The 56,475-nt window shown below is 61.9% G+C and carries 54 protein-coding genes (2 of these 54 only partly in view); 32 read left to right on the forward strand and 22 right to left on the reverse strand.

Going from position 1 to position 56,475, the window contains the following annotated elements:
* The 4 genes from dnaN to IFT57_RS24335 all read left to right on the forward strand — a co-directional run.
* Positions 1-522, forward strand: the end of a protein-coding gene (dnaN, locus tag IFT57_RS24320; RefSeq protein WP_122480043.1) for a DNA polymerase III subunit beta. 582 nt of this gene lie to the left of the window's left edge; only the last 522 of its 1,104 coding nucleotides appear in the window; its start codon lies beyond the left edge, outside the window; its stop codon occupies positions 520-522.
* Positions 523-533: 11 nt separating this feature from the next.
* Positions 534-1,637: a DNA replication/repair protein RecF gene (gene recF, locus IFT57_RS24325; RefSeq protein WP_192152951.1), complete on the forward strand. Its 1,104-nt coding sequence runs from the start codon at positions 534-536 to the stop codon at positions 1,635-1,637.
* 4 nt (positions 1,638-1,641) lie between these two features.
* Positions 1,642-4,059 carry a DNA topoisomerase (ATP-hydrolyzing) subunit B gene (gene gyrB, locus IFT57_RS24330; RefSeq protein WP_122480045.1) on the forward strand — a complete coding sequence of 806 codons (2,418 nt, stop codon included), beginning with the start codon at positions 1,642-1,644 and terminating at the stop codon, positions 4,057-4,059.
* Between the two features lie 229 nt (positions 4,060-4,288).
* Positions 4,289-5,626 carry an MFS transporter gene (locus IFT57_RS24335; protein ID WP_192152952.1) on the forward strand — a complete coding sequence of 446 codons (1,338 nt, stop codon included), beginning with the start codon at positions 4,289-4,291 and terminating at the stop codon, positions 5,624-5,626.
* A gap of 100 nt (positions 5,627-5,726) precedes the next feature.
* On the opposite strand, the gene IFT57_RS24340 is transcribed toward IFT57_RS24335, so the two are convergent.
* Positions 5,727-6,614, reverse strand: coding sequence for a LysR family transcriptional regulator (locus IFT57_RS24340; RefSeq protein ID WP_122480047.1), 888 nt, complete (start codon positions 6,612-6,614; stop codon positions 5,727-5,729).
* Between the two features lie 138 nt (positions 6,615-6,752).
* Here IFT57_RS24340 and IFT57_RS24345 point away from each other — a divergent pair, with 138 nt between their 5' ends.
* Positions 6,753-8,405: a GMC family oxidoreductase gene (locus IFT57_RS24345; protein ID WP_192152953.1), complete on the forward strand. Its 1,653-nt coding sequence runs from the start codon at positions 6,753-6,755 to the stop codon at positions 8,403-8,405.
* A gap of 67 nt (positions 8,406-8,472) precedes the next feature.
* A complete protein-coding gene (locus IFT57_RS24350; protein ID WP_122716097.1) occupies positions 8,473-10,092 on the forward strand; it encodes an MFS transporter in 1,620 nt (539 codons plus the stop codon).
* A gap of 179 nt (positions 10,093-10,271) precedes the next feature.
* Here the strand turns inward: IFT57_RS24350 and IFT57_RS24355 are convergent, their stop codons facing one another.
* From IFT57_RS24355 to glyQ, 4 genes are read right to left on the reverse strand one after another with little or no spacing between them, the layout of a single operon-like run.
* Complete coding sequence (locus IFT57_RS24355; protein ID WP_192152954.1) at positions 10,272-11,042, reverse strand: lysophospholipid acyltransferase family protein; 771 nt, start codon at positions 11,040-11,042, stop codon at positions 10,272-10,274.
* 14 nt (positions 11,043-11,056) lie between these two features.
* A complete protein-coding gene (gene gmhB, locus IFT57_RS24360; protein WP_192152955.1) occupies positions 11,057-11,590 on the reverse strand; it encodes a D-glycero-beta-D-manno-heptose 1,7-bisphosphate 7-phosphatase in 534 nt (177 codons plus the stop codon).
* Between the two features lie 3 nt (positions 11,591-11,593).
* The gene (gene glyS, locus IFT57_RS24365) at positions 11,594-13,648 is read right to left on the reverse strand and encodes a glycine--tRNA ligase subunit beta (protein ID WP_122799669.1); all 2,055 of its coding nucleotides are present in this window, start codon (positions 13,646-13,648) and stop codon (positions 11,594-11,596) included.
* Positions 13,645-14,598, reverse strand: a complete 954-nt coding sequence (glyQ, locus tag IFT57_RS24370; RefSeq protein ID WP_192152956.1) for a glycine--tRNA ligase subunit alpha — start codon at positions 14,596-14,598, stop codon at positions 13,645-13,647. The genes glyS and glyQ overlap by 4 nt, the downstream gene beginning before the upstream one ends.
* 83 nt (positions 14,599-14,681) lie before the next feature.
* Between glyQ and IFT57_RS24375 the strand changes: the two genes are divergently transcribed.
* Both IFT57_RS24375 and IFT57_RS24380 read left to right on the forward strand, forming a co-directional pair.
* Positions 14,682-15,233, forward strand: coding sequence for a DNA-3-methyladenine glycosylase I (locus IFT57_RS24375; RefSeq protein WP_192152957.1), 552 nt, complete (start codon positions 14,682-14,684; stop codon positions 15,231-15,233).
* Between the two features lie 37 nt (positions 15,234-15,270).
* On the forward strand, positions 15,271-16,158 hold the full coding sequence (locus IFT57_RS24380) for a lysophospholipid acyltransferase (protein WP_192152958.1): 888 nt from the start codon (positions 15,271-15,273) through the stop codon (positions 16,156-16,158).
* A gap of 113 nt (positions 16,159-16,271) precedes the next feature.
* Here IFT57_RS24380 and trkA read toward each other — a convergent pair whose 3' ends face one another.
* From trkA to def, 4 genes are all read right to left on the reverse strand, one after another.
* Entirely contained in the window at positions 16,272-17,645 is a 1,374-nt protein-coding gene (gene trkA, locus IFT57_RS24385; protein WP_122716103.1) for a Trk system potassium transporter TrkA, read from the reverse strand.
* 13 nt (positions 17,646-17,658) lie between these two features.
* Positions 17,659-18,972, reverse strand: coding sequence for a 16S rRNA (cytosine(967)-C(5))-methyltransferase RsmB (gene rsmB / locus IFT57_RS24390; RefSeq protein ID WP_192152959.1), 1,314 nt, complete (start codon positions 18,970-18,972; stop codon positions 17,659-17,661).
* Positions 18,969-19,901 (reverse strand): methionyl-tRNA formyltransferase, encoded by a 933-nt coding sequence (gene fmt, locus IFT57_RS24395; protein WP_192152960.1) that lies wholly within the window; start codon positions 19,899-19,901, stop codon positions 18,969-18,971. The genes rsmB and fmt overlap by 4 nt, the downstream gene beginning before the upstream one ends.
* Positions 19,902-20,029: 128 nt before the next feature.
* Positions 20,030-20,536: a peptide deformylase gene (gene def / locus IFT57_RS24400; protein WP_043191985.1), complete on the reverse strand. Its 507-nt coding sequence runs from the start codon at positions 20,534-20,536 to the stop codon at positions 20,030-20,032.
* A 71-nt stretch (positions 20,537-20,607) separates the two neighbouring features.
* Between def and IFT57_RS24405 the strand changes: the two genes are divergently transcribed.
* The 3 genes from IFT57_RS24405 (at position 20,608) to IFT57_RS24415 (ending at position 23,450) form a co-directional block, all read left to right on the forward strand.
* Positions 20,608-21,633 carry a LysM peptidoglycan-binding domain-containing protein gene (locus IFT57_RS24405; protein ID WP_122716106.1) on the forward strand — a complete coding sequence of 342 codons (1,026 nt, stop codon included), beginning with the start codon at positions 20,608-20,610 and terminating at the stop codon, positions 21,631-21,633.
* 118 nt (positions 21,634-21,751) lie between these two features.
* Positions 21,752-22,858 carry a DNA-processing protein DprA gene (gene dprA, locus IFT57_RS24410; protein ID WP_192152961.1) on the forward strand — a complete coding sequence of 369 codons (1,107 nt, stop codon included), beginning with the start codon at positions 21,752-21,754 and terminating at the stop codon, positions 22,856-22,858.
* Positions 22,859-22,895: 37 nt separating this feature from the next.
* The gene (locus IFT57_RS24415; RefSeq protein WP_122480061.1) at positions 22,896-23,450 is read left to right on the forward strand and encodes an L-threonylcarbamoyladenylate synthase; all 555 of its coding nucleotides are present in this window, start codon (positions 22,896-22,898) and stop codon (positions 23,448-23,450) included.
* 42 nt (positions 23,451-23,492) lie between these two features.
* Here the strand turns inward: IFT57_RS24415 and IFT57_RS24420 are convergent, their stop codons facing one another.
* Positions 23,493-24,464: an NADPH:quinone reductase gene (locus IFT57_RS24420; RefSeq protein ID WP_122796657.1), complete on the reverse strand. Its 972-nt coding sequence runs from the start codon at positions 24,462-24,464 to the stop codon at positions 23,493-23,495.
* 165 nt (positions 24,465-24,629) lie between these two features.
* Here IFT57_RS24420 and hemF point away from each other — a divergent pair, with 165 nt between their 5' ends.
* Both hemF and aroE read left to right on the forward strand, forming a co-directional pair.
* Positions 24,630-25,553, forward strand: coding sequence for an oxygen-dependent coproporphyrinogen oxidase (hemF, locus tag IFT57_RS24425; RefSeq protein ID WP_192152962.1), 924 nt, complete (start codon positions 24,630-24,632; stop codon positions 25,551-25,553).
* Between the two features lie 17 nt (positions 25,554-25,570).
* A complete protein-coding gene (gene aroE, locus IFT57_RS24430) occupies positions 25,571-26,395 on the forward strand; it encodes a shikimate dehydrogenase (protein WP_192152963.1) in 825 nt (274 codons plus the stop codon).
* A 79-nt stretch (positions 26,396-26,474) separates the two neighbouring features.
* Here aroE and choX read toward each other — a convergent pair whose 3' ends face one another.
* Both choX and betC read right to left on the reverse strand, forming a co-directional pair.
* Positions 26,475-27,395, reverse strand: a complete 921-nt coding sequence (choX, locus tag IFT57_RS24435; protein ID WP_192152964.1) for a choline ABC transporter substrate-binding protein — start codon at positions 27,393-27,395, stop codon at positions 26,475-26,477.
* Positions 27,396-27,433: 38 nt separating this feature from the next.
* The gene (gene betC / locus IFT57_RS24440) at positions 27,434-28,945 is read right to left on the reverse strand and encodes a choline-sulfatase (protein ID WP_192152965.1); all 1,512 of its coding nucleotides are present in this window, start codon (positions 28,943-28,945) and stop codon (positions 27,434-27,436) included.
* 114 nt (positions 28,946-29,059) lie between these two features.
* On the opposite strand from betC, the gene IFT57_RS24445 reads away from it, so the two are divergent.
* From IFT57_RS24445 to IFT57_RS24455, 3 genes are all read left to right on the forward strand, one after another.
* Positions 29,060-29,968 (forward strand): choline sulfate utilization transcriptional regulator, encoded by a 909-nt coding sequence (locus IFT57_RS24445; RefSeq protein ID WP_192152966.1) that lies wholly within the window; start codon positions 29,060-29,062, stop codon positions 29,966-29,968.
* Positions 29,969-30,063: 95 nt separating this feature from the next.
* A complete protein-coding gene (locus IFT57_RS24450) occupies positions 30,064-30,537 on the forward strand; it encodes a hypothetical protein (protein WP_156463222.1) in 474 nt (157 codons plus the stop codon).
* 204 nt (positions 30,538-30,741) lie between these two features.
* Positions 30,742-31,419, forward strand: a complete 678-nt coding sequence (locus IFT57_RS24455; RefSeq protein WP_192152967.1) for a hypothetical protein — start codon at positions 30,742-30,744, stop codon at positions 31,417-31,419.
* Between the two features lie 213 nt (positions 31,420-31,632).
* Here IFT57_RS24455 and IFT57_RS24460 read toward each other — a convergent pair whose 3' ends face one another.
* From IFT57_RS24460 to trpB, 3 genes are all read right to left on the reverse strand, one after another.
* Entirely contained in the window at positions 31,633-32,124 is a 492-nt protein-coding gene (locus IFT57_RS24460) for an anti-virulence regulator CigR family protein (protein ID WP_192152968.1), read from the reverse strand.
* Between the two features lie 122 nt (positions 32,125-32,246).
* Positions 32,247-33,059 carry a tryptophan synthase subunit alpha gene (gene trpA / locus IFT57_RS24465; protein WP_192152969.1) on the reverse strand — a complete coding sequence of 271 codons (813 nt, stop codon included), beginning with the start codon at positions 33,057-33,059 and terminating at the stop codon, positions 32,247-32,249.
* Positions 33,056-34,279, reverse strand: a complete 1,224-nt coding sequence (gene trpB / locus IFT57_RS24470; RefSeq protein WP_192152970.1) for a tryptophan synthase subunit beta — start codon at positions 34,277-34,279, stop codon at positions 33,056-33,058. The genes trpA and trpB overlap by 4 nt, the downstream gene beginning before the upstream one ends.
* A gap of 106 nt (positions 34,280-34,385) precedes the next feature.
* On the opposite strand from trpB, the gene IFT57_RS24475 reads away from it, so the two are divergent.
* Positions 34,386-35,282 carry a LysR family transcriptional regulator gene (locus tag IFT57_RS24475; protein WP_192152971.1) on the forward strand — a complete coding sequence of 299 codons (897 nt, stop codon included), beginning with the start codon at positions 34,386-34,388 and terminating at the stop codon, positions 35,280-35,282.
* On the opposite strand, the gene IFT57_RS24480 is transcribed toward IFT57_RS24475, so the two are convergent.
* The gene (locus tag IFT57_RS24480) at positions 35,279-35,602 is read right to left on the reverse strand and encodes a DUF883 family protein (protein ID WP_122716119.1); all 324 of its coding nucleotides are present in this window, start codon (positions 35,600-35,602) and stop codon (positions 35,279-35,281) included. The genes IFT57_RS24475 and IFT57_RS24480 overlap by 4 nt on opposite strands.
* Positions 35,603-35,747: 145 nt before the next feature.
* On the opposite strand from IFT57_RS24480, the gene IFT57_RS24485 reads away from it, so the two are divergent.
* A complete protein-coding gene (locus IFT57_RS24485; protein WP_043191958.1) occupies positions 35,748-35,963 on the forward strand; it encodes a dodecin in 216 nt (71 codons plus the stop codon).
* A 132-nt stretch (positions 35,964-36,095) separates the two neighbouring features.
* Positions 36,096-36,320, forward strand: a complete 225-nt coding sequence (locus tag IFT57_RS24490) for a DUF1161 domain-containing protein (RefSeq protein ID WP_122716121.1) — start codon at positions 36,096-36,098, stop codon at positions 36,318-36,320.
* Between the two features lie 103 nt (positions 36,321-36,423).
* Here the strand turns inward: IFT57_RS24490 and IFT57_RS24495 are convergent, their stop codons facing one another.
* Complete coding sequence (locus IFT57_RS24495) at positions 36,424-37,425, reverse strand: LLM class flavin-dependent oxidoreductase (protein WP_122796701.1); 1,002 nt, start codon at positions 37,423-37,425, stop codon at positions 36,424-36,426.
* Positions 37,426-37,634: 209 nt separating this feature from the next.
* On the opposite strand from IFT57_RS24495, the gene IFT57_RS24500 reads away from it, so the two are divergent.
* Both IFT57_RS24500 and IFT57_RS24505 read left to right on the forward strand, forming a co-directional pair.
* Complete coding sequence (locus IFT57_RS24500) at positions 37,635-38,060, forward strand: OsmC family peroxiredoxin (protein WP_122716152.1); 426 nt, start codon at positions 37,635-37,637, stop codon at positions 38,058-38,060.
* Positions 38,061-38,113: 53 nt separating this feature from the next.
* The gene (locus tag IFT57_RS24505) at positions 38,114-38,347 is read left to right on the forward strand and encodes a DUF1161 domain-containing protein (RefSeq protein WP_192152973.1); all 234 of its coding nucleotides are present in this window, start codon (positions 38,114-38,116) and stop codon (positions 38,345-38,347) included.
* 43 nt (positions 38,348-38,390) lie between these two features.
* Here IFT57_RS24505 and IFT57_RS24510 read toward each other — a convergent pair whose 3' ends face one another.
* Positions 38,391-38,804 (reverse strand): PA0061/PA0062 family lipoprotein, encoded by a 414-nt coding sequence (locus IFT57_RS24510; RefSeq protein WP_122716123.1) that lies wholly within the window; start codon positions 38,802-38,804, stop codon positions 38,391-38,393.
* 110 nt (positions 38,805-38,914) lie between these two features.
* The gene (locus IFT57_RS24515) at positions 38,915-39,328 is read right to left on the reverse strand and encodes a PA0061/PA0062 family lipoprotein (RefSeq protein ID WP_122716124.1); all 414 of its coding nucleotides are present in this window, start codon (positions 39,326-39,328) and stop codon (positions 38,915-38,917) included.
* Between the two features lie 83 nt (positions 39,329-39,411).
* Here IFT57_RS24515 and IFT57_RS24520 point away from each other — a divergent pair, with 83 nt between their 5' ends.
* Positions 39,412-40,497, forward strand: coding sequence for an aminopeptidase (locus tag IFT57_RS24520; protein ID WP_192152974.1), 1,086 nt, complete (start codon positions 39,412-39,414; stop codon positions 40,495-40,497).
* 140 nt (positions 40,498-40,637) lie between these two features.
* Here the strand turns inward: IFT57_RS24520 and IFT57_RS24525 are convergent, their stop codons facing one another.
* Both IFT57_RS24525 and IFT57_RS24530 read right to left on the reverse strand, forming a co-directional pair.
* Positions 40,638-41,294, reverse strand: coding sequence for an HAD hydrolase-like protein (locus tag IFT57_RS24525; RefSeq protein WP_192152975.1), 657 nt, complete (start codon positions 41,292-41,294; stop codon positions 40,638-40,640).
* Between the two features lie 4 nt (positions 41,295-41,298).
* Positions 41,299-41,844, reverse strand: coding sequence for a gamma carbonic anhydrase family protein (locus IFT57_RS24530; protein WP_192152976.1), 546 nt, complete (start codon positions 41,842-41,844; stop codon positions 41,299-41,301).
* Positions 41,845-41,936: 92 nt separating this feature from the next.
* On the opposite strand from IFT57_RS24530, the gene prlC reads away from it, so the two are divergent.
* From prlC to IFT57_RS24560, 6 genes are all read left to right on the forward strand, one after another.
* Complete coding sequence (prlC, locus tag IFT57_RS24535) at positions 41,937-43,985, forward strand: oligopeptidase A (protein WP_192050324.1); 2,049 nt, start codon at positions 41,937-41,939, stop codon at positions 43,983-43,985.
* A complete protein-coding gene (locus IFT57_RS24540; RefSeq protein WP_043191945.1) occupies positions 43,982-44,239 on the forward strand; it encodes a YheV family putative zinc ribbon protein in 258 nt (85 codons plus the stop codon). The genes prlC and IFT57_RS24540 overlap by 4 nt, the downstream gene beginning before the upstream one ends.
* A gap of 120 nt (positions 44,240-44,359) precedes the next feature.
* On the forward strand, positions 44,360-46,429 hold the full coding sequence (locus tag IFT57_RS24545; protein ID WP_192152977.1) for a M3 family metallopeptidase: 2,070 nt from the start codon (positions 44,360-44,362) through the stop codon (positions 46,427-46,429).
* A gap of 253 nt (positions 46,430-46,682) precedes the next feature.
* Positions 46,683-47,420, forward strand: a complete 738-nt coding sequence (locus tag IFT57_RS24550) for a gluconate 2-dehydrogenase subunit 3 family protein (protein ID WP_122796641.1) — start codon at positions 46,683-46,685, stop codon at positions 47,418-47,420.
* 1 nt (position 47,421) lies between these two features.
* Positions 47,422-49,206, forward strand: coding sequence for a GMC family oxidoreductase (locus IFT57_RS24555; protein ID WP_192152978.1), 1,785 nt, complete (start codon positions 47,422-47,424; stop codon positions 49,204-49,206).
* An 11-nt stretch (positions 49,207-49,217) separates the two neighbouring features.
* Positions 49,218-50,531 carry a c-type cytochrome gene (locus IFT57_RS24560; RefSeq protein WP_192152979.1) on the forward strand — a complete coding sequence of 438 codons (1,314 nt, stop codon included), beginning with the start codon at positions 49,218-49,220 and terminating at the stop codon, positions 50,529-50,531.
* A gap of 146 nt (positions 50,532-50,677) precedes the next feature.
* Here IFT57_RS24560 and IFT57_RS24565 read toward each other — a convergent pair whose 3' ends face one another.
* Positions 50,678-51,364 (reverse strand): FadR/GntR family transcriptional regulator, encoded by a 687-nt coding sequence (locus IFT57_RS24565; RefSeq protein ID WP_192152980.1) that lies wholly within the window; start codon positions 51,362-51,364, stop codon positions 50,678-50,680.
* A gap of 266 nt (positions 51,365-51,630) precedes the next feature.
* Between IFT57_RS24565 and IFT57_RS24570 the strand changes: the two genes are divergently transcribed.
* The 4 genes from IFT57_RS24570 to IFT57_RS24585 form a co-directional block, all read left to right on the forward strand.
* Positions 51,631-52,977 carry an MFS transporter gene (locus IFT57_RS24570; protein ID WP_446731221.1) on the forward strand — a complete coding sequence of 449 codons (1,347 nt, stop codon included), beginning with the start codon at positions 51,631-51,633 and terminating at the stop codon, positions 52,975-52,977.
* A gap of 91 nt (positions 52,978-53,068) precedes the next feature.
* A complete protein-coding gene (gudD, locus tag IFT57_RS24575) occupies positions 53,069-54,403 on the forward strand; it encodes a glucarate dehydratase (RefSeq protein ID WP_244657421.1) in 1,335 nt (444 codons plus the stop codon).
* 398 nt (positions 54,404-54,801) lie between these two features.
* The gene (locus tag IFT57_RS24580; RefSeq protein WP_192152982.1) at positions 54,802-55,506 is read left to right on the forward strand and encodes a carbonic anhydrase; all 705 of its coding nucleotides are present in this window, start codon (positions 54,802-54,804) and stop codon (positions 55,504-55,506) included.
* Between the two features lie 184 nt (positions 55,507-55,690).
* Positions 55,691-56,475, forward strand: the 5' portion of a protein-coding gene (locus tag IFT57_RS24585; RefSeq protein WP_192152983.1) for a SulP family inorganic anion transporter. It continues 745 nt past the right edge of the window; the window shows 785 of its 1,530 coding nt (coding positions 1-785); it begins with the start codon at positions 55,691-55,693; its stop codon lies off the right edge, out of view.

Here is a 56,475-nt window from a genome sequence, read left to right on the forward strand (position 1 = left end):
ATCGTGCCGCGCAAGGGTATTCTGGAGTTGGCCCGCCTGCTGACCGAGCCTGATGGCAATGTCAGCATCGTGCTGGGCCAGCACCATATCCGTGCCACCACCGGTGAGTTCACATTCACCTCCAAACTGGTCGATGGCAAATTCCCCGACTACGAGCGCGTGTTGCCAAAAGGCGGCGACAAGTTGGTGGTTGGCGATCGTCAGGCCTTGCGTGAAGCGTTCAGCCGCACCGCTATTCTGTCCAACGAAAAGTACCGCGGCATCCGTTTGCAGCTGGCTGCCGGTCAGCTGAAAATCCAGGCCAACAACCCTGAACAGGAAGAAGCGGAAGAAGAAGTGGCCGTCGACTACAACGGTGGCGCGCTGGAGATCGGCTTCAACGTGAGTTATCTGCTCGACGTGCTGGGCGTAATGACGACGGAGCAGGTGCGCCTGATTTTGTCCGATTCCAACAGCAGCGCCTTGGTGCAGGAATCGGACAACGACGACTCGGCATATGTCGTCATGCCGATGCGCCTCTGACCCCTGCCTGAATGTCCCTTACCCGCGTCACAGTCACCGCGGTGCGCAACCTGCACCCGGTGACCTTCTCCCCCTCTCCGCGTATCAACATCCTTTACGGTGCCAACGGCAGTGGCAAGACCAGCGTACTGGAAGCGATTCACTTGCTGGGCCTTGCTCGATCTTTCCGCAGTACGCGCCTGGTGCCAATCATCCAGCACGATCAGGCAAGCGCTACGGTGTTCGGGCAGGTCGAACTGGCCGAAGGTGGACAGAGCAACCTCGGGATATCCAGAGAGCGCCAAGGCGATTTCACCATCCGTATAGATGGTCAGAATGCACGAAGCGCAGCGCAGCTCGCGCAGATTCTGCCGCTGCAGCTGATCAATCCTGAAAGCTTCCGTCTACTGGAAGGCGCGCCAAAAATTCGCAGGCAGTTTCTCGACTGGGGTGTGTTCCACGTGGAACCTCGCTTCATGTCCACCTGGCAGCGCCTGCAGAAGGCCTTGAAGCAACGAAACTCGTGGCTTCGACATGGTACACTTGACGTTGCTTCGCAAGCGGCCTGGGACCGAGAACTCTGTCTCGCCAGTGCGGAAATCGATGAATACCGCCGTGCTTATATCAAGGCGCTCAAACCCGTTTTTGAACAGACACTCGCCGAGCTGGTGCAGCTCGATGGGCTCACTCTGAGTTATTACCGGGGTTGGGACAAGGATCGTGAGCTTGCTGAGGTATTGGCAGGTTCATTGTTGAGAGATCAGCAGATGGGACATACCCAGGCTGGACCTCAACGCGCCGATCTTCGCCTTAGAATGGGCGCTCACAATGCAGCTGACATATTGTCGCGCGGTCAGCAGAAGCTGGTGGTGTGCGCACTTCGTATCGCCCAAGGCCATTTGGTAGGTCAGGCTCGCCGAGGGCAATGCATCTATCTGGTGGACGATTTGCCCTCTGAATTGGATGAGCAACATCGCCGCGCATTATGCCGCTTGTTGGAAGAATTACGCTGCCAGGTGTTCATCACCTGTGTAGATCAGGAATTATTGAGGGAAGGCTGGCAAACGGAAACGCCAGTTGCCGTGTTCCACGTGGAACACGGCGGTATTACCCAGACCCAAGATCATCGGGAGTGAAGGCATGAGCGAGAATCAAACGTACGACTCCTCCAGCATCAAGGTGCTGAAAGGGCTTGATGCCGTACGCAAACGTCCCGGTATGTACATCGGCGACACCGATGATGGTAGCGGCCTGCACCACATGGTCTTCGAGGTGGTGGACAATTCCATCGATGAAGCACTGGCCGGCCACTGTGATGAAATCACCATCACCATTCATCCAGACGAATCCATTTCCGTGACCGACAATGGCCGCGGCATTCCTGTAGATGTGCATAAAGAAGAAGGCGTGTCGGCAGCCGAGGTCATCATGACCGTCCTGCACGCGGGCGGTAAGTTCGACGATAACTCGTACAAGGTTTCCGGCGGTCTGCACGGTGTGGGTGTGTCCGTAGTGAACGCACTCTCTGAAAGCCTGCAACTGACAGTGCGTCGCGCTGGCAAATTGTGGGAACAGTTCTATGTGCACGGCGTACCGCAGGAACCCATGCAGATCGTTGGTGAAAGCGAGACCACCGGTACCAAGATCCACTTCAAGCCGTCGGCCGATACGTTCAAGAATATCCACTTCAGCTGGGATATTCTGGCGAAGCGAATTCGCGAGTTGTCGTTCCTCAACTCCGGTGTGGGTATCCTGCTCAAGGATGAGCGCACCGCCAAGGAAGAGCTGTTCAAGTTCGAAGGTGGCCTGCGGGCATTCGTTGAATACCTCAATACCAACAAGACACCCGTGAACCAGGTGTTTCACTTCAATGTGCAACGCGACGATGGCGTGGGCGTTGAAGTGGCACTGCAGTGGAACGACAGCTTCAACGAAAACCTGTTGTGCTTCACCAACAACATTCCGCAGCGTGACGGTGGTACTCACTTGGTAGGTTTCCGGTCGGCACTGACGCGCAACCTGAACAACTACATCGAGCAGGAAGGCCTGGCCAAGAAGAACAAGGTCTCGACCACTGGCGACGATGCGCGTGAAGGCCTGACTGCGATCATTTCGGTGAAAGTGCCTGACCCCAAGTTCAGCTCGCAGACCAAGGACAAGTTGGTTTCGTCCGAAGTGAAAACCGCGGTCGAGCAGGAGATGGGCAAGTACTTCTCGGACTTTCTTCTTGAGAACCCGAACGAAGCCAAGGCCGTGGTTGGCAAAATGATCGACGCAGCACGTGCCCGCGAAGCTGCCCGCAAGGCGCGCGAGATGACCCGTCGCAAGGGTGCATTGGACATCGCTGGCCTGCCAGGCAAATTGGCCGACTGCCAGGAGAAGGACCCTGCCCTTTCCGAACTCTACCTGGTGGAGGGTGACTCCGCCGGTGGTTCGGCCAAGCAGGGCCGCAATCGCAAGACCCAGGCGATCCTGCCGCTCAAGGGCAAGATCCTCAACGTCGAGAAAGCACGCTTCGACAAGATGATCTCGTCCCAGGAAGTCGGTACCCTGATCACGGCACTGGGCTGCGGTATCGGTCGCGAAGAGTACAACATCGACAAGTTGCGCTATCACAACATCATCATCATGACCGATGCCGACGTTGACGGATCGCACATCCGCACCTTGTTGCTGACCTTCTTCTTCCGTCAGTTGCCCGAGCTGATCGAGCGCGGCTACATCTACATTGCCCAGCCGCCGCTGTACAAGGTGAAGAAAGGCAAGCAGGAGCAGTACATCAAGGACGACGACGCCATGGAAGAGTACATGACGCAGTCGGCCCTGGAAGATGCGAGCCTGCACCTCAACGACTCGGCACCCGGTATTTCCGGTGAAGCGTTGGAGCGTCTGGTCAATGACTTCCGCATGGTCATGAAGACGCTCAAGCGTCTGTCGCGTTTGTACCCGCAGGAGCTGACCGAGCACTTCGTGTACCTGCCGGCAGTGGCACTCGAGCAGCTGGGCGATCACGAAGCCATGCAGGCGTGGCTGGCCAAGTTCGATGCACGTCTGCGTACCAGCGAGAAATCGGGCCTGGTGTACAAGGCCAGCCTGCGTGAAGACCGTGAGCGTAACGTCTGGCTGCCTGAGGTGGAGATCACCTCCCATGGTCTGGCGAGCTACATCACGTTCAACCGGGACTTCTTCGGCAGCAATGACTACAAGACCGTGACCGCCTTGGGCGCACAGTTGGCCAGTCTGCTGGACGAAGGTGCCTATGTGAAACGTGGTGAGCGCAAGAAGGCGGTGGTCGAGTTCAAGGAAGCCCTCGAGTGGCTGATGACCGAAAGCACCAAGCGCCATACCATCCAGCGCTACAAAGGTCTGGGTGAGATGAACCCAGACCAGTTGTGGGAAACCACGATGGACCCAAGCGTGCGACGCATGCTCAAGGTCACCATCGAGGATGCGATCGGCGCCGACCAGATCTTCAACACCCTGATGGGTGATGCGGTCGAGCCTCGTCGCGAGTTCATCGAGAGCAATGCACTGGCAGTGTCGAACCTGGATTTCTGAGGCTTCGGCCCGTCCATCGAACCCCGGCGCCGTTGGCCCGGGGTTTTTTTATGGGCGTTTGCCCAGCCCCTCGTGCCATGGAGTGACGAAGCAACGCTGGCGTGGATCTTGCGAAGTTTATTGAAGGTTCGCTACGGGCATGACTACGCCAATGCCGCTTTTCGGCAGAGGTGTCACCCCACGCACCGGATAATCGATGGCTCGACACGTCTGCACAGGGGTAAAGATCATGGACCATGCAATGGAGGGGCGGGTATCCCCCGCGACGTTGAAAAAGGTGATCTGCGCGGCTGCCGTGGGCAACTTCGTGGAATGGTTCGACTTTGCGGTCTACGGCTTTCTGGCCACGGCGATTGCCCAGCAATTTTTCCCCAGCACGGATGCCACCACCGGACTGCTGAAAACGTTCGCGGTGTTTGCCGTGGCCTTCGCGTTCCGGCCTCTGGGCGGGATTGTGTTCGGCATGCTCGGCGATCGCATAGGACGCAAGAAGGTGCTGGCCATGACCATCCTGCTCATGGCTGGTGCAACGACGCTGATTGGCTTGCTGCCGACCTATGCCGCCATAGGCATTGCCGCCCCGATCATGCTCACGCTGATCCGTTGTGCCCAGGGTTTTTCTGCAGGAGGCGAATACGCTGGAGCCTGCGCCTATCTCATGGAGCACGCCCCACGTACCCAGCGTGCGTGGTATGGAAGCTTCATCCCGGTATCGACCTTCAGCGCGTTCGCCTGCGCTGCGGTCATGGCCTATGGATTGGACGCGTCGCTGTCGCCCGAAGCGATGGCCAGCTGGGGTTGGCGGGTGCCGTTTCTGATTGCAGCGCCGTTGGGCCTGGTCGGGCTGTACCTGCGCTGGCGGCTGGATGAAACGCCTGCGTTCCAGGCTGTCAAGCAAGAGCATGACGTGGCCCACTCGCCGCTCAAGGATACTTTGCGCAGTCACGGCGGTGCGATCCTGTGCCTGGGTGCCTTCGTGTCCCTGACTGCCCTCTCCTTCTATACGTTCACCACCTACTTTGCGACTTATCTGCACGTGGTCGGTGGTTTGAGCCGAGCGACGGCGCTGCTGATTTCGGTCATCGCCTTGGTGTTCGCGGCATTGATGTGCCCGGTCGCGGGAGCTTTCTCCGACAAGGTCGGTCGCCGGGCCACGGTGGCGACAACGGGCGTGCTGATGATTGCGGTGGTCTACCCATCGTTCCTGCTGGCCAGTTCGGGCTCTTTCGTCGCCTCTGTAGTGGGTGTGATGATGCTGGCGGTGGGCGCTGTGCTCAGTGGTGTAGTGACAGCAGCGCTGTTGTCGGAAACCTTCCCGACCCGAACCCGCTACACGGCCTCGGCGATCACCTACAACCTCGCCTACACGGTGTTTGGCGGCACGGCGCCGCTGATGGCGACCTGGTTGATCGGTATGACGGGGAGCAACCTGTCGCCAGCGTTTTACTTGATGGCGGTTTCGGTGCTGGCGCTCGCGGGCGGTCTGGCACTGCCGGAGACGTCGAAGATCTCTCTGCATGGCAATGCAGGGGAAGCTGTTCACGGTGGGCAGCCGGTGGTTGTTTGAGCCGGTTGGATCTGTGGCGACTAGGCTGACGTTTTCGCGGGCAGAGCCCGCTCCCACATGAAGGCAACATTCAGTGCCATGTGGGAGCCGGGCATGGGTTTCAGGTGGCGAGCAAGGTAGCCTGCTGGTCGGCGCACAGTTGCAGGAGGAAATCCCAGACCACGCGCAGCCGTACCGATTTGTGCAGTTCGCGTCGGGTGCTGATCCAGTAACTGCGCTGGATGGTTTCGTCGGGCAGTACGCGTACCAGCCGTGGGTCCTTGGCAGCCATGTACACGGGCAACACGGCGATGCCCAGGCCAATGCACGCTGCCTCTTGCTGAGCAAGCACACTGGTGCTGCGAAAGGCCACGACTGGGTTGCGACAGAAGCTGTTGAGCAATAACAGCTCCTGGCTGAACAGCAGGTCATCGACATAGCCGATCCAGCGATGCTGTGCCAAGTCTTCACGATTGCGCAGCGGCTCGGAAGCAGCCAGGTAATCGGCACTGGCATACAGTGCCAGGTTGTAGTCGGTGAGCTTGCGGGTGATCAGCAGATCGGCATTGGGACGCTCGAGGTGCACGCTGATTTCGGCTTCGCGGTTGAGAATGCTGACAAAGCGCGGCACGGCCACCAGCTCCACTTCCAGGCCTGGATACCGCCTGAACAGTTCGCCGAGGCGCGGTGTGATGAAGGCAATACCGATGCCTTCGGTGACGCCCAGGCGGATCTTGCCAAGCGGATTGAATGACTGCGTAATGTCTTCCTGCGCGCGCAGGGCCAGGTTCTCCATGGCCTCGGCGTGTTTGAGCAGTGTCTGCCCCGCCGGTGTCAGTTCGTAGCCGTGGGCGTTCTGCACGAACAGCGGCGTGCCCAGGTGGCGCTCGATGCTTTCGATGTGCCGGGCGACCGTACTGTGAGTGGTATGCAGGCGTTTGGCAGCGGTCAGCAATCGGCCGCTGCGTTGCAGCTCGAGGAAGAAGCGCAGGTCGTTCCAGTCGAACATCGATTTTCCCTTGTTAATCAACTGCGCTCTGGACTGTGCGAAAACGCTCAGCCCCTGGGTGAAATCTTTAGTTTTCACCACGAAGCTAATCAATAACATGGGGAACGACAAGAACAATAAAACGGCGCGGAGTACACCATGCCATCAGTCCCATCCGTCTATGACTACATCATTGTCGGCGCAGGTCCTGCAGGTTGTCTGCTTGCCAATCGACTGTCGGCCGACCCTTCGGTAAAGGTACTGTTGCTCGAGGCGGGTGGCCGGGACAACTATGCCTGGATCCATATCCCGGTTGGCTACCTGTTCTGCATCGGTAATCCCCGCACCGACTGGTGTTTCAAGACCCAGCCACAACCAGGCCTCGACGGCCGCAGCCTCAACTACCCTCGGGGCAAGGTCCTTGGCGGCTGCTCGTCGATCAATGGCATGATCTACATGCGCGGCCAGTCCAGCGACTATGATCGCTGGGAGGCCTTGGGCAATCCTGGCTGGGGCTGGAAAGACGTCCTTCCATTGTTCCGCAAGAGCGAAAACCATCATGCCGGCGACTCGGAGTTCCACAGCGCCGAGGGCGAGTGGCGAGTCGAGCAGCAGCGCTATCGCTGGCCCATTCTCGACGCCTTCCGCAGTGCGGCGGCCGAGTCCGGGATCGCCAGCATCGAAGACTTCAACACCGGAGACAACCAGGGTTGCGGTTACTTCCAGGTCAATCAGAAGTCCGGTGTGCGCTGGAATTCGACCAAGGCTTTCCTGCGTCCCGCACTTAAACGGTCAAATCTGACGGTGCACACTGGCGTGCGGGTGGACAAGGTGCTGCTGCAAGACGGTCGTGCCCATGCGGTGGCTGCACGCTGGCAGGGCGCCGACCATCGGTTCGAGTCGCGCGGAGAGATCATTCTGTGCGCCGGTGCAATCGGTTCGCCGAACATTCTCCAGCGCTCCGGCATTGGCCCCCGGCCCTTGCTCGAACGCCTGGGCATCGATGTGCAGCACGAGCTGCCCGGCGTAGGTGGCAATCTGCAGGACCATCTGCAGCTGCGGCTGGTGTACAAGGTCAGCAACGCGCGCACCCTCAACCAGGTTGCCAACAGCCTGTGGGGCAAGTTCGGCATGGGTGTGCGTTACCTTTATGACCGCAGCGGGCCGTTGGCGATGGCGCCAAGTCAGCTGGGCGCGTTCGTGCGCTCCAGCCCCGAGCAGCCCTCTCCCAATCTTCAATACCACGTGCAGCCGCTGTCGTTGGAACGCTTCGGCGAGCCGCTGCATCGGTTTCCTGCGTTTACCGCTTCGGTGTGCAACCTGCGACCCAAGAGCCGCGGGCGCGTCGATATCAGCTCGGCCGATCCGGACGCAGCGCCGCTGATCGATCCCAACTACCTCAGCCATCCCGACGACGTGCAGGTGGCGGTCGATGCCATACGCCTGACGCGCAAGATCGTCCGGGGCTCGGCCCTGCAAGGCTTTGCCCCGCAGGAATACCTGCCAGGCGCGGACGTGCAAAGTGAAGAAGCGCTGCGCGCGGCAACAGGACGCATAGGAACGACTATCTTTCATCCAGCAGGCACCTGTCGCATGGGCAGCGACACCCTGGCGGTGGTGGATGCACAACTCAAGGTTCGCGGCGTGCAGGGGCTGCGTGTGGCAGACGCGTCGATCATGCCGGAAATCGTCTCGGGCAATACCTGCTCGCCGACGGTGATGATCGCCGAGAAGGCAGCGCAGATGATTCTGCATCCGCAGCCGCTGGAGGCCGTGCCGGCCATCGCGCTGCAGGTGCCGGAAACGATTTGACCGAGTGCAGGCAGTACTCGGGAAAGGCAACAGTGGAACAACAACAATAATCACTGAGGATGGCGATATGGCGGATTATCTGCAACACGGCGCGGCGGCAGCGCCTGCCGTGAACCGGGACGAGAAGAAGATTATCTTCGCATCGTCGCTGGGGACGGTTTTCGAATGGTACGACTTCTTCCTGTACGGCGCCCTGGCTGCGGTGATCAGCAAGCAGTTCTTCGCCGGAGTGAACGAGACCACAGCCTTCATCTTCGCCCTCATGGCGTTTGCTGCAGGCTTCCTGGTGCGGCCCTTCGGTGCCTTGGTGTTCGGACGCCTGGGCGACATGATCGGGCGCAAGTACACCTTCCTCATGACCATCATCCTGATGGGCGTCTCGACCTTTGCGGTGGGATTGCTGCCGACCTATGCCAGCATCGGTATTGCCGCGCCGATCATCCTGGTGCTGTTGCGCATGCTTCAGGGCCTGGCTCTGGGCGGCGAGTATGGCGGCGCAGCGACGTACGTGGCCGAACATGCCCCGCAGAAAAAACGTGGTTTCCACACCGGCTGGATCCAGTCGACAGCCACCCTGGGCCTGCTGCTGTCATTGCTGGTGGTAATGGGCAGCCGCTATATCAGTGGCGATCAATTCGAAGTCTGGGGCTGGCGCCTGCCGTTCCTGCTGTCGATCGTCCTGCTGGGAATCTCCACCTGGATCCGCCTGAGCCTGAGCGAATCGCCTACGTTCACCAAGATGAAGGCCGAGGGCAAGACGAGTAAATCGCCGATCCGCGAGTCGTTCGGTTCCTGGCAGAACCTGAAGATCGTGCTGACCGCGTTGTTCAGCATCAATGCGGGGCAGGCAGTGACGTTCTACTGTGCGCAGTTCTATGTGCTGTTCTTTCTGACGCAGATGCTCAAGATGGACCCGGCGCTAGCCAATCAGCTGCTGATCATCAGTGTGGTCATCGGTGCGCCGTTCTTCGTGTTCTTCGGTTGGCTGTCCGACCGTGTCGGGCGCAAACCCATCCTGATGCTTGGCCTGCTGCTGGCGACCTTCGCGTACTTCCCCCTGTTCAAGGGATTGAGCCACTACGCCAACCCGCAGATCGACAATGCCACCCGCAACTCGCCGGTCACGGTGATGGCGGACCCTTCGACGTGCACCTTCCAGTTCGACCCAGTGGGCAAGGCCAAATTCGACAGCCCCTGCGACAAGGTCAAGACGTTGCTGATCAAGTCGGGTGTCCCGTACAGCTCGGCAGCGCCGGTTGACGGGACGGATGTGGCAATCACGGTCGGTGAACAACGGATCAATGGCTACGATGAGCCAGCCCTGCGTGCGGCCATCGCCCAGGCAGGCTATCCCGCCAAAGCCGATTCGAGCCTGGTCAATCAGCCCATGGTGGTGCTGATCATCGTCGCCATGATTCTGATTGCCACGATGACCTATGGGCCGCTGGCAGCGGTGATGGTCGAGCTCTTCCCCACCCGCATCCGCTACACCTCCTTGTCCCTGCCCTACCACATCGGCAACGGCTGGTTCGGCGGATTCCTGCCCACGGTGTCGTTCGCGCTGGTGGTGTACACGGGGGATATCTTCTACGGACTGTGGTACCCGGTGCTGGTGACCGGTATCAGCTTCGTGGTGGGGATGTTCTGTCTGAAGGAAACACGGCACGTGGACCTGGACAAGGTCTGAGGTCTGGTTCGAAGCCCGGCAGTGAAAGGCCCCGAAAGGCAAGCCTTTCACCGCCGTGCAAAAAACTTATGCACCAACTGCCGGGCGTCGGCAGGTTTTGAAAACTGCATATTCAACAAGCGGTTACGCAGCTTTCGAAGACTTGACGCGAGAAACAATACACAAGTTATCCACAGAAACTAGATGACCGGCGTGGGTGTGGTCTGCGGATGCTCCGGCAGCGCACCCATGGCTTGTTGAGTTTGCTCGTTCCAAGCCTGGACGCGCTCGTTCAAGGCCGCAATGGCCCGCGGTCCGGTGCCTTCGGCGTACATGGGTGCCCCGATGACCACCTCGATGGTGCCGCGATGCTTGTTCCAGCCTTCCTTGGGCCAGTAGCGCCCGGCATTGTGGGCAATGGGCAGCACCGGCAACTGCGCGTTCACCGCCAGGGCACTGCCACTGCGGGTGAATTTGCCGATCTGACCGTACGGCACACGCGTACCCTCCGGGAAGATCAGTACCCAGACACCGTCTTTCAGCAGCGTATCGCCCTTGCTGGCAACTTCTTTGAGCGCCGACTTGGGGTTGTCGCGGTCGATGGCGATAGGACGCAGCATGGCCATGGCCCAGCCAAAGAACGGCACGAACAGCAGCTCGCGTTTGAGCACCTGGCTCAGGGGCTGGAAGTACGCGGACAGGAAAAAGGTTTCCCATGTGCTCTGATGGTTGGAAACGATGACGCATGGGGTTTGCGGAACGTTTTCCGCACCCTTCACCCGCACGTCGATGCCCAGCATGACGCGCGTCAGCCACAGCGCACAGCGGCACCAGTAGACGTTGATGAAACGGTAGCGCGCCTTGAACGACAGAAAGGGCGCGATGAAAAAGCTCAGGGTGCACCACAGCAAGGCGCTGCTGCCCAGAAGCAGATAAAAGGCAAAGATTCTGATTGCCCGCAGGATCGACATAGCGGTGGATACCGTCAAGTGTGGATAAGGTGCCTGGCGACTGCCGCCAGGTCATCGAAAATCAGGGTTCCTTCGGGCAGGTCCTGGGTCAGGGTCCGTAGCCCTTTGCCGGTCTTCACCAGCACGGGTTGAGCAGCCACTGCCGTTGCGGCGTGCAAGTCGCTCAGGCTGTCGCCGACGAACCAGACGCCGGTCAGGGGTACGTCATAGTGGGCAGCAATGCGCTGCAGCAAACCCGGCCGCGGTTTGCGGCACGTGCACTCGTCATCCGGACCATGGGGACAATGCACGATCAGGCCGACCTCGCCGCCCTGCTCCTTGACCAGCGTGCGCAGGTGAGCGTGCATGGCATCGAGGGTGGCCAGATCGTAGTAGCCGCGCGCCAGGCCGGACTGGTTGGTCGCGATGGCCACCGTCCAGCCCGCCTGGTGCAACTGCGCAATGGCCTCGATCGCGCCAGGCAATGGCAGCCACTCGGCGACTGATTTGATGTAGGCGTCGGAGTCATGATTGATGACCCCGTCGCGATCGAGAATCAGCAGTTTCAAGGCCTACCCCAGCAACGAAATGTCGGCAACGCCCAGGAACAGGCCACGCAGCCGTGCCAGCAAGGCATAGCGGTTGGCCCGTACGTTGGCATCCTCGGCATTGACCATCACTGCTTCGAAGAATGCGTCCACCGGCTCGCGCAGGGCGGCCAGACGGGTCAAGGCTTCGTTGTAGCGACGCTCGGCAGCCATCGGCGCCACCGCATGGTCGGCCTGGGTGATGGCCGAGTACAGCGAGAACTCGTTGGCGTTGTCGAAGTACTTGGGCTCCACGGTAGCGGCGACCTTGCCGTCGGCCTTGCTCAGCAGGTTCGAGACGCGCTTGTTGACGGCAGCCAGGGCGGCGGCCTCGGGCAACCGGCGGAACGCCTGGACCGCCTGCACACGCTGATCGAAATCCAGTGCCGAACCGGGTTGCAGGGCGCGCACCGAAAGATAAGTGGCCACATCGATGCCCTCGTCTTCGTAGCGAGCGCGCAGGCGATCGAAGATGAACTCCTGCACCTGCTCGGCAAGCCCGGCCGACTTGACCTGGGTACCGAAGGCCGAGACGGCGAAGCTCACGGCTTCGTTGAGGTTCAGGTCCAGCTGCTTTTCGATCAGGATGCGCAGCACGCCCAGGGCCGCGCGACGCAGGGCATAGGGGTCCTTGCTGCCAGTGGGCAGCATGCCGATGCCGAAGATGCCGACCAGGGTATCGAGCTTGTCGGCGATGGCCACGGCCGCACCGGTCAGGGTGCTGGGCAGCTCGGCGCCGGCGCCACGAGGCATGTATTGCTCGTTGAGTGCCAGCGCGACGTCTTCGGGCTCGCCGGCGTTGAGCGCGTAGTAATAGCCCGCCACGCCCTGCATTTCCGGGAACTCACCGACCATTTCCGTGGCCAGGTCGCACTTCGACAGCAGGCCTGCTCGCGTAGCGCGCTGGGCATCGCCACCAATGCGCGAAGCAATGTAGGCCGCCAGTTTGGAAACCCGCACGGCCTTGTCGTAGACACTGCCCAACTGCGCCTGGAACACCACGTTTTCCAGGCGTTTGTTGAAGGCTTCCAGCGGTTGCTTCTTGTCCTGGTTGAAGAAGAACTCGGCATCGGTCAGGCGTGGACGCACGACTTTCTCGTTGCCCTCGACGATCTGGCGCGGGTCCTTGCTCTCGATGTTGGCCACGGTGATGAAACGCGGCAGCAGCTTGCCGTCGGCATTGAGCAGGCAGAAATACTTCTGGTTGTCCTGCATGGTGGTGATCAGCGCTTCCTGCGGGACATCCAGGAAGCGTTCCTCGAACGAACACACCAGTGGCACGGGCCACTCGACCAGGGCCGTCACTTCGTCCAGCAGCGCCGGTGGCACGATGGCGCTGCCTTCCTGCTGGGTGGCCAGCTCGGCGGTACGTCGGGCAATCAGTTCACGGCGTTCGTGGGCATCGGCCAGTACGTAGGCCTTGCGCATGTCTTCGCGGTAGCCAGCAGGCGAGCTGATGCGCACGTTCTGCGGGTGATGGAAACGGTGACCGCGCGATTCACGCCCGGCTTTCTGGGCCAGAATCGTGCAATCGACGACCTCGTCGCCCAGCAGCATCACCAGCCACTGGGTTGGCCGCACGAATTCTTCCTTGCGTGCGCCCCAGCGCATGCGCTTGGGAATCGGCAGGTCGTTGAGGGAGTCTTCGACGATGGTCGGCAGCAGGCTGGCTGTCGGCTTGCCGACGATGTTCTGGCTGAAGCGCAGCTTGGGTCCGCTGCGGTCGATCTCGCTGAGATCCACTCCGCATTTCTTGGCAAAGCCCAGTGCAGCCTGGGTCGGCTCGCCTTCGGCATTGAAGGCGGCCTGCAGCGGCGGGCCGTCGAGATTGATGCTGCGGTCCGGCTGCTGGGTATCCAGGCCGGTGATCAGCACGGCCAGACGGCGTGGCGCGGCGTAGACGTTCTTGGCGCTGTAGTTCAGGCCGGCGGCCTGCAGGCCTTTCTCGATGCCGGCCAGGAAGGCGTCGGCCAGTGTGTTGAGGGCCTTGGGTGGCAGCTCTTCGGTGCCCAGTTCGACCAGAAAATCTTGAGCACTCATTGCGCAGCCTCCAGCTTGGCCAATACTTCATCTCGCAGATCGGGGGTCGCCATGGGGAAACCCAGCTTGGCACGGGCCATCAGGTAGGCCTGTGCCACGCCACGGGCCAGCGTCCGCACGCGCAGGATGTACTGCTGGCGTGCGGTAACCGAAATGGCGCGGCGAGCATCGAGCAGGTTGAAGGTGTGGGACGCCTTCAAGACCATTTCATAGCTGGGCAGCGGCAGTGGCTGGTCCAGTTCGAGCAGGCGCTTGGCCTCGCTTTCGTAGAAATCGAACAGCTCGAACAGTTTGTCGACGTTGGCGTGCTCGAAGTTGTAGGTGGACTGCTCCACCTCGTTCTGGTGGAACACGTCGCCGTAGGTCACCGTGCCGAACGGGCCATCGGCCCACACCAGGTCGTAGACCGAGTCGACGCCCTGCAGGTACATGGCCAGGCGTTCCAGGCCGTAGGTGATCTCGCCGGTGACCGGATAGCATTCGATGCCGCCCGCCTGCTGGAAATAGGTGAACTGGGTGACTTCCATACCGTTGAGCCAGACTTCCCAGCCCAGGCCCCAGGCGCCCAGGGTCGGCGACTCCCAGTTGTCTTCGACGAAACGGACGTCGTGCACCAGAGGATCGAGGCCGATGTGCTTGAGCGAGCCCAGGTACAGCTCCTGGAAGTTGTCCGGGTTGGGCTTCAGAACCACCTGGAACTGATAGTAGTGCTGCAGGCGGTTGGGGTTCTCGCCGTAGCGGCCATCAGTCGGACGGCGGCTGGGTTGCACGTAAGCGGCATTCCAGGTTTCCGGGCCCACGGCGCGCAGGAACGTGGCGGTATGAAAAGTGCCGGCGCCCACTTCCATATCGTAGGGCTGAAGCACCACACAACCTTGCTCGGCCCAGTATTGCTGGAGGGCGAGGATCAAGTCTTGGAAGGTACGCACGGCTGGCGTAGGCTGGCTCACGAAATTCACCTGTTTCTAGGGCTGCGAATATAAAGAGCGGGAGTATACCGCGAATCCGCGGCGCCTCTACCCATGGAGCCCTAATGCCTCGCTGCTTTTGGTGTACCCAAGACCCCTTGTACCAGGCCTACCATGACCTTGAATGGGGCGTGCCGCTGCGCGAGGCGGGCGCCCTGTTCGAGTTGCTTTCGCTCGAAGGGTTCCAGGCCGGTCTGTCGTGGATCACCGTGCTGCGCAAGCGTGAACGCTACCGGCAGGTGCTCCACGGCTTCGACCCGCAACGCCTCGCGCAGCTCAGTGACGAGGAGATCGAGGGGCTGATGCAGGATCCGGGCATCGTACGCAATCGGCTCAAGCTCAACGGTGTACGCAAGAACGCCCGCGCCTGGCTGCAGCTCGACGACCCGGTGGCTTTTCTCTGGTCGTTCGTCGGTGGACAGCCGCTGGTCAACCATCGGCGCGATCGCAGCGAGATCCCCACTGAAACCGAAGAGGCTCGAGCCATGAGCAAGGCCCTGAAAAAAGCCGGTTTCACCTTCGTCGGGCCGACTATCTGCTACGCCTTCATGCAGGCCTCGGGGATGGTCATGGACCACACCGAGGATTGCGACCGCTACGCCGAGCTGGCCGGCTGAGGCTAGAATGGGCGCCTGGGCAATTAAGGAGTGATCTGTGGATAAGTTCAAAGGGGCGCTGATGGTCGGTGCCTTGCGGTTGTTCGCGCTGCTGCCATGGCGCACCGTGCAGTGGGTCGGCACGGCCATCGGCTGGTTGATGTGGAAGCTGCCCAACCGCTCTCGCGAGGTGGTGCGCATCAACCTGGCCAAGTGTTTTCCGGACATGGATGCTGCCGAGCGCGAGCGCCTTGCAGGACGCAGCCTGATGGACATCGGCAAGACCCTGACCGAAAGCGCTTGCGCCTGGATCTGGCCGGCGCAGCGCTCGCTCGATTTGGTGCGCGAAGTCGAAGGCCTGGACGTGCTCAAGGACGCCCTCGCGTCGGGCAAGGGCGTGGTTGGCATCACCAGCCACTTGGGCAATTGGGAAGTGCTCAATCACTTCTACTGCAACCAGTGCAAGCCAATCATTTTCTACCGTCCGCCCAAGCTCAAGGCGGTGGACGAGCTGTTGCGCAAGCAACGGGTGCAGTTGGGCAATCGCGTCGCGGCCTCGACCAAGGAAGGTATCCTCAGTGTCATCAAGGAGGTGCGCAAGGGCGGCCAGGTGGGCATTCCCGCCGATCCGGAACCGGCCGAATCGGCCGGGCTGTTCGTGCCGTTTCTCGGCACCCTGGTGCTGACCAGCAAGTTCGTGCCCAACATGCTCGCCGGCGGCAAGGCCGTCGGCGTGTTCCTGCATGCCGTGCGCCTGCCCGATGGCTCGGGCTACAAGGTGATCCTGGAAGCGGCACCCGAGGCGATGTACAGCACCGACACGTACACGTCGGTCGCGGCGATGAGCGGCGTGGTCGAGAAGTATGTGCGGGCCTATCCGAGCCAGTACATGTGGAGCATGAAGCGCTTCAAGAAGCGGCCGGCAGGTGAGGCGAGGTGGTATTGAGTTAGCGGCCTGGCGTGATGGCCTCTTCGCGGGCAGAGACCCGCTCCCACAGGACCTGCTTTCACAGAGCTGGCTCCTGGAGGGCCCGCTCCCTGAAGGAGCGGGGTCGGGGGTCAGAAGAAGCTCAGGCCGACGTGGAATAGCTTCTCGACGTCGCGGATGTATTTCTTGTCCACAACGAACAGGATCACGTGGTCACCGGCTTCGATCACCGTGTCGCTGTGCGCGATGATCACCTGGTCGTCGCGAATGATCGCGCCGATCGTCGTTCCCGGCGGCAGGTCGATGGTTTCGATGGGCTTGCCGATCACCTTGCTCGAACGCGCATCGCCGTGGGCGATTGCCTCGATGGCCTCCGCGGCGCCCCGGCGCAACGAATGCACACTGACGATATCGCCCCGCCGTACGTGCGCCAGTAGGGTACCGATGGTTGCCAGCTGCGGGCTCAGGGCGATGTCGATTTCGCCTCCCTGGACCAGGTCCACGTAGGCCGGGTTGTTGATGATGGTCATGACCTTGCGCGCGCCCAAGCGCTTGGCCAGCAACGAAGACATGATGTTGGCTTCGTCGTCGTTGGTCAGGGCCAGGAAAATATCGGCCTGGGCAATGTTCTCTTCGAGCATCAGGTCGCGGTCGGAGGCGCTGCCCTGCAACACCACGGTGCTGTCCAGGGTATCGGACAGGTAGCGACAGCGCGCCGGGTTCATCTCGATGATCTTCACCTGGTAGCGGCTTTCGATGGCCTCAGCCAGGCGCTCGCCGATCTGCCCGCCGCCGGCGATGACTACCCGCTTGTTGCTCTGGTCGACCCGGCGCAGTTCGCTCATCACCGCGCGAATGTCTTCGCGGGCCGCAATGAAAAACACCTCGTCGTCGGCTTCGATGACCGTATCGCCGCGCGGCAGGATCGGCCGGTCGCGGCGAAAGATGGCGGCCACGCGGGTGTCCACCTTGGGCATGTGCTGGCGTATCTGGCGCAGTTGCTGACCCACCAGCGGACCGCCGTAGTAGGCCTTGACCGCCACCAGCTGCGCCTTGCCACCGGCGAAGTCGATGACCTGCAGGGCGCCTGGGTATTCGATCAGACGCTTGATGTAGTTGGTCACCACTTGTTCGGGGCTGATCAGCACATCCACCGGGATGGCATCGTTGTTGAACAGGCCGGAGCGGGTCAGGTAGGCCGACTCGCGCACGCGGGCGATCTTGGTCGGCGTATGGAACAGGGTGTAGGCGACCTGGCAGGCGACCATGTTGGTCTCGTCGCTGTTGGTCACCGCCACCAGCATGTCGGCGTCGTCGGCGCCGGCCTGGCGCAGTACTGTCGGATACGAGCCGCGTCCCTGCACGGTGCGGATGTCCAGGCGATCGCCAAGGTTGCGCAGACGTTCGGCGTCGGTATCGACCACGGTGATGTCATTGGCCTCGCCGGCCAGGTGCTCGGCCAAAGTACCGCCCACCTGACCTGCGCCCAGGATGATGATCTTCATCCGTTACTCCCCGTCAGTGGCCGCGTACGGCGGCGATCTTGATCAGCTTGGCATAGTAGAAGCCATCGTGACCGCCTTCTTGTGCCAGCAATTGGCGACCATGGGTCTGCTTGATGCCGGCGCAAGTGGAAAGGTCGAGCTCGCGGGCGCCGGGCGTGCGCGCCAGGAACGCTTCGATGACCTCAGTATTTTCCGTGGGCAGTGTCGAGCAAGTGGCATAGAGCAGCGTCCCGCCGACCTCCAGGGTCGGCCACAGGGCGTCGAGCAGCTGGCCTTGCAGCACGGCCAGGGCCGGAATGTCGTCAGGCTGGCGGGTCAGTTTGATGTCGGGGTGGCGACGGATCACGCCGGTGGCCGAACAAGGGGCGTCGAGCAGGATCCGCTGGAACGGCTGGCCGTCCCACCAGGCTTGGGTATCGCGGCCATCGGCCGCGATCAGCTGGGCTTGCAGCCCCAACCGCTGCAGGTTTTCGCGAACCCGGACCAGGCGCTTTTCCTCGAGATCCACGGCTACCACAGTGGCCAGGGCCGGTTCGGCTTCCAGAATGTGGCAGGTCTTGCCGCCCGGCGCGCAGCAGGCGTCGAGTACCCGTTGACCGGGCTTCAGGTCGAGCAGCTCGGCGGCCAACTGCGCCGCTTCATCCTGGACGCTGATCCAGCCTTCGCTGAAACCGGGCAGCCCGCGCACGTCACAGGCTTCTGCCAGGACGATGCCATCACGGCTGTAGACGCATGCCTGGGCGGCCACGCCTTGCTCGGCAAGCAGGCCCAGGTAGGCATCGCGGGGGTGATGGCGACGGTTGACCCGCAGGATCATCGGCGGATGAGCGTTGTTGGCGGCACAGATGGCTTCCCACTGCTCGGGCCAGAAGGCTTTCAGCGATTTCTGCAGCCAGCGCGGGTGGGCCGTGCGCACCACCGGGTCGCGCTCGAGTTCGGCAAGAATCGCCTCGCTTTCACGCTGGGCTCGGCGCAGTACGGCATTGAGCAGCGCCTTGGCCCAGGGCTTCTTCAGCTTGTCGGCACAGCCAACGGTTTCGCCGATCGCGGCATGGGCCGGAACTCGGGTGTACAGCAGCTGGTAGAGACCGACCAGGAGCAAGGCATGCACATCGGCATCGGCGGCCTTGAATGGCTTTTGCAGCAGGCGTTCGGCCAGCGCGTCGAGACGGGGCTGCCAGCGGGCGGTGCCGAATGCCAGGTCTTGGGTAAGGCCACGGTCGCGCGCCTCGACCTTGTCCAGTTCTCTGGGCAGGGAGCTGTTGAGAGAGGCCTTGCCGTTGAGTACCGCTGCCAGGGCACGGGCTGCCGCCAGGCGCGGGTTCATTGGCCCAGCACCGTGCCGACCACGAAACGATCGCGGCGGCTGTTGAACAGATCACCGAAGTCGAGCGGCTTGCCCCCCGGCAACTGCAGGCGGGTCAGGCGCAGGGCCTGTTCACCGCAGGCGATGGTCAGCCCGTCCTTGTCGACCTGGATGATTTCACCGGGCTGACCGCTGCCTTCGACCAACGTGGCGGCCAGCACCTTCAGCGCCTCGCCATTCAGGGTGCTGTGGCAGACAGGCCAGGGGAAAAACGCCCGCACCAGGCGTTCGAGCACCACGGCCGGCTGGATCCAGTCGATGCGCGCTTCGTTCTTGTCCAGCTTGTGGGCGTAGTTGGCCAGGCTGTCGTCCTGCGTTTCGCCCTGCAGGGTAGCGGTGGCCAGGCCGGCAATGGCCTGGACCACGGCCGGTGGGCCCATCTGCGCCAAGCGGTCGTGCAGGCTGCCGCCGGTGTCATGGGCGTCGATCGGGGTGCTGACCTTGAGCAGCATCGGGCCGGTATCCAGACCCGCCTCCATGCGCATCACAGTGACGCCGCTATCGGCATCGCCCGCCTGGATCGCCCGCTGGATCGGTGCCGCTCCGCGCCAGCGCGGCAGCAGCGAGGCATGACTGTTGATGCAGCCCAGCGGCGGAATATCGAGCACCGCCTGCGGCAGGATCAGGCCATAGGCGACCACCACCATCAAATCCGGTGCCAGCGCGCGCAGCTCGGCCTGGGCCTGGGGGTCGCGCAGGGTCGCCGGCTGCAGGACGGGAATGCCGTGCTCCAGGGCCAATTGCTTGACCGGGCTTTGCATGAGTTTCTGCCCCCGCCCGGCCGGGCGGTCGGGCTGGCTGTATACGGCAACGATGTCGTGCGAGGTGGCCAGCAGGGCCTTGAGGTGTTCGGCGGCAAACTCGGGAGTGCCCGCGAAGACGATGCGCATGGAGTTCTCGCTGTTGGGGGTGGGCCGCAACCCTTTGTAGGAGCGGCTAGCAGCCGCGAAGGGGCCCTTCCTGACGCACCGAGGTGCGTTGTTCGCGGCTACTAGCCGCTCCTACAAGGGCACCGGAATCAGGCCTGCTGCTTGTGCAGTTTTTCCAGCTTTTTCTTGATGCGGTCGCGCTTGAGGTTGGACAGGTAGTCAACGAACAGCTTGCCGTTGAGGTGATCGCACTCGTGCTGGATGCACACGGCCAGCAGGCCTTCGGCGATCAGTTCGTAGGGTTTGCCGTCGCGGTCCAGTGCGGTGACCTTGACCTTCTGCGGACGATCGACGTTCTCGTAGAAGCCGGGTACCGACAGGCAACCTTCCTGATACTGGTCCATCTCGTCGGTCAGCGACTCGAACTCGGGGTTGATGAACACCCGTGGTTCGCTGCGATCTTCGGACAAGTCCATGACCACGATGCGCTTGTGCACGTTGATCTGGGTAGCGGCCAAACCGATGCCAGGCGCGTCGTACATGGTTTCAAACATGTCATCGACAAGCTGGCGAACGCTGTCGTCCACCACCGTGACCGGCTTGGCGACGGTACGCAGGCGCGGGTCTGGAAATTCGAGGATGTTTAAAATAGCCATATGCGTATGTGCTGCACTGTGAGGTAAAGTCGTTATTTCGCGTGAGCAGACATGATAAAGGGATTCACGGCATGAGGAAATCACTACTCGCCCTGCTGATGCTGGCAATGGCCGGCCTGGCGCAGGCGCAAGTGCAGCTCAGGGACGGCTACCCACAGCGCTACACCGTGGTGCGTGGCGATACGTTGTGGGACATTTCCGGGAAGTTTCTTAGCCAGCCGTGGCAGTGGCCACACCTCTGGCACGCCAACCCGCAGATCGCCAACCCGGACCTGATCTACCCCGGCGATTCGCTGGTACTGGGCTTCGTCAACGGCCAGCCGCAACTGATGCTCGAACGTGGCGCTTCGCGCGGCACCATCAAGCTCTCGCCCAGGGTGCGCACCACACCCGTGGCCGAGGCCATTCCAAGCATCCCGCTGGAATCGATCAACAGCTTCCTGCTGACCAACCGCATCATGGATTCGGCTGAACAGTTCAACGCCGCGCCCTACATCGTGGCCGGCAATGCCGAGCGCGTGCTCAGCGGCATGGGCGACCGTATCTACGCCCGTGGCGCATTCGACCCGGCGCAATCGGTGTACGGCATCTTCCGCCAGGGCAAGACATACACCGACCCCGACACCCAGGAGTTTCTGGGGATCAACGCCGACAACATCGGGGGCGGCGAAATCGTCGCGACCGAGGGGGACATCTCTACCCTGGTACTGCAACGCTCGCGCGAGGAGGTCCGCCTGGGCGACCGGCTGTTCAGCGACGAACAACGTGCGGTCAATTCGACGTTTTTCCCCAGCGCGCCAGAGACGGACATCCGTGGTGTGATCATTGATGTACCACGAGGTGTTACACAGATCGGCAAGTACGACGTGGTCACCTTGAACCGCGGAACGCGCGACGGGCTGCGCGAAGGCAACGTTCTGGCGGTGTACAAGACCGGCGAAACAGTGCGCGATCGTATCACCGGCGAGCAGGTCAAGGTCCCCGACGAGCGTTCCGGGTTGCTCATGGTGTTCCGCACTTATGAAAAGCTGAGCTATGGTTTGATCCTCAACGCCAACCGCTCGCTGGCAGTGATGGACAAGGTAGGCAATCCGTAGCGCATACCGGCGCCGGGCATGACAGGGTCATGGTCGGTCGCTTTCCGATACTTTTGTGCACAGAGTTATCCACAGCTTGTCCAGCTGTCTGCGGGCCTGCCGATTCAAGGATGATCGGATGCCGCTTTTCGATACCGCTACACACGCCATTTCCGAACTCGAGGCGCGCCTGCGCTTGCACTTGCTCCCGGAAATCGGCTCGCAACGCTTCCACAAGCTTGTCGCGCACTTTGGCAGCGCACGTTCGGCGCTCGATGCGCCGGTCGTGCAATGGCGCGGCGCCGGGTGCAGCGACGCCAGCGCCCAAGCCCGCCGCGACCCCTGCATCCATCGCAACGCTGCGGCTGCAATGGCCTGGCTGGAGGGCCCGCACCAGCATTTGCTGATGTGGGACCAATCCGACTACCCCGCCCTGCTCAAGGAAATCGCCGACCCACCACCGCTGTTGTTCGTACGCGGCGAACCCAGTGTGCTGGAGCGGCCGCAGATTGCCGTGGTCGGCAGTCGCCGCGCCTCGCCGCCCGGCCTGGACAACGCCCGGGCATTCGCTCGCAGCCTGGCAGCGGCGGGATTTGCCATCACCAGCGGCCTGGCTCTGGGCGTGGACGGGGCAGCTCATCAAGGTGCGCTGGAGGTGGGTGGGCATACCATCGGGGTATTGGGCACCGGTCTGGAAAAACTTTATCCACAGAAGCACCGCGCGCTCGCCCAGGCCATCGTCGAGCGCAAGGGCGCGCTGGTTTCCGAGTTTCCCCTCGACGCGCAGGCGCAGCCGGGCAATTTTCCCCGCCGCAACCGGATCATCAGCGGCTTGTCCCTGGGGGTGCTGGTCATCGAGGCCAGCCCGGCCAGCGGTTCGCTGATCACGGCAAGGCTGGCCGCCGAGCATGGCCGCGAGGTGTGGGCGCTGCCCGGCTCCATTCATCACCCTGGCGCACGCGGTTGTCACCAGTTGATCCGCGACGGCGCGCAACTGGTCGAAACCATCAATCATATTCTTGAAGGGTTGCAGGGCTGGCAGCGTCTGCCACCGGTCACGCCGGTGGCGCCAGCCCAGGCCGCCGATCCACTGCTGAAGGTGCTGGTGGCGGCCGCGCACACCACCGAAGGTTTGGCGGCGGCGCTGGGATGGCCGCTGTCGCGGGTGATGGCGCAGCTTACCGAGCTCGAGATGCAGGGGCGCGTGGTCAGCCAGGCGGGACGTTGGTTTGCACGGGCCAGCTAAGTACACTGGCGGCAGTCTTCAATGGGAGTGACAGCAGATGGTGAGCAGTTGGCGTGTGCAACAAGCGGCGCGCGAGATCCGAGCGGGCGCGGTGATCGCCTACCCTACCGAAGCTGTCTGGGGATTGGGTTGCGATCCGTGGGACGAAGAAGCGGTGTACCGCTTGCTGGCCATCAAGGAGCGCTCGGTCGACAAGGGCCTGATCCTGATCGCCGACAACATCCGCCAATTCGATTTTCTGTTCGAGGATTTTCCCGAAGAGTGGATTGATCGGATGGCCAGTACCTGGCCCGGCCCGAACACCTGGCTGGTGCCTCACCAAGGCCTGCTGCCCGAATGGATCACCGGTATCCACGATTCCGTCGCGCTGCGCGTGAGCGATCACCCGCAGGTACGGGAACTGTGTGCGCTGGTCGGGCCGCTGGTGTCGACCTCCGCCAATCGCCAAGGACGCCCGGCCGCGCGCAGCCGCCTGCGCGTGGAGCAATACTTTCGTGGCGAAGTGGACGTCGTGCTGGGCGGCGCGCTGGGTGGGCGAAAAAGCCCGAGCGTGATTCGCGACCTGATCACCGGTGAAGTGATCAGGCCATGAGGCCAGACAGGGAGCCGCGTTCACGGGGCTCCCTGTCAGGTTTCATGGCAGCAGGATGGTCGAGCCCACCGTCTCGCGCGCGGCGAGTGCGGTCTGCGCCTTGGCGGCATCGCTGAGTGCGTACTGCTGGCTGACGTCGACCTTGAGCTTGCCGCTGGCGATCATCGCGAACAGCTCGTCGGCCATGCCCTGTACTGCACCGGGCACTGCGTAGCTGGCCAGGGTCGGCCGGGTTACGTACAGCGAGCCCTTTTGCGACAGAATACCCAGGTTGACCCCACTGACCGCGCCCGACGCATTGCCGAAGCTAACCATCAAGCCGCGCGGCTGGAGGCAGTCCAGCGAGGTTTCCCAGGTGTCCTTGCCGACGCCGTCGTACACCACCGGGCATTTCTTGCCGTCGGTCAATTCGAGCACCCGCTTGGCCACGTCTTCGTGGCTGTAGTCGATCACCTCCCAGGCGCCCAGAGCCTTGGCCCGTTCGGCCTTGGCGGTCGAACTGACCGTACCGATCAGCTTCACGCCCAGCGCCGCCGCCCATTGGCAGGCCAGCGAGCCCACACCACCGGCGGCGGCATGGAACAGGATGGTTTCGCCAGCCTCGACCTTGTAGGTCTGGCGCAGCAGGTATTGCACGGTCAGGCCCTTGAGCATCACCGCAGCGGCTTGTTCGAAGCTGATGCTCGGCGGCAGGTGCACGGCCATGGCCGCCGGCAGCACGTGCAGATCGCTGTAGGCGCCCAGGGGGCCGCCCGCATAGGCCACACGGTCGCCGACCTTGAACCGGTCCACTTCGCTGCCCACCGCCTCGACCACGCCAGCGGCCTCGGTGCCCAGGCCCGAAGGCAATGGCGCCGGGTACAGGCCGCTGCGGAAGTAGTTGTCGATGTAGTTCACGCCCACGGCGTGATTGCGTACGCGAATGTCTTGCGGGCCCGGTTGCCTGGGCTCGAAGTCGACGAACTCGAGGACTTCCGGGCCGCCGGTGGAACCGAACTGGATACGCTTTGCCATCTGCTCACTCCTGCTGTCGTTGGGCGAAGGCCTATCGGACGCCTTTGCTTGATCGGCGTCAACTGCCGCACACGGTGAGCGATGCTATGCTACGCGCCGACTTGATCGCCGGTCAGGCGTATTCCCAGGCCGCTGGCGGTATTTGCCCTTTTTCAAGGTGATGCCATGACTACCCGCACAGAGGCCGTGAAAGCCTATCTGCTCGATCTGCAGGACCGAATCTGCCACGCCATGCAGGCCGAAGACGGCGTCGCGCGCTTCGTCGAAGATGCCTGGACGCGCGCAGCCGGCGGCGGCGGGCGCACTCGAGTGATTGCCGACGGTGAGTTGATCGAGAAAGGCGGGGTCAACTTTTCCCATGTATTCGGCACGGGCCTGCCACCTTCGGCCAGCGCCCATCGACCGGAACTGGCCGGCCGTGGCTTCGAGGCGTTGGGCGTGTCGCTGGTGATCCACCCGCACAACCCGCACGTGCCCACCTCCCACGCCAACGTGCGGTTCTTCATTGCCGAAAAGGAAGGAGAAGAGGCCGTCTGGTGGTTCGGTGGCGGCTTCGACCTGACGCCCTACTACGCCCACGAGGAAGACTGCATCCACTGGCATCGTGTTGCGCAACAAGCCTGCGAGCCCTTTGGCGCCGATGTCTATCCACGCTACAAGGCTTGGTGCGACCGCTATTTCCACCTCAAGCACCGGGGCGAGCCGCGGGGCGTGGGCGGCCTGTTCTTCGATGACCTGAACGAATGGGATTTCGACACCAGCTTCGCCTTCATGCGCGCCATCGGCGATGCCTTCATCGACGCCTACCTGCCCATCGTGCAGCGGCGCAAGGCCATGGCGTACACCGCGCAGCAGCGTGAATTCCAGGAGTTTCGCCGCGGGCGCTACGTCGAGTTCAACCTGGTCTATGACCGCGGTACGCTGTTCGGCCTGCAGTCGGGTGGCCGTACCGAGTCGATCCTGATGTCGCTGCCGCCGCAGGTGCGTTGGGGCTATGACTGGAAAGCGGCGCCCGGCAGCGAGGAGGCGCGGCTCACCGACTACTTTCTGCAGGATCGCGACTGGCTGGCGCAGACCCCTACCCTTTGATTCAGGAAACGATTGGCATGGACAGTTACGTGGTTTTCGGCAACCCGGTGGGGCACAGCAAATCACCCGCCATCCACCGGTTGTTCGCCGAGCAGACGGGCCAGGCGCTGGTATACGACACACGGCTGGCGCCCCTCGACGACTTCACCCGCAGTGCCTTGGGCTTTTTCGAAGAAGGGCTGGGCGCCAACGTCACCGTCCCGTTCAAGGAGCAGGCGTTCGGCCTGTGCAGCGTACTGACTCCGCGCGCGCAACGTGCCGGCGCGGTGAACATGCTCAGTCGGCTGCCCGATGGCAGCCTGCGTGGCGACAACACCGATGGCGTGGGGCTGGTGCGCGACCTGGTCAACAACGCCGGCGTGACCTTGCAGGGCAAGCGTATTCTGCTGTTGGGTGCCGGCGGTGCGGTGCGTGGAGTGCTCGAGCCGTTGCTCGAACAGCAGCCGCTGTCACTGGTGATCGCCAACCGTACGGTCGAGAAAGCCGAACAGCTGGCGCAACTGTTCGCTGACCTGGGGCCGGTGGCGGCCAGTGGCTTTGATTGGCTGGAAGAGCCGGTGGATATCATCATCAATGCCACTTCGGCGAGCCTGGCGGGCGATCTGCCGCCGATCGCCGCCAGCTTGATCGAGCCAGGCGTAACGGTCTGCTACGACATGATGTATGGCAAAGAGCCGACGCCGTTTTGCCGCTGGGCCAGCGAACATGGCGCGCGCCTGTCGCTGGACGGTTTCGGGATGCTGGTCGAGCAGGCAGCCGAAGCGTTTACCTACTGGCGTGGTGTGGCGGTGGATACGGCGCCGGTGCTGAGCCAGCTGCGCCGGGAGATGGCGGCGGGTTGATTTGATTGAAGGGTGTCAGTGAAGGCCTCTGCCCCCGAAGAGGCCATGACTGACACCCATCAAATCAAAGCCCGTCAAATCAAAGCTTGGCTCGCACCGCCTGCAGCGCGTCCTTGCCATCCAGCGTTTTCACACCTTCCAGCCACTTCTCCAACACCGCCGGATTGGCTTTCAGCCAGGCCTGCGCCGCCTGTGCGCTGGTTTTCTTGCTGTTGGCCACATCGGCCATGATGCTGTTCTCCATGTCCTGGGTGAACACCAGGTTGCTGAGCAGCTTGCCGGTGTTCGGGCAACTCTCGGCATAGCCCTTGCGGGTCAGGGTGTGCACGGTGCCGGTCGAGCCGAAATACTTCTCGCCGCCGGTCAGGTACTTGAGCTTGATCTGCACGTTCATCGGGTGCGGCGTCCAGCCGAGGAAGACCACGAACGACTTCTTCTTCACGTTGCGGTTGACCTCGGTCAGCATCGCCTGCTCGCTGGACTCCACCAGTTTCCAGTCCCCCAGGCCGAACTCGTCCTTCTTGATGATCTCGGCCAGCGAGAGGTTGGCCGGTGCCCCTGAACCGATCCCGTAAATCTTCTTGCCGAACTTGTCGGCGTGCTTGTCCAGGTCGGCGAAATCCTTCACACCCGCGTCATACACGTAGTCGGGGACGGCCAGGGTGAACTCGGTACCGTCCAGGTTCTTGGCGTACTGCACCACGTCGCCGTTGGCCACGAACTTGTCGTAGAAGCCCTGCTGGGCCGGCATCCAGTTGCCGAGGAAGACATCCACCTGGCCATCCTTGAGACCGCCAAAGATGATCGGCACCGCCAGCGTGTCGATCTTGGGCCGGTAACCCATGCCTTCCAGCACCAGGCTGGTGAGCGCGTTGGTGGCGGCAATGTCGCTCCAGCCCGGGTCGGCCATCTTCACCGTCTCGCAGCGTTGTTCGTCGGCGACCGCCGTGGTCCCGGCAACCGCCAGCCAACCGGCGGCCAGGGCTGTGGATATCTTCATGGTGACCTTCATGCGACTTCCCCTCAGAGCTTCAAATGTTATGGGCAGGGTTGTGGATAACGTGCCTTGCGCTCCAGGTCGTCGAGGTCGATATGGTTGCGCATGTACTGCTGACTGGCGTCCACCAGCGGCTGGTGGTCCCAGCTCTTCAGCGTGCCTTGGGCCAAGGCGCCGGCCACGAAGCGGCGTCGGCGCTGGCTGGCGAGCACCTGTTGGTGTATCGCCGGCATGTCCCATTTATGGCGGGCTTCGCTCAGAAAAGCCCCGAACAGTGCCCGGTGCGGGGGTGACTGGCTCAGGTCTTCACGTTCGCGTGGGTCGTTGTCCACGTCATAGAGTAGGCAAGGGTCGACCTCGCTGTAGATAAATTTCATCGCACCACGGCGGATCATCATCAACGGGCTGTGGGTACCTTCGGCCATGTATTCACCGAACACTTCGTCATGCCCCTTTTCACCCTGCAGATGGGCCACCAGTGAGCGTCCGTCCAGCGGCAGGCCGGGTTCCAGCTCGCCACCGGCCAGCTCGACGAAGGTCGGCAGCAGATCGGCAGTGGATACTGCGGCCTGCACTCGCCCTGGCTTGAACTGCCCGGGCGCACAAATCAGCAGCGGCACCCGCGCGGCCATTTCGAACCAGTGCATCTTGTACCAGAGCCCACGCTCGCCCAGCATGTCACCGTGATCGCCGGAGAAGACGATGATGGTGTCGTCGGCCAGCCCTGTTTCCTCCAAGGTCTGCAGCAGCTTGCCGACGTTGTGATCGATGTAGCTGCACGCACCGAAGTAGGCGCGGCGGGCGTCGCGAATCTTATCCACAGGCAGGGGCTTGTCCCACAGGTCGTACACCTTGAGCAGGCGTTGCGAATGCGGGTCCAGCTCGGCCTGGTTTGGTACGTTCTGCGGCAGCGGGATGTCCTCGTCGCGGTACAGGTCCCAGAACGGCTTGGGAATGGTGTAGGGGTCGTGCGGATGGGTCATGGACACCGTCAGGCAGAACGGCCGATCACCGTCTTCGCGAATGTGATCGAACAGGTACTGCTGGGCCTTGAAGACCACCTCTTCATCGAAGTCCAGCTGGTTGGTGCGCACGCAGGGGCCAGCCTGCAACACCGAGGACATGTTGTGGTACCAGCTGGGGCGCACGTCGGGCTCGTCCCAGTTGACCGACCAACCGTAATCGGCCGGATAGATATCGCTGGTCAAGCGTTGTTCGTAGCCGTGCAACTGGTCCGGTCCACAGAAATGCATCTTGCCCGACAGCGCCGTGCGGTAACCCAGGCGCCGCAGGTAATGCGCATAGGTCGGCACGTCGGCGGCAAAGTCGGCAGCGTTGTCGTAGGCGCCGATCTTGCTCGGCAACTGGCCGCTGACCAATGTAAAGCGCGAAGGCGCACACAGAGGGCTGTTGCAGTAGGCCGCATCGAAGACCACCCCGGTCTCGGCCAAGCGGCTGATGTTTGGCAGCTTGATCGGTGATGGCGCGTAGATCGGCAGCATGGGTGCGGCCATCTGATCGGCCATGATGAAAAGAATGTTCTTGCGCTTCATGGGCTCAGGGCATTCCATAGTGGAGATTAATGCGAAGTTTCTACCGTTCACCTTGCGGTGCAGCTGTGGCTTGGTAAAGCCCATGCAGAACAATACCTAGGATAAGTAGCGCTTATGTTTACGAGCCTTGGAGAGGTGTCTCTTGACCTGTTGCGGGCTTTCGAGGCCGCCGCCAGGCTGCGAAGCTTTACCGCTGCTGCGGCCGAGCTGGGTACGACGCAGCCTGCCGTCAGCCAGCAGATCAAACGGCTCGAGGAACAACTGGCCGTCCGCCTGTTCGATCGTATTTACCGAGGCATCGAGCTGACCGACGCAGGCTACACTTTGTTCGAGGCGGTACATGGAGGGCTGCGCAGCATTGACGACTGTCTGGGCCTGATCACCACCCAAACCCAGCACGAAGTGCTTCAGGTCTCTACCGACTTCGCGTTCGCCGCCTACTGGCTCATGCCACGCCTGCATCGTTTCCACCAACGTTATCCACAGGTCGATGTCAGCCTGGTCACCAGTGAACGCAGCCACGCCATGCTCGGCCCGAACATCGACGTGGCGGTCCTGTTCGGCGATGGCCGTTTTCGCCAGGGTGAAAGCCATTGGTTGTTCAACGAAGAGGTGTATCCAGTGTGCAGCCCGCGCCTGTTGGAAGATCGAACGCTACCGCTCGGCCCTGATGCATTGCTCGAATGGCCGCTGCTGCACCTGCGCGGTGAAAGCAGCTGTCAGTGGTTCGATTGGAGCGGCCTGTTCCGCGCCTTGCACATCCCCAGTGCCCCAGCGCCGGGGCAATTGCGCTTCGACAACTACACACTGCTCATCCAGGCCGCGATTGCCGGGCAAGGCGTTGCCATCGGCTGGCGTCACCTGGTGGACGCATTGCTGGAGCAGCAACTGCTCTGCCGCCCTTTCGAAGGCGCCGCCACATCGGCGTTGGGCTATTTCGCGGTGGTGCCGCAACGCAAACGCCGTGGACAAATGGTGCAAAGGTTCGTGGATTGGGTGATGGAGGAGCAGAGCCGGCGGTAGAGGGGATATCTCACATTCACTTGGGAAACGGCTGCTACTGCACAATCGGTCGACTGGCTACCCTGCATGATCCCACCGATCAGGAATGCATCGACATGCGCCGTGCCATAGCAGTCGCCGTTGTATCTACCGCCGTTTCAGGATGTTATCTACCCATCCCTCAAGATTATCAGCCGCCTGCCCCAATCGATATCTTCACCTATACGATAATCCGCATGATGCCGGATGATCACTCGCCTTCCCTTCGTCTTGATGAAGGTAGATCCATAGGCGCTCGGGCATTTCGACCGTTGGACCATGCATCACTGGTAGCGTTTTTCAAAGGCATGAAAGGCGAATGCGTTTCTGCTCAACACGCCTCGAACCGGATTGTATGTACGGTAATCAGCGAAACCCATTTCCAGCAGCCGGATCGCAACGTCGAAAAAGTGAGCGGCTGTTGGGGCAATATCACGCTTGTTTACGGTTTCGACTATCTCGAGCCTGTTTCAGATCTATCGAATTGGTCATCCATGGACTTTTTGGCTAGTGGCATGGGGTGTATAAGCGCTTGGGCGGCTTCTCATTAGAATATGAGAAAATATTAATTATGTATTTAACTCCATAAGCCGGGTAGTGGAAGCATAGACCGCGAGTTACAGCTCTCGAAGTCATCCATCCCTTAACAGGAGTTACCCATGTCACAGCAATATCAAATCGAAGCACGTTCACATGCCATCGCCGGTCTATGGAGCCACAACTTTTGGGCGCTTCGTCACCCGAACGGATAGGTCATGGCGGAGCTACATGGCTTAGCTACCGACCGCGTCACGCTTCGTGCGGCGACAATTGGCACCTCTAACCGCCACTCGTTGAGAGCATGGCATTTTGCAGTTAAAAAACATCACGCTGAGGTGGGTGTAATAGGTCACCAGGTGACTACGGGGTATCTCTACCAAGAAGGACAGACTCGAAAAGTGGTCTTGTCCGGAGACAGCGGAAATATACTACCTCGGTGGCGTGCCGCCGTGAAGTCGATTGGGCTTATAAACGATATGAATCTCGACTACCCACCGGGGGGTATCAAGGTGATTGGCAATACAAAAAACAGCAATTCCATGTTTACAACATTTGGAGATTTGATGGGTTTGTCTCGATTTAGTTTTTGGGGTGTGTTCGAGCCTGGTATCGATAATCCCGTTTTGCATGAAGAGATTGTAAGCGCCTTAAGAGCTATGTTCGATGAAAGCTTGGATGTTCCGGTGCAGCCGTCAATGCCGGTTTTGAGCTCGCCTGTTGATAGCCTATCCGCTGCAAATTTCCCTCTGTCTGGGTCCGGTGGAGCGCCTAGCCATCTAGAGGCTGGGTATGGTCAATGGGGGCTAAATGCGCCTTTCCATGGAAGTGTTAGCATTCCATTCTTTGAGTATCACGATATGTCCGGCATTCCCAGACGCGTTTATGCCGAGTGACATTGGCTATGCGCTAGAAGTGATTCGAAGCGAATGCGCTGAATAGTTTGCTGCGTTGCTGCTATGAGTCGGCGTGGTTCTGCTGCAAGCTATGCAGCGCCTATCTCACCGTTTTCGCGGCTGTACGCCGCTCCTACAAAGAAATGCGACCGTGTAGGAGCGGCGTACAGCCGCGAAGGCGTCACGACAGGCAGTGCATCTCTAGATGGTTGATCAGTTCAACACCCCCTGCAATACCTCATAAACGATCCCGGTACCAATGGCGATCAGCACCACATCCGTGCCCATGCGGCGCCATTCGTAGCCTTCGTAACGTGGTAGATGCTTCAGCGCGGGACCGTCGAGGCGGGCACCGTAGCCGCGAGGCAGGGGTTGTCCCTTGATGGCGCGAATACTGGCGGGAGGTGGGGTGCCGGGCCGGAAGACGTCGCGGTGATCCTGAATGGTCTGGCGTACGGGGCCGAAATCCTGGGGTGGACCGCCGCGCGCAATGCCGCCACCTGGATTGCCTGGGCCACGGTTGCCTGGACCGCGCTCATCACGATCAGGCCGATCGGGTCCGCCCTGCCGCTGATGGGGTTGTTCCTGGCGTCCTTGACGTTGCTCATCCGCTCCACCCGGACCACCGGGAGCGGCTTGTACCAGCGGTGCGCAAGCGATCAACAGTGCGCCCACGCTCAGGATCAGGTTTTTTGGCATGTTCATCATGGATTTCCTTCACGGCCAAATAGCAAAAAGGGGGACCGAACACAGGTTCGATCCCCCTTGGTCTTGCCGTTTAGTCCCGTGAACCAGAGGCTAATTCCTCTGTATTGGAATCTTTACCTTCAGTTGACACGAGCCTTACGTACGCCCTGCGCCAGTTGACTGCACAGCGACAGCACATCTTCCACAGCCTGACCGTGGTGCTGGGCATGGGCGATCTTGTCCACCAGTGCCGAGCCGACCACCACGCCATCGGCCAGGCGGGCAATGGCGGCAGCCTGGTCGGGCGTACGGATGCCGAAACCAACGCTGATCGGCAGGTCGGTATGCCGACGCAGCCGCTCTATGGCAGCGCCTACGTGCTCGGTGGTAGCCGAGCCGGCACCGGTCACGCCGGCCACCGATACGTAGTAGACGAACCCGGAGCTGCGCTCCAGCACCCTTGGCAAGCGTGCATCGTCGGTGGTTGGCGTGGTCAGACGGATGAAGTCGATACCCGAGGCCTGTGCCGGGGTCGCCAATTCACCATCATGCTCGGGCGGCAGGTCGACGATGATCAGGCCGTCGACACCTGCCTCCTTGGCCTCGGCCACGAAGGCTTCGACGCCGAAGCGGTGAATCGGGTTGTAATAACCCATCAGCACGATGGGCGTGGTGCTGTTTTCGACGCGGAACTCACGAACCATCTGCAGGGTTTTCGCCAGCGTCTGACCGGCGTTCAGTGCCCGCAGGGTCGCCAACTGAATGGCCAGGCCGTCGGCCATCGGATCGGTGAAGGGCATGCCCAGTTCGATCACATCGGCGCCGGCGGCGGGCAAGCCTTTGAGGATGGACAGCGAAGCGTCGTAGCCTGGGTCGCCCGCCGTGACGAAGGTCACCAGCGCGGCGCGGCCTTCGGCCTTGAGGTCGGCGAAGCGTTGTTCAAGGCGGCTCATGCCAGTGTCTCCTGCGGGTGGGCGCCCATATGGCTCATCACGGTTTGCATATCCTTGTCGCCGCGGCCGGACAGGCACACCACCATCAGATGGTCGGCAGGCAGCGTCGGGGCGCGCTTCATGGCCTCGGCCAGGGCGTGGGCGGTTTCCAGCGCCGGGATGATGCCTTCCAGGCGGCAGGTGGCGTGGAACGCGGCCAGCGCCTCTTCATCGGTGATGCTGGTGTAGTTCACTCGCTTGATTTCATGCAGAAAGGCGTGTTCGGGGCCGATACCGGGGTAGTCCAGGCCGGCCGAAATGGAGTGCGCGTCGGTGATCTGCCCGTCGTCGTCCTGCAGCAGATAGGTACGGTTGCCGTGTAGTACGCCGGGCACGCCGCCGTTGAGGCTGGCGGCATGCTTGCCCGAATCCACACCATGGCCGGCGGCTTCGACACCGATGATCTCCACGCTGCTGTCATCGAGGAAGGGGTGGAACAAGCCCATGGCATTGGAACCGCCACCGACGCACGCCACCAGGCTGTCGGGCAGGCGGCCTTCCTTCTCTTGCAACTGCTCGCGGGTTTCCTTGCCGATGATCGACTGGAAGTCACGCACCATGGCCGGGTAAGGGTGCGGACCGGCCACGGTGCCGATCAGGTAGAAGGTGTCGTCGACATTGGTGACCCAATCGCGCAGGGCATCGTTCATGGCGTCTTTCAGAGTGCCGGTACCGGAGGTGACCGGCACGATTTCAGCGCCCAACAGCTTCATGCGAAACACGTTGGCCTGCTGGCGCTCGATATCGGTGGCACCCATGTAGATCACACAGGGCAAGCCGAAGCGTGCCGCCACCGTGGCCGTAGCCACGCCGTGCATGCCGGCGCCGGTCTCGGCGATCAGGCGCTTCTTGCCCATGCGCTTGGCCAGCAACACCTGGCCGATGCAGTTGTTCACCTTGTGCGCGCCGGTGTGGTTGAGCTCTTCGCGCTTGAAGTAGATTTTCGCCCCGCCGCAGTGTTCGGTCAGGCGCTCGGCGAAATACAGCGGGTTGGGCCGGCCGATGTAGTCACGTTGAAAGTAGGCAAGCTGCTCGAGGAATTCGGGATCGGCCTTGGCGGCTTCGTATTCACGAGCCAGCTCCAGCACCAGCGGCATCAAGGTTTCAGCGACGTAGCGGCCGCCGAAGGCACCGAACAGGCCGTTGCTGTCCGGGCCGTTGCGAAGATTGGTCTGGGTCATGCGAAGCTCCAGGGGAATTGAATGACGATGTGGCCACTGTACCCACGACAGCGACCGAAGAAAACCGATAAGATCTCGTCAACCTGTCAGGATTTCTCACAATACCATGAGCCGTGACCTGCCCCCCTTGAATGCCCTCAAGGCGTTCGAAGCCACTGCCCGGCTGAACAGCGTCAGCAAGGCGGCTGAATACCTGAGCGTTACCCACGGAGCCGTCAGTCGGCAATTGAAGCTGCTCGAAGAGCATCTGGGCATCGCCTTGTTCGTCAAGCAGGGACGTGGCTTGAAACTCACAGATGCCGGCAGTCGGCTGCGCGATGCCAGTGCCGAGGCCTTCGAGCGTTTGCGTCTGGTCTGTACGGAGCTCAGCCAGGCACAGGCGCAGGCACCGTTCGTGCTGGGATGCTCGGGAAGCTTGCTGGCGCGCTGGTTCATACCGCGATTGGGCCGGCTGAACAGCGAGTTGCCGGACTTGCGCCTGCATCTCTCGGCCGGCGAAGGTGACCTGGACCCGCGCCGTCCTGGTCTGGATGCCTTGCTGATGTTCGCCGAGCCGCCCTGGCCCGCCGACATGGACGTGTTCGAGCTGGCCGAGGAACGTATCGGTCCGGTGCTCAGCCCGCGCTTCCAGGGGTTCGAGGCCTTGCAGGGCCGTGCGGCCGGCGACTTGCTCGGGCAATCTTTGCTGCACACCACGTCACGGCCACAGGCCTGGCCCAGCTGGGCACGGCGCAATGGCCTGGATCCCGAGGCGTTGACCATGGGACAAGGGTTCGAGCATTTGTATTATTTGCTGGAGGCGGCGGTGGCTGGCCTGGGCATCGCCATCGCACCCGAACCGCTGGTGGTCGATGACCTGCGTGCCGGGCGCCTGGCCGCGCCATGGGGGTTTACGCAAACCCCGGCGCGGCTGGCACTTTGGGTCCCGCGGCGCGCCGCAGATGGGCGCGCCCGACAACTGGCGCTATGGCTTGCGCAAGAGCTCGAACGCCAGGTCGATTAGTTGCTGCGATTGCACATCAGGTAAGCGGCGATCAGGCCCAGTGCGCCGACGGCAACGCCAGCGGCAGCCCAAGGATGCTCCTGGGCGTAGTCACGGGTGGCAATGCCGGTTTCCTTGGTCTTGACCTTCACTTCTTCATAGGCGTCGCTGATCAGGCTGCGCGAATGGCTCAGCGCGGATTCCGCGTTGGCTTTCAACGCTTTGAGCACCTTGCGCGACTCCTCGGTGGAATCTTCTTTCAGGCTTTCCAGGGAGCGGAGCAGGCTTTCGATTTCTGCTTCCATGCTCTGCAGCGAAGCTTTGCGTGACGAATTTGCCATGGGTAACTCTCCTTCATTGTGATGAATAGCGTGTGTAGATTCCGACTGCGCTGCAAGATGAAAGTGCAGTGCGTGTGAACTTTTAGCGCAGAAATCCCCACACAGGTAGACAACCACTTCAGTAGTCACCCGAACGGAGAGCACCATGAGCGATCATCACACGTACAAGAAAGTTGAATTGGTAGGTTCCTCGACCACCACTATCGAAGACGCGATCAACAATGCCTTGGCCGAAGCGAGCAAGAGCATCGAGAAAATGGAATGGTTCGAAGTGACCGAAACCCGCGGTCATATCGAAGACGGTCGTGTAGCGCATTTCCAGGTCACACTCAAAGTCGGCTTCCGCATCCAGAACAGCTGACAGAAAACACGGAATCTTCTGACTGGCCGAATGCCATAGGTTGAGTTACAACACATTGCCGGCGTGTCGACCTGAATCCAGGCGGCTCGCCGTTTGTCTTTAACCGGCACTACCAGACCAGGGATGTAAGCGATGAAGCGAGTTTTATTGGCTGTGGGTTTGTTGAGCGTGGCAAGCGGCGTGTTCGCTGCAGGCAAGCCGTGCGAGGAGCTCAAGAGCGAAATCGCAGCGAAGATCGATGCCAACGGCGTGTCGGGCTACACACTGGAAGTGGTCGAAAACGTCACTCCGGATGCCGGATTCCAGGTCGTCGGTTCGTGCGAGGGCGGCACCAAGGCTATCGTCTACAAGCGCTGATGACATTGCTGCCATGACCCGCTCCCGCAGGACATCCAATCCCCTGTAGGAGCGGTCATCGGCCGCGAAACAGGCGCCGCTGTAATTTTGCCCTATGCAAGACTCAGCCCCGCATCACCTGCGCCAACAGCTCATACGACCGCAACCGGTCGGCATGTTCGTACAGATCGCAGGTAAAGATCAGCTCATCTGCCTGAGTCTGTTCCTTCAGCACATCCAGCTTGGCACGGATCTTCGCTGGTCCCCCCACCATCGCCAAGCCCAGAAAATCCCCGACCGCAGCCTTTTCATGGGGCAACCACAACCCTTCCATGCTCTTCACGGGTGGCTGCTGCACCAAAGTCTGGCCACGCATGAGGTTAAGGATGCGGCGGTAGACCGAAGTCGCCAGGTAGTCGGCATGCTCGTCGCTGTCGGCTGCCACCAAAGGCACCCCGAGCATCACATAAGGCTTGTCGAGCACCTCGGAGGGCTGGAAGTGGGCGCGATAGACGCGAATCGCCTCATGCATGTAGCGTGGCGCAAAATGCGAAGCGAAGGCATACGGCAGGCCGTACATACCCGCCAGCTGCGCGCTGAACAGGCTGGAGCCCAGCAACCAGATCGGCACGTTGGTACCGCTGCCCGGCACGGCAATCACTTTCTGGTCCGGAGTACGCGGACCCAGATAGGCCATCAGTTCGCGGACGTCGTCGGGAAAGTCGTCGGCGCTGCCGGAGCGCTCACGGCGCAGCGCCCGGGCGGTCATCTGGTCCGACCCCGGCGCGCGGCCCAGGCCCAGGTCGATACGTCCCGGATACAAGCTTTCCAGCGTGCCGAACTGCTCGGCGATGACCAGCGGCGCGTGGTTGGGCAGCATCACCCCGCCCGAGCCGACGCGGATCGACGAAGTGCCCCCCGCCAGATAGCCCAGCAGCACCGAGGTCGCCGAGCTGGCGATACCGTCCATGTTGTGATGCTCGGCTACCCAGAAACGGTTGTAGCCCCAGGTTTCGGCATGGCGCGCCAAGTCCAGCGCGTTGTGCAGCGACCGCGCCGGGCCGTGGTCGGCCCGCACCGGTACAAGGTCGAGGACGGAGTATTTCGTATCGGTCAAACCAGTCATGATCATTGGCATCCTGTGGGTATGTGGCAGGTGGGATGCCCCGCGCATCTTTGCTACCGAATATTTATTTCTTATAGACAGTGAGTATGGGCATCTCGGCTAGATTCAATGGCCAGCCATCGATATGGGATGAACTTGGCTGCGGTGGGAGCCTCTGACACTAAGTCCCGGCGCGAACCCATCGCGCTTATCAAGGAGGCTTTATGAGCATTGTGAAGAAGGCATCAGCGGTCTGGAAAGGCGATCTGAAGACCGGTAAAGGCCAGATTTCTACCCAAAGCGGCGCATTGAAAGACAATCCCTACGGCTTCAATACCCGTTTCGAAGGCCAGCCAGGTACCAACCCCGAAGAGCTGATCGGCGCTGCGCATGCCGGCTGTTTCTCCATGGCATTCTCGATGATCCTGGGCGGCGAAGGCTTCACCCCGGACGAAATCAAGACAGCTGCCGACGTGACACTCGACAAGCAGGGCGAAGGTTTCGCGATCACGGCCATCAAGCTGACCATGTCGGCCAAGATCCCGAACATCGATCAGGCCAAGTTCGAAGAACTGGCCAACAAGGCGAAGGAAGGCTGCCCGGTATCGAAAGTACTGAACGCCGACATCACCCTGAGCGCCACCCTGGAATCTTGAGGTAGCGTGCGCCCGGTTGCCTTACACTGCCCCCTCACCAGGAGAATCGAGTCATGAAGCAATTGATTTTGGCGATGGCGTGCAGTGTGTTGGCAACCACGGCGTTTGCAGCACCCAGGCCATGCGAGGATTTGAAGGCTGAAATCGAGGCCAAGATCCAGGCCCAGGGTGTCACTTCGTACACACTGGAAATTGTCGACAACCTCGATGCCAAGGATCCCAGCATGGTCGTAGGTTCTTGCGACAATGGCACGCGCAAGATCGTCTATCAGAAAAACGACGACTGATTGCGCTGCTGTGCAGTCACCCCAACGCGCTCAAGCAGCGGTCTCATGGGATGCAGTGAATCGCCCGGTCTTCGGCGACGATCTGCCGGCTTGAGTCGTACAGACGCGCACTGGCCTGCATGGCAATGGCCCTGCCCTCCAAGCGGTATCGCTGACCCGCCTTGAAACCGTCATAGCGCACGGTCAGGTAGCAGGTACGATCGAACGGGTCGTTGACCAGCCCCCCTCCGGCATACATTTCGTAGTCGAAACGCACTTCCAGCTCATGGCTGCCAGGATCTACCTGGAAGTAGCGCCCGTCATTGAGTTTGCGACCATCCAGACTTTCTGCCATGACCAGCCGACCGGTCGTGGTGAACATTTCGATCCAGGCCTTGCCAGGATCGACGGCCGGCAACGGCGGATTGGCGCAGCCAGCCAGCGTGGCGACGGTCAACAGGGCGAGCACGGCGCGCATGGAAACTCCTTGGCTGCAGGAAGAAAGTGAGCAGGACACACGTCGAGTCTAGAAGCTTTGCGTCGGCGCTGCGAGTGGCCGCCGACGGTGGGCCATGCCCGGGCGGGTACTCAGGCGCTCTGACAGCCTGCAGGTTGGGCCTGGCCTACCAGTTTGCGCTGCTCGTCGTAGAGCCTGGCCCATGGGCGAAAGCCGACGCTGCCGGCTTCCAGGAAATACCGCTGCCCCGCGTCGAAGCCGGCGTAGGTGAGGTTCAGTTCGCAGTTGCGCCACAGCGGCGCGGGCACTGGGCCGATGTTGGTCGGCTGCACGGGAAACTGCAGGCGCACGGTCAGCTCATGGCTGCCGGGCTCGACTTCGAAATAACGTGTGTCGCTCCATTCTCGCTCGTCGACCTGTGTCGCCTGCAGGGCGTTGTGCTCGTGGGCCTGCAGATCAATCCAGGCCTGGCTGGGATCCGGGTCGGGCAGACCGGCACAGCCGGCAAGTGTCAGCATGCTGCTGGCAATGATCAATGCGCGCATGGAATTCTCCTGATGGGATCGTAAGATGCAGGGTCAGCGCCGATAACACCTGCTCGCTGGCGGGCCTGGCCATGGAAAACCACATGCATGAATTCGTTGTTGTTCGTCGTTCCATTCTTGCCGCACTCGACCGCGGTTTGCGCGCTTTTGTTCCCCTGTGCCTGCTGTTCCTGCTCAGCGGTTGCACCAGCGTCGGCTATTACGGCCAGTTGATGCAGGGCCAGTGGCAGCTGTTGCAGGCACGCGAGCCGGTCACGCGGATCATCGCAGATCCCTCGCGCGACCTGCGCCTGCGCGAGCAGTTGCAGCATGCCCAGGCCGCTCGCGATTTCGCCAGCGAGCATCTGCATCTGCCGGACAACCGCAGCTATCGCCTGTATGCCGACATCGGTCGGCCGCTGGTGGTGTGGAATGTATTCGCCACGCCCCAGTTTTCCCTCGCCCCGTTGACCCACTGCTTTCCCATCGCGGGTTGCGTTGCCTATCGCGGCTACTACAGCCAGTCCGGCGCGCGGGGCGAAGCGGCGTTGCAGAAGCTGGCGGGCCGGGATGTGTACATCGGCGGCGTCGAGGCCTACTCGACCCTGGGCTGGTTCGATGATCCGATTCTCAACACCATGTTGAGCTGGGACGACGAGCGCCTGGCCACGCTGATCTTCCATGAGCTGGCGCATCAGCGCGTGTATGTGCAGGACGACACTGAGTTCAACGAGTCCTTCGCCACCTTCGTCGAGCAGGAGGGCACCCGGCAGTGGCGCGCCTGGCGCGGTTTGCCGAAGGCGGCAGGCACACCGGCGGTGCAGCGAGAGCAGTTCACCCGGCTGGTGCTCGAGACCCGCGAACGCCTGGCCACGTTGTACGCACAGCCGCTGTCGGCCGAGGCCATGCAGGCTGGCAAGGCTGCCGAGTTCGAGCGCCTGCGCCGAGACTATCGCCAGCTGCGCGATGAGCGCTGGGGTGGCGACCGGCGTTTCGATGCCTGGATGAATGGGCCGATGAACAATGCCAAGCTGCTGCCGTTCGGCCTGTATGACCAGTGGGTGCCGGCGTTCGCCGGCTTGTTCCGGCAGGTCGATGGCGACTGGCGCGCGTTCTATGCCCAAGCGCAAAAGCTGGGCAAGTTGCCGATGGACCAGCGCAGGACCGAGTTGAATCGGTTGGGCCGATGAGGTTTGCGGTGTTCTCTCGGGCCCTTTCGCGGCCATTGGCCGCTCCTACACGAAGCCTTGCGTAACCCGGTATCTATACCGCTGCACGAACCCCCGTAGGAGCGGTCAGTGGCCGCGAAGAGGCCCGCACCGTCACCGCATCATCCCGCGCCTTGCAAAAACGCCTCATGCAGCGCCTGCAACGTATCGAAATGATACGTCGGATTCTCCAGAACCAGCTCTTCCCGCGAGCCGAACCCATAGCCCACCGCCGCACAATCCAGGCCATTGAGGCGGGCGCCGATCAGGTCATGCTTGCGGTCGCCGACCATCAAGGTCTTGCCAGGCTCCAGCCCTTCCTGCTCGAGGATATGAGCGATCAGTTGCACCTTGTCGGTCCGCGTGCCGTCGAGCTCGCTGCCGTAGATGACCTTGAAGTGCTTGGCGAAATCGAAATGGCGGGCGATTTCCCGGGCGAACTCCCAGGGTTTGGATGTGGCGATGTACAAATGCCGGCCTTGCGCCTGCAATGTTTCGAGCAGCGCGATGACACCGGCGAAGATCTGGTTTTCATACAGGCCCGTGACGCGGAAGCGCTCGCGGTAGAAATTCACTGCCTGCCAGGCACGGGCTTCGTCGAAACCATAGGCGTGCATGAACTGCTCCAGCAGGGGTGGGCCAATGAAATGCTCCAGGTTGCGCAGGTCGGGTTCGTCGATGCCCAGTTTGGCCAAGGCATACTGGATGGAGCGGGTGATGCCCTCGCGCGGGTCGGTCAGGGTGCCGTCGAGGTCGAACAGGATGTTTTGATAATGCACGGGATCAGTCCTTGTCGAAGCCTTCGGCCAGGTGTTGGTCCTTGAGCTTCACGTAGTTGCCAGCGGTGTAGGTGAAGAACGCGCGCTCCTTGTCGGTCAGCGGCCGCGCCTGCCGGGCCGGGCTGCCCACGTACAGGAAGCCGCTGGGCAGGCGCTTGCCCGGCGGCACCAGGCTGCCGGCGCCGATGATCACATCGTCTTCCACCACCGCGCCATCCATGACCGTGCTGCTCATGCCGACCAGGATGCGATTGCCCAGGGTGCAGCCATGCAGCATGACCTTGTGGCCGATGGTCACGTCGTCACCGATCAGCAACGGGAAACCGTCCGGATTGAACGGGCCGGCATGGGTGATGTGCAGCACACTGGCATCCTGCACGCTGGTGCGCTTGCCGATGCGGATGCGGTGCATGTCTGCGCGAACCACGGTCAGCGGCCAGACCGAGCTGTCGGTGCCGATCTCGACGTCGCCGATGACCACCGCCGAGCGGTCGACGAAGGCGCGTTCGCCAAGGCGCGGCGTATGCTGCTGGAATGTGCGAATAGCCACGATAGGCATCCTCTGTGTTGTCGATAGCTGCGGTGAATCGCAATTGTAATTAAGATGTCCCAGTGTTTCTTCAATAGCCAAGGTGTTTAACCGTGAGCGCGAATCCCCTTCTGCAGTCCTACGACCTGCCGCCGTTCTCGGCGATCCGTGCCGAGCACGTACAACCGGCGATTGAACAGATCCTGGCCGACAACCGCGCGGCCATTGCCCACATTCTGCAAACCCAGGGCAGTCAGCCTACCTGGGCCGGCCTGGTGCTGGCCATGGACGAGCTGAACGACCGCCTGGGCGCCGCCTGGAGCCCGGTCAGCCACCTCAATGCCGTGTGCAACAGTGCCGAACTGCGCCAGGCCTATGAAGCGTGCCTGCCGGCGCTCAGTGCCTACTCCACCGAGCTGGGCCAGAACCGCGAACTGTTCCAGGCCTTCGAAACCCTGGCCAACAGCCCTGAAGCTGCAGGCTTCGACGTTGCCCAGAAGACCATTCTGGAACATTCGCTGCGTGATTTCCGCCTGTCCGGTATCGATCTGCCGGTCGATCAACAGCAGCGCTACGCCCAGGTGCAGAGCAAGCTCTCGGAGCTGGGCAGCCGTTTCTCCAACCAGCTGCTCGATGCTACCCAGGCCTGGACCAAGCACGTCACCGACGAAGCGGCCCTGGCCGGCCTGACCGACTCGGCCAAGGCGCAGATGGCTGCAGCGGCGCAGGCCAAGGGCCTGGACGGCTGGCTGATCAGCCTCGAGTTCCCCAGCTACTATGCGGTCATGACCTACGCTCACGACCGCGCCCTGCGCGAAGAACTCTATGCAGCCTACTGCACCCGGGCGTCGGACCAGGGCCCCAACGCGGGCCAGAACGACAACACGCCGGTGATGCGCGAGATCCTCGACCTGCGCCAGGAACTGGCGCAGTTGCTGGGCTACGCCAGCTATTCGGAATTGAGCCTGGCCACCAAGATGGCCGAGTCGACCGATCAGGTGTTGACCTTCCTGCGTGATCTGGCCCAGCGCAGCAAACCGTTCGCAGCCCAGGACCTGGAGCAGCTCAAGGCTTACGCCGCCGAACAGGGTTGTGCCGACCTGCAAAGCTGGGACAGTGGCTTCTATGGTGAAAAGCTGCGCGAACAGCGCTACAGCGTTTCCCAGGAGGCATTGCGCGCCTACTTCCCCATCGACAAGGTGCTGGGCGGCCTGTTCGCCATCGTGCAGCGCCTGTATGGCATCGAGATCGCCGAGCAGAAAGGGTTCGACACCTGGCACCCTGATGTACGCCTGTTCGAGATCAAGGAAAACGGCCAGCACGTGGGCCGCTTCTTCTTCGATCTCTACGCGCGCGCCAACAAGCGCGGCGGCGCCTGGATGGACGGCGCCCGCGACCGGCGTCGCACCGAGGCCGGCGAGTTGCAGAGCCCGGTGGCCAATCTGGTGTGCAATTTCACCCCGGCCGATGCTGGCAAGCCTGCGCTGCTGACCCACGACGAAGTCACCACGCTGTTCCACGAATTCGGCCACGGCCTGCACCACCTGCTGACGCGGGTCGAGCATGTGGGCGTCTCGGGTATCAATGGTGTGGCATGGGACGCGGTCGAGCTGCCCAGCCAGTTCATGGAAAACTGGTGCTGGGAACCCGAAGGCCTGGCCTTGATCTCCGGTCACTACGAAACCGGCGAGCCATTGCCCCAGGACCTGCTGGAGAAGATGCTGGCCGCGAAGAACTTCCAGTCCGGGCTGATGATGGTCCGGCAGATCGAGTTCTCGCTGTTCGACTTCGAACTGCACGCCTCCCACGGCGACGGCCGCAGCGTGATGGAAGTGCTCGACGGTGTTCGTGACGAGGTTTCGGTCATGCGTCCGCCGGCCTACAACCGCTTTCCCAACAGTTTCGCGCACATCTTCGCTGGTGGCTACGCGGCCGGTTACTACAGCTACAAGTGGGCCGAAGTGTTGTCGGCTGACGCGTTCAGCAAGTTCGAGGAAGACGGCGTGCTCAACGCCGACACTGGTCGCGCGTTCCGCGAAGCCATTCTGGCCCGCGGCGGGTCGCAGGCACCTATGGTGCTGTTCGTCGACTTCCGCGGTCGTGAGCCTTCCATTGATGCGCTGCTGCGCCACAGCGGGTTGAGTGAGGAAGCGGCAGCATGATCACCAAGAAACGCTTCATCGCCGGGGCCGTCTGCCCGGCCTGCAGCGAGCCGGACAAGCTGATGATGTGGAGCGTCGACGAAGTTCCGCATCGCGAGTGCGTGGCCTGCGGCTACAGCGACACGCTGAACGCGCAGGGCCAATCGGTGCCCAGCGAGCTGGGCACGCGGGTCAACAAGGTGGCCGTCAAGGTCGCCCGGCCCACTTCGCAACCGGTGCAGTTCTTTCCCAACCCCAAGCTCAAGAAGCCTTGAGCCAGGCGCGCCGTCGACTTGCCGCAAGGGCAGGCCGACGGCAATAGCCGGCTACCACGTCCCACACCGTTCCCATTCCTAGACTGGCGCGCCACTCACGCGTCATTCAAGGAATCGAACATGACCACCGCGCACCTGTCTGCACCGGCCGCCCTGTTGGCCGACAACCCTTTGCTGGGCAATCACGACATAGTCCCCTACCACTTGATCAAGGCCGAACACGTCGAGCCGGCCATCACCCATGTGATCGAAAGCAACTTGCGTCAGCTGGCGCGATTGCTTCCCGAGCAACTCAAGTTCCCTACCTGGGAGGGCCTGGTCAAGCCACTGGAAGACATGCACCAACGCCTGCTGGCGGTGCTGCAGCCTGAACAGTTGCTCAGTCGCCATCACCATCTCGCGGTGATCGACGCCTATGCGCGCTGTCGCGAACGGGTACAGGCCTATGAATCGGCCATGAAGCACAACCGCACCGTGCATGCCGTGTTGCAGCTATTGCAGCAAAGTCCGCAGGCGCTCGATCTGGACCCGACCCAGCAGGCAGCATTGAGCCATGCCTTGCGTGCTTCGCGCCTGGCCGGGGCAGGCACCCAACCTTCGATTCAGAGGCGCATCGGGCGCCTGCATCTGGAGCTGGCCGGGTTGTACCAGACCTTCGCCGACAACATGAGCGCAGCCAGCGAAGCCGGGGCCTTGAAGTTCGATAACCAGACCGCACTGGCAGGTATTGCTCCTGCGGTACTCGCCAGCATGGCGCTGAGCGCACGCGAGGCCGGCCTGTCGGGCTGGCTGCTGCCACTGGAGTTGCCGCTGGTGCTGGCGGTACTGAGCCAGGCCCACGACCGCGCACTGCGCGAGCAGGTGTACCGCGCCTTCTACACCCAGGCTTCAGAGCAAGGCCCGCAGGCCGGAAAACATGACAACGGACCGGTGCTGCAACGCATCCTTGCGGCCCGCGCCGAGCTGGCCGAAGCGAGTGGTTATCGCAGCTATGCCTCGCTGGCCCAGGCCACGCGCATGTTCGACGAAGCCGCCGACGTGGAGCAGCTCCTGCTGCAATTGATCGACAAGGTCCGCCCAGCGGCGCAGGCGGAGTTCGCCCCGCTGCAGGAACTGGCCGCGCTGTTCGGAGTGCCGGCGCTGCAGCCCTGGGACTGCAATTACTATCAGGAGAAATACCTGCAGATCCATCACGGTGTGACCGAGCTCAAGGTGCGCGAATACTTTCCCGTGCAGGCCGTGCTCGATGGCCTGCAGCGGCTGCTCGAGCAACTGTTCGATGTGCAGTGGCTGAAATGCCCGCCGGCACCGCGCCAGCCTGCATCGGTGCACCTGTTTCAACTCAGCGAGCAGGGACAGGTCCTGGGCCATATCTACCTGGACCTGCATACCCGGCCGAAGAAGCGCGCGGGCGCCTGGATGGAAGCCCTGCGTGACCGCCATCGTTTTGCCGACGGTCGGCTGCAGTTGCCCATTGCCCACGTGGGTTGTGAATTTGCCGCCGAGACGCCGGCGTTTCCCTGCCTGCTGAGCCTGGGCGAGATCCAGATGTTTTTCCACGAGCTGGGCCATGCGCTGCACCATGTACTGACCCGCGTCGACCATGGCAGCGTATCTGGCATCAAGGGCGTGGCCGATGACGCGGTGGAATTGCCCAGCGGCGTGTTTGAACACTGGGCCATGCAGCCCGAGGTTCTGCAGTCGCTGTCGCGACATCATCGAACCGGCGAACCGATCGGTACCGCCTTCGTCGAACAGGCGCTCGCCGCCCAGGCGCGCTTCCGTGCCCAGGCCCTGCTCTGGCAGCTCGAATACGCCCTGGTCGATTATCGTCTGCACAGCCAGAACGACACGCTCTCGGCGCAGCAGATTGGCGAACAGGTACTGGAGCAGACCCAGGTCGTCCGTCATCCCGCCTATGTGCGTTGGCTGAATACCTTCGCCCACCTGTTCACCGACGAGTACTACGCGGCCGGGTATTACAGTTATGTCTGGGCGCAGGTCCTCGCTGCTCATCTGTTCGCCCGCTTCAAGCGCGAAGGCTTGCTCTCGAGCCAGGTCGGTGGAGATTTCGAACGTCTGATTCTGGCATCGGGCGGGACGCGACCCTTTGCAGAATTGGTCGAAAGCTTCGCTGGCAGCAAGCCAGGTATCGACGCGCTGCTGCTCGATCTGGGCATCGAGACGTGATTGGGCCACGCACTGGCAGAGATGAAGACGCGGTACGGACATACTGAAACCGGTTTCATTTGCCGTCACAAATGGATACATTTGTCGGCTGAACCGTCAGGGCGACATTTTGCCGCGCCTGGCTTCGTGCCGAATGTGTCGCGTCTGCGCCTTCCACAAAGCACCACCCGCCCCTGGCCGCGTGGTGCAACGAACACGTACCGCCGGGCTGCGCATCGATAAAAACCGTATCGAACAGCTGATGAGAAACTTGATGTCCGAGCAAGAAAACAACCCGCGCCGGGATTTTCTGCGCAAAACCCTGACCCTCATTCCGGTGGTGACCGTCGCCAGCAGCGGCCTGGGCGTCGCAGCCCTGACGGGCAATGCCAACGCCGAGGCTCGGTCGGCAGCACCTGCGCCCGTGCCCGCCGCCGACTATCAGCCGTCATTTTTCACTGCTGAAGAATGGGCTTTCGTTCAAGCCGCAGTGGCTCGCTTGATTCCGGCGGACGATCTGGGCCCCGGCGCTCTGGAAGCCGGAGCGGCGGAATTCATCGACCGCCAGATGAATACGCCCTACGCCACAGGCGCGCTGTGGTACATGCAGGGCCCGTTCGTGACCGACGCCGCGCCACAGATGGGCTATCAGCTGCAGTTGGTGCCACAGCAGATCTACCGCTTGGGCATCGCCGCCACCGATGCGTGGTGCAAGGCTCAATCAGGCAAGACGTTCGCTGAGCAAGACAGCGCTACCCAAGACCATATTCTCGGCAAGATCGAATCCGCTGAGCTGGTTTTCGATGAACTGCCTGCCACGGCATTTTTCAGCCTGATTCTGCAGAACACCCGCGAAGGCTTCTTCTGCGACCCGGTGCATGGCGGCAACAAGGGGATGGTCGGCTGGACGCAGATCGGTTTTCCAGGCGCCCGCGCCGATTTCATGGACTGGGTGGAACGCAACGAGCAATACCCCTTCCCGGCAGTGTCGATTCGCGGCGAGAGGGCCTGACATGGCAACGGTAATGAAAAAGGTCGACGCGGTCATCGTCGGGTTCGGCTGGACCGGCGCGATCATGGCCAAGGAGCTCACCGAGGCAGGCCTCAACGTGGTAGCGCTGGAGCGCGGCCCGATGCAGGACACCTACCCTGACGGCAGTTATCCACAGGTGATCGACGAGTTGACCTACAGCGTGCGCAAGAAGCTGTTCCAGGACATCTCCAAGGAAACCGTGACCATCCGTCACAGCGTCAACGACGTCGCCCTGCCCAACCGTCAGTTGGGTGCGTTTCTGCCAGGCAAGGGCGTCGGCGGCGCCGGTCTGCACTGGTCCGGCGTGCATTTTCGAGTCGATCCCATCGAGCTGCGCATGCGCAGCCACTACGAAGAGCGCTACGGCAAGCAGTTCATTCCCAAGGACATGACCATCCAGGATTTCGGCGTCAGCTATGAAGAGCTGGAACCGTTCTTCGATTTCGCCGAAAAAGTCTTCGGCACCTCGGGTCAGGCCTGGACGGTGAACGGCGTGCGCGTCGGCGAAGGCAAGGGTGGCAACCCGTATGCGCCGGATCGTTCCAACCCGTTCCCGCTGGCCTCGCAGAAGAACACCGTGTCGGCGCAGCTGTTCCAGAAGGCTGCGGCCGAGGTCGGTTACAAGCCGTACAACCTGCCGTCGGCGAATACATCCGGGCCGTATACCAACCCCTATGGCGCGCAGATGGGCCCCTGCAACTTCTGCGGCTTCTGCAGTGGCTATGTCTGCTACATGTATTCCAAGGCGTCACCGAACGTGAACATTCTGCCGGCGCTGCGTCAGGTCGACACCTTCGAGCTGCGCACCAATGCCCACGTGCTGCGGGTCAACCTGGACAGCAGCAAGCGCAAGGCAACCGGAGTGACCTACGTCGATGCCCAGGGCCGTGAGGTCGAGCAACCGGCGGACCTGGTGATCCTCGCAGCTTTCCAGTTCAACAACGTGCGCTTGATGCTGCTCTCCGGCATCGGCCAGCCTTACGACCCCAAGACCGGCGAAGGTGTGGTCGGCAAGAATTTCGCCTATCAGAACATGGCCACCATCAAGGCCTTCTTCGACAAGGACACCCACACCAACAACTTCATCGGTGCCGGTGGCAACGGTGTGGCGTTCGACGACTTCAACGCCGACAACTTCGACCATGGCCCCCATGGTTTCGTCGGCGGCTCGCCGATGTGGGTCAACCAGGCCGGCAGCCGGCCCATCGCCGGCACGGCCAATCCACCCGGCACGCCTGCCTGGGGCAGTGCCTGGAAGAAGGCCACTGCCGACTACTACACCCATCAGGTGTCGATGGATGCCCACGGCGCCCATCAGTCCTATCGCGGCAACTACCTGGACCTGGACCCGGTGTACCGCGATGCCTATGGCCTGCCGTTGCTGCGCATGACCTTCGACTGGCAGGAAAACGACATCAAGATGAACCGCTTCATGGTCGAGAAAATGAGCAAGGTCGCCGCGGCCATGAACCCCAAGGCGATTGCCCTGCTCGGCAAGAAAGTCGGCGAGCATTTCAACACGGCCTCCTACCAGACCACCCACCTCAACGGCGGCGCGATCATGGGCACCGACCCCAAGACCAGTGCAATCAACCGCTATCTGCAGTGCTGGGATGTGCCCAACGTATTCGTTCCAGGCGCCTCGGCCTTTCCCCAGGGGTTGGGCTACAACCCCACTGGCCTGGTGGCTGCACTGACCTACTGGTCGGCGCGGGCCATTCGCGAGCAGTACCTGAAGAACCCCGGCCCGCTGGTGCAGGCATAAGGAGCGCAGAGATGAACGTTATCCAGATCGCTGCGCTGACCTTGCTCGCCAGCCTGTCGACCAGCCTGCCGGCGTGGGCCTCCGAGCCCGACGACGCCCTGATCGAGCAGGGTCGCTACCTCGCTCGTGCCGGTGATTGCGTGGCCTGCCATACCGCCAAGGGTGGTGCGCCATTCGCGGGTGGGCTGGGCATGGAAACCCCGATCGGCACGGTCTACTCGACCAATATCACGCCACACAGCGACGGCATCGGCAATTACAGTTTCGACGACTTCGACAAGGCCGTGCGCCACGGCATCGGCAAAAGTGGCAGCAGCCTGTATCCGGCCATGCCCTACCCATCGTATGCACGGGTCAGCGATGCCGACATGCACGCGCTGTATGCCTACTTCATGAAGGGCGTGGCGCCGGTGGCCGAACCGAACAAGGCGACCGACATTCCATGGCCATTGAGCATGCGCTGGCCGTTGGCGATCTGGCGCGGGCTGTTCGCCCCGGCCGTGAGCGCCTATCAGGCGCCGCCGGGCTCCGACCCGGTGATCAGCCGCGGTGCCTATCTGGTCGAGGGGCTCGGGCACTGTGGTGCCTGCCATACGCCGCGGGCGATCACGATGCAGGAGAAGGCCCTGAGCGCCGCCGACAACGCCGACTTCCTGGCTGGCAGCGCACCGCTCGAAGGCTGGATCGCCAAGAGCCTGCGCGGCGATCACAAGGATGGCCTGGGCAGCTGGAGCGAAGAGCAACTGGTGCAGTTTCTCAAGACCGGCCGCAGCGACCGCAGTGCGGTGTTCGGCGGCATGAGCGACGTGGTCGAGCACAGCATGCAGTACATGAGCCACGAAGACCTCACCGCGATTGCCCGCTACCTGAAGACGCTGCCGGCAGTGGACCGCGCCGACAAGCCGCATGAATACGATGCGCGCGTGGCCGATGCGCTGTGGAAGGGCGACGACAGCAAGGTCGGTGCCGGGGTGTACATCGACAACTGCGCGGCCTGTCATCGGACCGATGGCCAGGGCTATGCGCGGGTATTCCCAGCCTTGGCCGGCAACCCGGTGCTGCAGACCGAGGATGCCAGTTCGTTGATCCACATCGTGCTGGCAGGAGGCACGTTGCCAGCTACGCACACGGCGCCGTCGACGTTCACCATGCCTGCCTTCGCCTGGCGCCTGTCGGACCAGGAAGTGGCCGACGTGGTGAACTTCATCCGCACCAGCTGGGGCAACCAGGGCTCGGCGGTGTCGGCCGGCGACGTCAAGCAGATGCGCGGCGATGACATGAAACACAACTCCGGCGATGACCTGGGGCAGTCGACCAGCCATTGATCATGGCTGGCGGCCTCTTCGCGGGCAGAGGGCTCGCCGCCCGCCCCGCTCCCACAAAGCCGGTTGAGAATTCACCCCACTGTGGGAGCGGGTCTCTGCCCGCGAAGAGGCCCTCACTGACACTCTTCAGTGAGAAGGCCTCCCCCTCAATCCGCATTGAAACGATCGCGGCTGTTGCTCAAATGCAGCCACATCGCCGCCCGCGCCGCATCGGCGTCCTGCTTGCGAATAGCCTGGTAGATCGCCTCATGCTCGAGGTTCGCCACCTGCCCCAGCTGGGACAGATCGGCATCGCCCTTCTCCAGCGCATTCAGGCGAGTGCGCGGAATCATCGCATCGCCCAGGTGCTGCATGATGTCGGTGAAATACGTATTGCCGGTCGCCTCGGCAATCAGCAGGTGAAAGCGTTTGTCTTCCTCAACGCAACTGTCGTTGTTGGCCAGCGAACGTTGATAGTCATCCAGCGCCTTGCGCATACGTTGCAACTGTTGCTCGCTGCGACGCTTGGCCGCCAGGGCCGCTGCCTGGGTTTCCAGGCCCAGGCGCAATTCCAGGATGCCGCGCACGCTGAGCGCCGTATCCACGTTCAAACGCAGGCCATGGGCCGGCTCGCGCTGCAACACGAAGGTCCCCACGCCATGCCGGGCCTCCACCAACCCGGACGCCTGCAAGCGTGACAACGCTTCGCGCACCACGGTCCTGCTGACCCCGTGCTCGGCCACAATGGCGCCCTCCGACGGCAGTTTGGCCCCTGGCGCCAAGGTGCCCAGGCGAATCTGCTGGCTCAAGGCCTCGACCAGTACATGGGCCAGGCTGTTGGGTCGCTTGGACATCGATGAGCCCCCCTGAGGAAAAATCCGATCATACCTTGGGTGTACCACTCAGGCATTGCACCGGACCCGGTACGGGTGGCGCGGAGTGACCATCGACATTGCCACCTGCCTACCGAAGATGTATGACAACGACGGATGGCATACTCAAATTCTCTACCGGCGTTGAGTTTAATCAATGGTGAGTTGTATGATGTCTGCCGACCGAGCACACAGCTGCCGATCGATCCACAAACTACCCGCATAAAAACAATCAGTGGGAGATTTGAATTGTGAGCAATTCAAACGTTGCAACCGGCGATGCCGTCCTGGCCCGCGCCGTCTCGAAAGTGAAGCGTCACGTACTCCCGCTGTTCGTCATCATGTTCATTGTCAACTACATCGATCGGGTCAACATCGGCTTCGTGCGAACGCACCTGGAGCATGACCTGGGCATCGGTGCGGCGGCCTATGGCTTCGGTGCCGGGTTGTTCTTCATCGGCTATGCGCTGTTCGAAGTGCCGTCCAACATGCTCTTGCAGAAAGTCGGCGCACGGGTCTGGCTGACGCGGATCATGTTCACCTGGGGCATCGTCGCGACGATGATGGCGTTCATTCAGAACGAAACCCACTTCTACATTCTGCGCTTCCTGCTGGGGATCGCCGAAGCCGGTTTCTTCCCCGGGGTGATCTACTACTTCACCCGCTGGTTGCCTGGCGTCGAGCGTGGCAAGGCGATTGCCATCTTCCTCAGCGGTTCGGCCCTGGCCTCGCTGATTTCCGGGCCACTGGCCGGTGCCCTGTTGCAGATCGAAGGGCTGGGCATGCACGGCTGGCAGTGGATGTTCCTGATCGAAGGCCTGGCTTCGGTGCTGCTGTGCTTCTTCGTCTGGTTCTGGCTGGATTCCAAGGTTCACGATGCCAAATGGCTGACCCAGGAAGAGAAAGATACGCTGGTGGGCGAGATCGACCGCGAGCAGCGCGAGCGCGATGCCATGCACACCGTCAAGCCCACTTTGGGCACGCTGCTCAGGGATCGTCAGATCTTGCTGTTCTGCCTGATCTACTTCTGTATCCAGCTGACCATCTATGCGGCGACCTTCTGGCTGCCCAGCATCATCAAGAAAATGGGCGGCCTGGACGACCTGCAGGTGGGCTTCCTCAATTCCATACCTTGGCTGATCTCGATCATTGCCATGTACGGCTTTGCGGCCTTGTCCGGCAAGTTCAAGTTCCAGCAGGCATGGGTGGCCACGGCCTTGCTGATCGCCGCGGCCGGGATGTTCATGTCGACCACCGGTGGTCCGGTGTTCGCCTTCGTTGCCGTGTGTTTCGCCGCAATCGGCTTCAAGTCGGCCTCGTCGCTGTTCTGGCCCATTCCCCAGGCTTACCTGGATGCACGCATCGCTGCGGCGGTGATCGCCCTGGTCAACTCGGTGGGCAACCTGGGTGGCTTCGTTGCGCCGGCTACCTTCGGCTTTCTAGAACAGAGCACGGGCTCGATCCAGGGCGGGTTGTACGGCCTGGCCGGTACCTCGGTGCTGGCGGCAATCGTGGTGTTCTTCGCCCGTACCCAGCCCAAGCCCGGCAAGCCTGCCAACGGCATTGCCGAACCCGCCCAGGCCCGGTCGCTCTGACCAGCGCGATGCCTGCCCCGTTTTCGCCAGGCCCTAGCGGCGCCTGGCGTGGATCAATGACAAGGACAACAACATGGAGAAGGAAAACAACATGACCGCACACAACGCTCCTGTCGTCACCAGCCTGCAAGTCATCCCGGTTGCCGGACACGACAGCATGCTGCTCAATCTCAGCGGCGCCCATGGCCCGTTCTTCACCCGCAACATCGTGATTCTCAAGGACAGCGCCGGCAACACCGGGGTTGGCGAGGTGCCTGGGGGCGAGCGCATTCGCGAAACCCTGGAAGACGCCCGCAGCCTGGTGGTGGGCCAGCCCATCGGCCAGTACCAGCAGATCCTCAACCGCATGCGCACCACCTTCGCGGCCCGTGACAGCGCCGGCCGCGGCCTGCAGACGTTCGACCTGCGCATTACCATCCATGCCGTGACGGCCATGGAAGCCGCCCTGCTCGACCTGCTCGGGCAGTTTCTCGAGGTGCCGGTGGCGGCGCTGCTGGGTGAAGGCCAACAGCGCGATGCTGTGAAGATGCTCGGCTACCTGTTCTATGTGGGCGATCGTGGCCAGACCGACCTGGCCTACCGCAGCGAGCCGGACGCCTCTGATGACTGGAGCCGCCTGCGTCACGAAAAGGCAATGACCCCCGAGGCGGTAGTGCGATTGGCCGAAGCGGCCAAGGCCAAGTACGGCTTCAACGACTTCAAGCTCAAGGGCGGCGTGCTGCGCGGTGCCGAGGAAATCGAGGCGGTGACGGCGCTGGCCGAGCGCTTTCCCGACGCGCGCATCACCCTGGACCCCAACGGTGCCTGGTCATTGAAAGAGGCCATCGGCCTGTGCCGCGACCAGCACCATGTGCTGGCTTACGCCGAGGATCCCTGCGGCGCCGAAAACGGCTATTCGGGACGTGAAGTCATGGCCGAGTTCCGTCGTGCGACGGGCCTGCCCACCGCCACCAACATGATTGCTACCGATTGGCGCGAGATGGGCCATGCCATCCAGCTGCAGTCGGTGGACATCCCGCTGGCCGATCCGCATTTCTGGACCATGCAGGGTTCGGTACGGGTGGCGCAGATGTGCAACGACTGGGGGCTGACCTGGGGCTCGCACTCCAACAACCATTTCGACATTTCGCTGGCCATGTTCACCCAGGTGGCGGCCGCCGCGCCGGGCGAGATCACCGCGATCGACACGCACTGGATCTGGCAGGATGGCCAGCGTCTGACCAAGCAGCCGTTGCAGATCGTCGATGGCTTCGTCAAGGTGCCGGCCAAACCGGGCCTGGGCGTGGACATCGACATGGACGAAGTGGCCAAGGCCCACGAGCTGTACAAGGCCAAGGGCCTGGGTGCGCGAGACGACGGCATTGCCATGCAATACCTGATCTCGGGTTGGCAATTCGACAACAAACGTCCCTGCCTGGTGCGCTGATCCATCCCTGCACCGCGTGGATCGCTGACGCGGCTCGCGCCGCTGCTACAAAGATTGCGTGGCTCATGACGCGGCCTGCGCCGTTGTTATGAATTTCACGATTCCTGTAGCAGCGGCGCAAGCCGCGTCGGCGGTTTAAGCGGTGCATCTGGGAGAACGCGGTGAAGCCGGACGCGACTCGCGCCGCTGCTACAGGGACGCCGTCCATCGTCTCGGCAAACCACCACCCCGCGCAATAGACGCCTCGATTCAGGTTCAGTTAAGTTTTCACCGGTAGGGTTAGTGGCAAATGACTCACGAGTCATAATCCTGTGTGAATCGTCTCGTCCAGCCATGAGCTGTGGGAATTTTTACCCGGTAAACTGGGAACCATCTCAAATCCAGCAAGAGGATGAATCATGAGCGACAAGGATCCTACACCGAGCCATTCCGACACCGCTGAAGCCTCCATGAAGCTGATCGTCGATGGTTTTTTGCGTTTCCACCATGACGTGTTCCCCCAGCAGCAAGAATTGTTCAAGAAGCTCGCCACCGCACAAGCGCCGCGTGCCATGTTCATTACCTGCGCCGACTCGCGCATCGTCCCGGAACTGATCACGCAAAGCTCCCCGGGCGATCTGTTCGTTACCCGTAACGTCGGCAACGTCGTACCGCCCTATGGGCAGATGAACGGCGGCGTGTCCACGGCTCTGGAATACGCCATTCTGGCGCTGGGCGTGCAGCACGTCATCGTCTGCGGTCACTCCGACTGCGGCGCCATGCGTGCGGTACTCAACCCCGCTTCGCTGGAAAAGATGCCTACGGTCAAAGCCTGGCTGCGTCACTCGGAAGTGGCCCGCACCGTGGTCGAAGACAACTGCAACTGCGCCAACGAAGCCGAAAGCATGAAAGTGCTGACCGAAGAAAACGTCATCTCCCAATTGCAGCACCTGCGCACGCACCCTTCGGTGGCTTCGCGCATGGCCAGCGGTCAGTTGTACATCCATGGCTGGATCTACAACATCGAAACCAGCGAGATCAAAGCCTACGACGCTGAGCAGGACTGCTTCCTGCCGCTCGGCAGCGAGACAATGCCAAGCGCTACGCCCAAAGGCCGGTTCTAATAACCGCGTCGTTCGTATGACAGGGCCCGCCGGGCCGTAACCTGTCGACAGCACCTTCCATCCACTGCTTGCCGGATCCTTTCATCCCAGCCACGTTGGCTGGGTCACGAAGGATCGGGCAGGCATGGTGCTGCCTGTCGAAAAGTGCGGCCTGGCTCGCTTGAATGCTTGCAGGAGATTGAACGTGAATATTGCACAGATAAAAGCAGTGTTGCCGCGCGAGTTGCTCGCATCGGTCGTGGTGTTTCTGGTCGCGCTGCCGTTGTGCATGGGTATCGCCATCGCCTCGGGTATGCCGCCTTCCAAAGGTCTGATCACCGGCATCATAGGCGGTATCGTGGTCGGGTTTCTGGCCGGCTCGCCGTTACAGGTCAGCGGCCCCGCTGCGGGCCTTGCGGTGTTGGTCTTCGAGCTGGTGCGCCAGCACGGCATGGCCATGCTCGGGCCGATCCTGCTGCTGGCCGGCCTGCTGCAACTGCTTGCCGGACGCTTCAAGCTGGGTTGCTGGTTCCGCGTCACGGCACCCGCCGTGGTCTACGGCATGCTGGCCGGTATCGGCGTGCTGATCGTGCTGTCCCAGGTTCATGTGATGCTCGACCGCGCACCGCAACCTTCGGGCCTGAGCAATCTGATCCAATTCCCGGCTGCCGTCGGCCAGGCCATTCCCAGCATCGGTGGCGGGCTGGGCTGGCAAGCCGGGCTGTTGGGCCTGCTGACCATCGTCGTGATGTATGCCTGGGAAAAATTGCGTCCGCAGAAGCTGCGCTTCGTACCCGGTGCATTGCTGGGCGTGGGCCTGGCGACCGGGCTGAGCCTGTTCTTCGCCATGCAGGTCAAACGCGTCGAAGTGCCAGCCAACCTGGCGGAGGCCATCGACTGGCTGCGTCCGGCCGATCTGCTCAACCTGGCCGATCCGGCTGTATTGATCGCCGCCATCGCCGTTGCCTTCATCGCCAGTGCCGAGACCCT

Origin of the sequence: Pseudomonas sp. CFBP 13719 (assembly GCF_014842095.1) — a bacterium.
Taxonomy (GTDB): domain Bacteria; phylum Pseudomonadota; class Gammaproteobacteria; order Pseudomonadales; family Pseudomonadaceae; genus Aquipseudomonas.

Bases quoted from the DNA above. Each gene is read 5' to 3' on its own strand.
- IFT57_RS24495 (WP_122796701.1), bottom strand. From the start codon at position 37,425: ATGACTGGTTTGACCGATACGAAATACTCCGTCCTCGACCTTGTACCG.
- IFT57_RS24355 (WP_192152954.1), bottom strand. From the start codon at position 11,042: ATGTCGATCCTGCGGGCAATCAGAATCTTTGCCTTTTATCTGCTTCTG.
- gyrB (WP_122480045.1), top strand. From the start codon at position 1,642: ATGAGCGAGAATCAAACGTACGACTCCTCCAGCATCAAGGTGCTGAAA.
- IFT57_RS24580 (WP_192152982.1), top strand. From the start codon at position 54,802: ATGAGCGACAAGGATCCTACACCGAGCCATTCCGACACCGCTGAAGCC.
- gudD (WP_244657421.1), top strand. From the start codon at position 53,069: ATGACCGCACACAACGCTCCTGTCGTCACCAGCCTGCAAGTCATCCCG.
- IFT57_RS24350 (WP_122716097.1), top strand. From the start codon at position 8,473: ATGGCGGATTATCTGCAACACGGCGCGGCGGCAGCGCCTGCCGTGAAC.
- IFT57_RS24450 (WP_156463222.1), top strand. From the start codon at position 30,064: ATGCGCCGTGCCATAGCAGTCGCCGTTGTATCTACCGCCGTTTCAGGA.
- IFT57_RS24335 (WP_192152952.1), top strand. From the start codon at position 4,289: ATGGACCATGCAATGGAGGGGCGGGTATCCCCCGCGACGTTGAAAAAG.
- IFT57_RS24475 (WP_192152971.1), top strand. From the start codon at position 34,386: ATGAGCCGTGACCTGCCCCCCTTGAATGCCCTCAAGGCGTTCGAAGCC.
- aroE (WP_192152963.1), top strand. From the start codon at position 25,571: ATGGACAGTTACGTGGTTTTCGGCAACCCGGTGGGGCACAGCAAATCA.
- glyS (WP_122799669.1), bottom strand. From the start codon at position 13,648: ATGAGTGCTCAAGATTTTCTGGTCGAACTGGGCACCGAAGAGCTGCCA.
- IFT57_RS24480 (WP_122716119.1), bottom strand. From the start codon at position 35,602: ATGGCAAATTCGTCACGCAAAGCTTCGCTGCAGAGCATGGAAGCAGAA.
- dprA (WP_192152961.1), top strand. From the start codon at position 21,752: ATGCCGCTTTTCGATACCGCTACACACGCCATTTCCGAACTCGAGGCG.
- IFT57_RS24520 (WP_192152974.1), top strand. From the start codon at position 39,412: ATGCATGAATTCGTTGTTGTTCGTCGTTCCATTCTTGCCGCACTCGAC.
- hemF (WP_192152962.1), top strand. From the start codon at position 24,630: ATGACTACCCGCACAGAGGCCGTGAAAGCCTATCTGCTCGATCTGCAG.
- IFT57_RS24405 (WP_122716106.1), top strand. From the start codon at position 20,608: ATGAGGAAATCACTACTCGCCCTGCTGATGCTGGCAATGGCCGGCCTG.
- IFT57_RS24555 (WP_192152978.1), top strand. From the start codon at position 47,422: ATGGCAACGGTAATGAAAAAGGTCGACGCGGTCATCGTCGGGTTCGGC.
- IFT57_RS24415 (WP_122480061.1), top strand. From the start codon at position 22,896: ATGGTGAGCAGTTGGCGTGTGCAACAAGCGGCGCGCGAGATCCGAGCG.
- IFT57_RS24420 (WP_122796657.1), bottom strand. From the start codon at position 24,464: ATGGCAAAGCGTATCCAGTTCGGTTCCACCGGCGGCCCGGAAGTCCTC.
- trpB (WP_192152970.1), bottom strand. From the start codon at position 34,279: ATGACCCAGACCAATCTTCGCAACGGCCCGGACAGCAACGGCCTGTTC.
- IFT57_RS24455 (WP_192152967.1), top strand. From the start codon at position 30,742: ATGGCGGAGCTACATGGCTTAGCTACCGACCGCGTCACGCTTCGTGCG.
- IFT57_RS24560 (WP_192152979.1), top strand. From the start codon at position 49,218: ATGAACGTTATCCAGATCGCTGCGCTGACCTTGCTCGCCAGCCTGTCG.
- IFT57_RS24340 (WP_122480047.1), bottom strand. From the start codon at position 6,614: ATGTTCGACTGGAACGACCTGCGCTTCTTCCTCGAGCTGCAACGCAGC.
- IFT57_RS24490 (WP_122716121.1), top strand. From the start codon at position 36,096: ATGAAGCGAGTTTTATTGGCTGTGGGTTTGTTGAGCGTGGCAAGCGGC.
- IFT57_RS24545 (WP_192152977.1), top strand. From the start codon at position 44,360: ATGACCACCGCGCACCTGTCTGCACCGGCCGCCCTGTTGGCCGACAAC.
- IFT57_RS24485 (WP_043191958.1), top strand. From the start codon at position 35,748: ATGAGCGATCATCACACGTACAAGAAAGTTGAATTGGTAGGTTCCTCG.
- IFT57_RS24515 (WP_122716124.1), bottom strand. From the start codon at position 39,328: ATGCGCGCATTGATCATTGCCAGCAGCATGCTGACACTTGCCGGCTGT.
- IFT57_RS24505 (WP_192152973.1), top strand. From the start codon at position 38,114: ATGAAGCAATTGATTTTGGCGATGGCGTGCAGTGTGTTGGCAACCACG.
- trkA (WP_122716103.1), bottom strand. From the start codon at position 17,645: ATGAAGATCATCATCCTGGGCGCAGGTCAGGTGGGCGGTACTTTGGCC.
- betC (WP_192152965.1), bottom strand. From the start codon at position 28,945: ATGAAGCGCAAGAACATTCTTTTCATCATGGCCGATCAGATGGCCGCA.
- rsmB (WP_192152959.1), bottom strand. From the start codon at position 18,972: ATGAACCCGCGCCTGGCGGCAGCCCGTGCCCTGGCAGCGGTACTCAAC.
- IFT57_RS24550 (WP_122796641.1), top strand. From the start codon at position 46,683: ATGTCCGAGCAAGAAAACAACCCGCGCCGGGATTTTCTGCGCAAAACC.
- IFT57_RS24510 (WP_122716123.1), bottom strand. From the start codon at position 38,804: ATGCGCGCCGTGCTCGCCCTGTTGACCGTCGCCACGCTGGCTGGCTGC.
- recF (WP_192152951.1), top strand. From the start codon at position 534: ATGTCCCTTACCCGCGTCACAGTCACCGCGGTGCGCAACCTGCACCCG.
- IFT57_RS24565 (WP_192152980.1), bottom strand. From the start codon at position 51,364: ATGTCCAAGCGACCCAACAGCCTGGCCCATGTACTGGTCGAGGCCTTG.
- def (WP_043191985.1), bottom strand. From the start codon at position 20,536: ATGGCTATTTTAAACATCCTCGAATTTCCAGACCCGCGCCTGCGTACC.
- IFT57_RS24540 (WP_043191945.1), top strand. From the start codon at position 43,982: ATGATCACCAAGAAACGCTTCATCGCCGGGGCCGTCTGCCCGGCCTGC.
- IFT57_RS24375 (WP_192152957.1), top strand. From the start codon at position 14,682: ATGCCTCGCTGCTTTTGGTGTACCCAAGACCCCTTGTACCAGGCCTAC.
- fmt (WP_192152960.1), bottom strand. From the start codon at position 19,901: ATGCGCATCGTCTTCGCGGGCACTCCCGAGTTTGCCGCCGAACACCTC.
- IFT57_RS24460 (WP_192152968.1), bottom strand. From the start codon at position 32,124: ATGAACATGCCAAAAAACCTGATCCTGAGCGTGGGCGCACTGTTGATC.
- choX (WP_192152964.1), bottom strand. From the start codon at position 27,395: ATGAAGATATCCACAGCCCTGGCCGCCGGTTGGCTGGCGGTTGCCGGG.
- trpA (WP_192152969.1), bottom strand. From the start codon at position 33,059: ATGAGCCGCCTTGAACAACGCTTCGCCGACCTCAAGGCCGAAGGCCGC.
- IFT57_RS24445 (WP_192152966.1), top strand. From the start codon at position 29,060: ATGTTTACGAGCCTTGGAGAGGTGTCTCTTGACCTGTTGCGGGCTTTC.
- IFT57_RS24345 (WP_192152953.1), top strand. From the start codon at position 6,753: ATGCCATCAGTCCCATCCGTCTATGACTACATCATTGTCGGCGCAGGT.